This window comes from Paenibacillus sp. FSL M7-0802 (assembly GCF_038004945.1).
Lineage (GTDB): Bacteria > Bacillota > Bacilli > Paenibacillales > Paenibacillaceae > Paenibacillus > Paenibacillus polymyxa_B.
This window is the reverse complement of sequence record NZ_JBBOSD010000001.1, coordinates 230,687-288,357: the sequence shown is the minus strand read 5'-3', so window position 1 is coordinate 288,357 and position 57,671 is coordinate 230,687. Positions and strand designations below refer to the sequence as shown.

The window sequence follows — 57,671 nt, the reverse complement described above, 5'->3', positions numbered from 1 at the left end:
CGACTTCCTGTTATTTTCATGACCGCTGCGGGCAGTGCATGGACATTTGTCGTGTAAAGGAGCCTACATTAAAAGAAGTTTCAGCTCAGCAGAAAGCATCCTGCTGGTTATATGAGGAGGCGGTTGTTCATGGCTGAGCCGGAGCCGTTGTTGGAAATAGACCGCTTAAAAACGTACTTTCCGGTGAAGTCCGGGTTTATGAACCGTACTTCAGGACATGTGCGGGCGGTAGACGATATCAGCTTTACGATCCGTCAGGGTGAAACCTTCGGATTGGTAGGGGAATCGGGGAGCGGTAAAAGCACGGTGGGCCGCACGATTGTTAGATTGACGGATAAAACGGACGGTACCGTAAAATACAAAGGGATGGATTTGCACAGCTTGTCTGCCAAAGGGATGCAGGAACTTCGTCCCAAAATTCAGCTGATCTTTCAAGACCCGTATAGCTCGCTGAATCCGCGTGTACGGATTGGTGATGCCATTGGTGAGGCGCTACTGGATCACGGTATAGCAACGAAGGAGGAGGTCCGGCAGATTGTGCTGGACGTGCTCAAGCTATGTGGATTGTCAGAGTATCATATCGACCGTTTTCCCCATGAATTTTCGGGAGGTCAACGCCAACGGATCGGCATTGCCCGAGCGCTGGCGCTTCAGCCGGATCTAATTATCGCTGATGAGCCGGTATCAGCGCTGGATGTGTCCATACAGGCGCAGATTATTAACCTATTCGCCAAATTGCAGGCCGAACGGGGTCTGACATATTTGTTCATCTCGCATGATTTGAGCGTGGTGGAACATTTGTGTTCCCGTATTGGCGTGATGTATTTAGGCTCCATGGTCGAAACGGCATCGCGTGACGAGCTATTCGGGAATCCGTTGCATCCGTATACGAAGGCGTTGCTGTCGGCTGTACCTATTCCGGTGCCGAAGCTGAAGAGAGAACGTATTTTGCTCAAGGGGGATATTCCAAGTCCGGTTAATCCGCCTTCGGGCTGCAAGTTCCATACTCGCTGCCCCTTTGCAATCGACCGTTGCTCCAAAGAGATTCCACTCTATCGTGAGGCTCGTCCAGATCACTGGGTAGCTTGCCATTTGGCTGAATGAACAAAGTTAGTCAGCAAATTTTAAAGCCGTTGAAACGGCAGACCGTTCACAAGAGTGAAGGGGGCTGCTGTTTCAACGGCTTTTTAATGTCGTGATTCAAACCGCTTGGGTTGACAACACACCTGGAGCAGCGTTATATTAAATAGTAATCGTAATTATTACTATTTGAGGTATAAAATCATGTCCATATCCGTGTTCATCAATCTCGCGGTAGTGATGGTGAACCTTCATGATTGGCATATATCACAAGGAGGAGCTTTACATGGCCAAGAAGTCAAAAGTCGTAAAAGAGAAGAAACGCCAGGAAATTGTAGCTAAATATGCGGACCTGAGACGTGAATTGAAAGCAAAAGGGGACTACGAAGCTTTGCAAAAGCTTCCGCGTGACTCATCTCCAACCCGCCTGAAAAGCCGTTGTGAGCTGACGGGCAGACCTAGAGGATACTTGCGCAAATTCAAGCTGTCTCGTATCGCGTTCCGCGAGTTGGCACATAAAGGCCAAATTCCAGGAATTACGAAATCAAGCTGGTAAACAGGCACTTATGTCGATCGTTAGCGCATGGAGATTATCTGTGTTGTTAACCTGAGGATATGTCTTATAGAAGGTTGTAACGGGAATGCTTCATGTCGTAGGGGGACATGGGGCATTCCTTTTCCATGGAAAATATTATCGTTTGTATTGATTCTCCTTAGATGGTTAGGTAGAATATGGACGGGTTAAAAATATACATAACAAACGATTACATAATGTGGATATATCAGATTATGTATACCTCAGGAGGAGCTACAAGATGGAAGTGAAACAGAGAGAGGACTCCTTTTGGAGTATGGTCAAAAAAGGAAACAAATCCTCGGGCTCGGCGGCGTTAGGTAATACCGGCATTGCTCTGATTAAGGGGATTGCTTTTGCCTTGACAGGCAGCGGCTCTATGTTTGCTACGATGATGCATTCCATTGCGGATGCAGTGAATCAAATGTTTGTATTCGCGGGCAGTGTATTGGCAGAGAAAAAACCGACAAAACGCTTTCCTACCGGCTTTGGACGAGTGATTAACCTGTTTTGTATGGTTGCCGTTATTGTTGTAACGATTATGGCCTATGAAACCGCATTGGAAGGCATTCATTTGCTGCAGCATCCAGCTGAATCTACACATGGATTTTGGATTAATGTAGTAGTGCTGATTTTGTCACTAGTGGTGGACGGATTTGTATGGAGCAAAGCGATGAAAGAAGTGCTGCATGAATCCAGAGTAGAAGCGAAGGGGCTAAGCATTTTCACCACTGCGTTCCGCCATGTGGGGCGTGCTGCACCGCCAACCCGGCTGGTGTTTTATGAAGATTTGGTAGCAACAACGGGTGGAGTACTTGCTCTGCTAGCAGTGGTGGTCACATCGCTGACAGATTTTAAACTGCTGGACGGAATTTCGAGTATACTCATCGGTTGTCTGATGGTCGGTGTTGCTTTCCGGGTCGGTTACGACAACATGGTAGGCTTGATTGGTGTATCTGCTCCTCCTGATATCGAAGAACGTGTGGCTTCCATTATTCTAGCAGATACACATGTAACGGATATTTATCAAATGCGTATTTTACAGGAGGGACGCTACTATCACGTGGAAGGGTTGATTGAGCTTACACCGGGCATGACGCTGGCAGATGCTGACGATATTAAATTTAGAGTCGAGGACGCTTTGCTACGTGATCCTAATATCTCAGATGCAGCATTGGGTATTCTGGAAGATGACGGGATTAGAAAGTGGAAACAAGAGAAACCCACAGTTTAGAAAAAATGATCAAAGCGAATCTGGACGGGGATTGGCAATAGTGTAAAACAAGAACTTCCATGACCACAGCAACGGGGCATGGAGGTTCTTTTACTTTTTCTCAATTGTTTTACTACCCCTTTGAATTTAGGATGATTGTTAGATACAATGAAAGCGTTAACAAAAAAGAAGGTGAAACAAATGCTTCTCATGGGGAGGAAATGCAAATGAGTCTTCTGAGGGAGGCTTGGCCTGCTTCGCGGCTCGTTAAGGCGCTGGCTGGCGGCATGCAGGATTCAGCAAGGCAACGGTTAAGGAGTAATTGGACAAAAAGGCTGCGGACGACTGTCTCTGAGCCGATATACGCCGAACTTTGGATGGATATTGTGCGTGTCTGTAAAGATAATCGGGAAACATCATGGCCTGAACTGCCGTTGTCTCTGTTTCGGGAATTTACTAATACAGGAGAGCGCAAGCCGTATGAGGATGTGTACTTTGAACGGCGTGGACGACTGGTTGCTATAGTGCTTGAAGCTGTTGTCAAGCCGGAGCCTCGAAAGATGAAAGAGGTGGAAAGCGGTCTGCTGGACATATGTAGCGAGTACACATGGGCGCTTCCTGCACATGTCAATGAAGGAGACACAGTAACACCGCCTTGGCAGCAGGTGGATTTATTCGCGTCCGAAACAGCACAAACGCTGGTTGAAATTTTATTGCTGCTAGGAGAACAACTGGCTAGCCATGTGGTCGCTCAGGTGCACGAAGAGATTGAACGTCGTGTGCTGGAACCCGTTTTTTGGAAGCCTCGTCATTTTGGATGGGAAACCGCAGATCATAATTGGTCGGCAGTATGTGCTTCCGGTTGCGGAATTGCAGCATTGCTGCTGGTAGAAGACGACTTTTCCAGAGCGGTAGCCATCGAGAGTATGCTGGGCGCGCTGGATTGTTTTTTGGCAGGCTACAGAGAGGATGGGGGATGTCCCGAAGGCGTAGGTTACTGGGTATACGGCTTTGGTTATTTCACTTATTTTGCCGATATGCTGCGTGAGTTTACCGAGGGAGCTGTGGATATTCTGAACTCGGAAAAGGTTAGGAAAATCGCAGCCTTTGCAGAGCGGGTTCATCTGTCGGATGGCATTTTCGCTAATTATTCGGACAGTAGTGAAACTGAACGATTGCCTTCCGGACTCATTTCTCATTTGAATTCTTTGCAAGGACGACCATCTACACTCCCTTTCCGCGTACCTGGTCTGTTGGAAGACCCCTGTCGCCGCTGGGCTCATGTATTGCGCAACTTGGTCTGGACGAATCCTCTGGCATTCGGGAGCGGTGAGACCGTTACCAATTATTTGCCGCAACTCGGTTGGCTGATGTGCCGCAGCTGCAGTTCCAGCCATAGTGGACCCGAAAGCCAAAAGGGTGAACCAGGTGTCATGCTTGCATTTTCAGCGAAGGCTGGGCATAACAATGAACCGCACAATCATAACGATCTTGGACATTTCATCCTTCATGGCGGTGGCGAAAATATATTGTGTGATCTGGGAGCAGGCTTGTACACGAAAGCCTATTTTTCATCGGGACGAGAGTCGATTATTAATATCTCCTCCGGCGGTCATTCCGTGCCTGTCATCAATGGGACTATGCAGCAATCGGGCGCACAGGCAAAGGCGGCTGTGCTGGATATTGCTTTGGATGAGCAGGAGGAGGTACAGACGGGCACAAGGCTTAAGCTTGATTTGACATCTGCTTATCCTGTAGAAGAATTGGCAGTCTTCACCCGCTCCTTTACATGGAATGTGCTGGAGGGAAACGAGGGGGCAAGGCTTACCGTCACAGATCATTTTGAGTTTGAAACGTCTGGCGTGAGCATGAAGTCACGGGATGTGGAGGAGCTTTTGATCAGTCGTATTCAGCCTAATCTGGGAGCAGGCTTCGTGGAATGGAAGGGAGCGAACGCAGGGGTCAGGTTAGATTATGATGCCAGCGTGCTGCGGGCGGGGTTGGAGGCTGTGAAGCACATAGATCATGACGGAGTTCCTTTTGTGTTTTATAAAACATCGCTGCAACTGGACTCCAATCAATGGAACGGTTCTGCAAGCGTAGATTGTAATCTGTTTTTTACCATACATTAATTTTCATTTTGAATGGGAGGCAGACAGGATGAATAAGCTGCAGACAGGCAGCGTGTACCCTTGGCAGACGGAGCTGGAGAGATTTATTGAACAGGTGGAAAGCGCGCCAAATCGAGTGAATGACGGTTGGACTCACCAACATAAGCTGGCTGTGCTGGAAAAGCTGGTTCGCGCATATGCCCTGCATCAGGACGAAACCGGAGCTATCATTGACCCCCATTCTGAAAGTGAACGGTACTACTCCACCCCCTCCTATGCGTTGGCTGCGGCGGTGTTGGTCAAAGAAGGCCGGCATGATTTACTGGAATCTGCTGCTGCGGCCTTGACGCATAGCATAGCTTGTGTAGTGGAGGAAAAAGCGCCAGATCACCACCCAGACTTTTTTCCAATTATGATGATGGGAGCGTATCGGCTCCTTAAAAATCTGCTGCCAGAACAAGCCATGGCATGGAAGCAGCAACTGAGCAGAATTCAGCCGGAGCAGACCTACATTTTTACGATGAGCAAAATGAAAAATCCGAACCGGATGATCAACTGGAATGCGATTATGATTTCCGGCGAGTTTTTGCGTGCAACGGAAGGAATTGCAGCCGATTCGGAATGGATGGAGACGTATATCCGCAGCTACCATTTGCCTCGTTTTACCAGGTTGGGCCTGTATCAGGATGGTCCGTTGGATCGGCCCAATAGCCCATTTGCCTACGATATCGTTACACGTTTTCATCTGGGCGTGATGCTGGAGAACGGATATGATGGCAGCTGCGCACTCGAACTGCGTGACCACCTTCGCAAGGGGGCGCTCAGCACATTACTGGCGCTATCCCCGCACGGGGAAATTCCGCCGCGTGGAAGAAGCGCCCAGCATCAGTGGAACGAAGCGGCGGCGGCCTTTGTCTTTACAACACATGCACAGCAGGCTTTTACAGCAGGAGAGCATGGGCTCGCAGGTGCGTTCCGACGGGCAGCAGATCTATGCTGGCAAGCGATTAGCCGCTGGCAGACGGATGACGGCAAGCTGCATATCGTCCGCAACCATTATCCGTCCGAGGCACGGCATGGCTTTGAGGTGTACTCGAATCATACCTGCTACAGTCTGTGGACGGCGGCTGTGCTGGCCCACACCCTTCTACATGGTGAGGAGATGGATCGCATTTCCCCAACCTTCATCCCGGCGGAGATCGGCAGCCGGGTGTTGGCAACGGATGGCTGGTTCCAGACTGTCATTGCAGCCGTAGACGGGCAGCAAATGCTTGTGCAAACATCGGTCAACGACCCGTACAATATTCCGGGCATCGTGCGTATTCAGCAGTCTGCGCTGCCGTCGCTGATCGGTCCGTCCTCAGCAGGTCATGCAGACCGCGGCTTTACAGGCTTCGCGGAGGGAGATATTTTCCCGCTGAGCTATACCCCGGCCTGGCAAACGGAGGACGGAAAGTGGCACAGCTTGTCGGAGGGCATTCCCGGTACGCTGGAGTTCGACCGGGATGGAGGGATTGACCCGCAGGATGGTGGAGGAACCGTACAGATGGAACAAAGCTCAGCGTCTGACGGAGCAACGGATTTTACACTCCTGTGGGAAGGCCCATTCCCGGGAGTGAGGGAAATCCGAACGCATTATCGTCAGGTACCCGGCAAAATTGAAGTGGCGTATGAGCTTCAAGGCAATATTCAGAATGTAGGGGCACTTATTCCCCTAATGGCGTACGACGGTCGGGAGCGCAGTGTTATTCATCATGTCATGTCAGCTGGGAAAGAAACGGAAAGCATTCGAGTAGAATACGCAGGTGCAAGCCTTGAAGTCATCCCGACGACGGAAGGAACGAATGTGGTCTGGCCGGAAGAATTAGCTTCTGTGGCCTGTCGGAATGGTTTACTTAAGGGAGCGCGTCTGGAATGTGAAGGCAACCGCATTTCCTTTATCATTCGGTTACCTGAATAAATGGAACTGGTGTAGCCATATATATTTTTAAACATGTGGAAAAAGGGAGAGGAAAAAGAAATGACGAAAACAGAAGCGTGGCTGGAGCAATCGTGGGAGCTGGCTTTGGATAAAACGCTTGCCTTGGCGGCAAGACTGGGGGACGCTTTTCCACATGTTGCAGAGGGTGGACGTTATGATAATCGTGAAGAAGCGTGGTGGACAGCAGGCTTTTATCCGGGACTGCTATGGCTAGCCAATCGGGCGCGTCCTGACAGTGTGGCTGCCGGGATTGCACAGCGGTGCGAGGGTCGTTTGGAAAAAATACTCTATAATAGCGAAGCTGTAGACCATGATCTTGGCTTTATTTGGCTGCTCAGCGGCGTGGCCGCCCACCGATTGAACGGAGATTCTGAGTCCAGAAGACGTGGGTTATTGGCTGCCAATCTGCTGGCTGCCCGTTTTAACGTGAATGGCCGTTTTATTCGTGCGTGGAACTTCCCCTCGAAGGACATGGATACACGGGGCGTTGCGATTATAGACAGTATGATGAATCTACCCCTGCTTTATTGGGCTTCGGAGGAAAGCGGAGATCCGCGTTTTGCCGCTCTCGCTGTGCAGCATGCAGATACCGTAGCACGTGAATTTGTCCGTTCGGATGGCTCTATCGCACATGTGATCGAATTCGATCCGGAGATTGGAAAAAAGGTCGCCGAGCATGGTGGACAGGGATTTGCTCCCGGTTCTGCCTGGGCACGTGGCACGGCTTGGGCTTTGTATGGTTTTACGCTTTCGTATGGGTACACGCGCGATTCGCGTTATTTGAAGGTGGCCGAGAACACGGCTGACTTTTTCCTGTCCCAGCTGGGCGATGCTTGCCTGCCTGTGTGGGATTTTAGAGCAGAAGAAGAGCACCGCGGGGCATGGGATTCATCGGCGGCGGCAATTGCGGCCAGTGGTTTGCTGGAGCTGGCAAAATATTCGACGCGTGCAGAGCATTTTACAGAAGCTGCAGCATCTATCCTCGAGGGCTTGCATCATACATGTACGGCGTGGGGCGAGGAGCATGAGGGATTGCTGATGAACGGGACTGTACATTATCCTGAGCAAAAATACATCAACGTTCCCATTATCTATGGCGATTATTTCTTTGTCGAGGCATTGGCAAAGCTGCGCGGAGAAGAAGGTTTGTTTAGTGTTGAATGCAAAAAAATATAGTGTATAAGCGTGCAAGAACGAACTCATTTTAATCATACGGTCGTTTGTCAGATTTACGGAATGAATTGTGAAGCAGCGTGTGTGTAATTTCATTTACATATACGCTGTTTTTTTATGCATGAAAAGGCTGGATTTATTTCGATGCCAAAGTACTACTTATAGGGGGTTAAGAGATTGTGGCTGAGCTTATTTTGTACCCAATCAGAGAAAAATCATTGATATAAGCTCTTAACTCCTATGAAAATTTTCATTTTGATGCATGGAAATAGGTCCTTTTACTTGTTTAAGAGCATTTACTCGTAAATTGACAATATAGGTGGGTAACCGTATGATATCTTCTTGGGTAAAGGAATAAACTGGATTTTAAATCTCATTTGCAAAAGGAGTTATACATATCATGACAGCAACAAGTGATTGTACCAAAAGAATATACGGAGGATTTTGGATAAGAACGGCAGCGTTTGTGATTGATCTGATCATCCTTACTGCCATAGTCCTTTTAGTAGGGGGCGCAATTTACATTATCCCAGATCTTCTGGGCATAAAGGAGACGGGTTTCATACAAGTACTGCTTATGTTGTGGCCGCTGATCTTATGGCTCGTAGTGCCATGGTTGTACTGTGTGTTATGGGAATCATCGAAGGTAAGAGCAACACCGGGTAAGCTGGTGTTCTCTTTAATTGTTGTAGACAAGGAAGGAAAGCGTCTTGGATTCTTACATGCCTCAGGACGTTATTGGATTAAAGCCATTTCTTTTGTAATTGCTCATATTATTTATATTGTGGTTGCTTTTACTGCCAAAAAACAGGGACTCCACGATCTTTGTACCAACACCTTTGTTGTGAATAAAAAGGAGTTGCAGCACATGAGCAGCAATTGTCCTTCACTCCAGTAGCTTCAAATATCATGAATTAAGGAAATTTCCGTTGCAGAAGATGGGTCTATTATGTAATATTAAGTGAATGATAATGATTATCATTTTCTATAGACTATATAACTTGGAGGATACATCCATATGCTACATGTAAAAAAATCGACCAAACTCCCTATACTGGCGGGAGTACTGCTCATTATAGCCGTTGTACTATCAGCTTGTAGCTCTCAAGGAAATGTTGCCCAAACTTCCCCTACAGCAGGACAGGCTGCAAACAGCACGGTTCAAAAGGAAGAGGCATCAACAACGCCGACCACCCGAGAATATACAGACTCTCAAAAACGTAAAGTAACGATTCCGGTAAATCCACAGCGGATCGTTTATGTAGGCAGTGATCCGGGGGATTTGCTTGCCTTGGGTGTACGTCCAGCAGGTGCGAGTCTGAGTGTCATTCAGTCACAAATTGTGTATGCGGACCTTACCAAGGATATTACCGATGTAGGCTACCCAGTGAATCTGGAAAAAGTGACGATGCTGAAACCGGACCTTATTCTTCACGACAATTGGGATGAAAAGGCGATTGATACGTTAGCTAAAATTGCACCTACCGTGGCTCTTCATTCCGACCAGGCAACTTTTGAACGTATGCAGGAGCTAGGTAAACTTCTTGGAAAAACTAAAGAGGCAGACCAATTCAAAACCTTATATGACGAGAAGGCCAAACAAATGAAGGCCAAGCTGGATGTTGACATTAAGCCAGGAGAGACAGCGACGGTGTTGTTAGTTATGGGGAAGAACCTGTATGTTATGGGACATCAGGGTGCATCCGTGTCCTTGTATGATGTGCTTGGCTTTAAACCGGCTCCCAAGGTACAAACAGACCTGATTGATAAAAAAGAGCGCTTTGCTACCATTTCTAACGAGGTGCTTCCTGCATTTATCGGGGATGAACTATTTATTCTGTCGGATCAGAGTAAAGAAACAGTTGCAGTTACTAATAATCTGATGAACAGTGAAATATGGAAGACCATTCCCGCGGTTCAAAACAAACGGGTATATACACTCGACAGCTCATGGAATTTTGATGATGCCATCACGAGAGAACGGCTTCTTGAACAAATTCCAGATTTGATGAAGCAAAAGTAAACATGGAACCAGCCAGTGCCTGAAAGCATTAGCTGGTTTCTTTGTTTTCTCATTATGCTATGAATACTTCCCTTGCTTAACCTATCTCTTATCAAGCTTTCTCCACCAAATCCTTCGCCAAATCCTCCTCGTAGCATACTCACACAAACGAACCCTGATGTCCTTTATTTATAGAATTTCATGGCGAAATAAAAAATGTAAGCTGTTCTTACAGTTTTCATGTTCTTTTTAGCTTGTTTTGCGTTATAATGAAAGGATGCACATTATGAACGAATTGGAGGCACAGCCCGATTGACTACTTACCCTTTTGCCTTTGATCCGTCCAAGCCGTTTATTGAGCAGGCAAGTGACTGGATTGCGGATGTATTTTATGAAGTTTTGCCTGAAGTCGGCTTTGAGGTTCGGGATGAACAAATTTATATGGCATTCCAGCTAGAACGTGCCTATAAGGAAAAAAAGACCATTTTTGCAGAAGCAGGTGTGGGCACTGGTAAAACGCTGGTATACCTGCTGTACGCTATTGCATATGCTCGATACATGAGAAAACCGGCGATTATCGCCTGTGCGGATGAATCGTTAATTGAACAATTGGTAAAGCCGGAAGGGGATATCGCCAAGCTGGCACGGCATTTGAGTCTGACGATTGATGCCAGATTGGGGAAGTCGCCGGATCAGTATATTTGCCTGAATAAGCTGGATGAGGTGCGAGGCGGACTGGATGAGGACGCAGATGTTTTCCGTGATATTTATCAGGAACTGCCGGATTTTGTTCATTTTCCAGATACGTTACAGTCCTTCACTCCTTACGGAAATCGGAAGGAGTATCCCGAGCTAACAGATGGACAGTGGAGCAGACTCGGATGGGATGTATTTCAAGACTGTCTCGTTTGCCATCAGCGCCATCGTTGCGGTCAGACGTTGTCTCGTGATCATTACCGCAAAGCGGCAGATCTGGTCATTTGCTCTCATGACTTTTATATGGAGCATGTATGGACCTACGAAGCGAGAAAGCGCGAGGGTCAGCTGCCGTTGCTGCCGGAGCACAGCTCTGTCGTCTTTGACGAAGGGCATCTGCTGGAGACAGCGGCACAAAATGCACTTACCTACAAGCTTAAGCACGCTCAGTTTGAGTCTATTATTACCCGACTTCTCGAGGGGGAAGTGCGAGAATCTTTGGCAATGACGATCGAAGATGCGATCTCCCAAAGTGAGGTTTTGTTCGCTGCGCTTGATAAGAACAGTCAGCCTGTACAGGGTTCTAATCGCAAGGAGTTCATCCTGAATGAGTCGCTGATTCGAGAGGTAAACCGCTTTGGTGAATTGATCGGCACGATCGAAGAAGAGCTTGTATTTGAAAGCGGGCTATTCTCTTTGGATGAGTATCAAGTCAAAATTGTGGAAGAACATTTGGAAATGATTCAAACCGCATTGGCTTTGTTTAAGCGTCCTGAACTTCTCATTTCGTGGGTGATGGAGGATCAGGATGGGTTAACGCTTGTGGTTATGCCGAAGATGGTAAAAGAGATTCTCAAAGAACGAGTATTTGCGCAGCATATACCAATCGTATTCTCTTCAGCTACGCTTTCCGTAGAGAGCTCTTTTGACTATATGGCGCAGAGTCTCGGTATTGAAAATCCACTAACGTTTTCTGTTGCTTCACCTTATGACTACAGCGATCAGATGCAAGCTGCACTGTACCCGTTGCAAGTGGGGCATGATCCAATCCAGAGAGCGCTGACACTGCTGGAGAAATCGCAGGGAAGAGCGCTTATCCTGTTTCCTTCACAGGAGGAACTGGCTGCATTCAAGAAGGATCTCGTTGCTTACCCGGAGGCATCAGCCTATCGTTTTCTGTACGAAGGTTCGGCTGAAATCAGCCATCTGATCTCAGCTTTTCAGAATGATGAGGAAAGTGTGTTGTGCGCTGTTACATTATGGGAAGGATTGGATATTCCTGGACCTTCTCTGTCGCACGTCATTATCTGGTCACTGCCATTTCCTCCGAATGATCCGGTTTTTACGGCTCTGCGCAAGGATGCAGCAGATCCGTTTATTCAGATAGATATGCCTCACATGGCACTTAGACTCAGACAAGGCATAGGGCGTTTAATTCGCTCGCGTAATGATCGAGGCTGGATATCCATCATGGGCCAGGATTTGAGACGTCAAGAAGTACGCACACAAGTTGAACAACTACTGCCTGCGGGCGTAGAATGCACCGTAATTGAAGGAAACCCGGAGGGAATAAAAACATGTTGAATTTTACAACGTACACAGTAGATCAGATTAAAGATGCTTTTGGTATTTTGACTGGACAGCGTTATGAATTTATCATTGATGTAGAGGTAGAGGAGGACGACGAGCTATACACTGAAAACGGACTGTATATCCGTTGTCTTTATTTAGTAGACGAAGAAAAGACGGGACTGCTAAAGTATGAATTAATTGAAAAAGTAACGAATAGTTACATTGATCTTGAACTTGAAGATGATGAGCTGCAAGCTGTTGCGAACTTCTGTAAAGAACATGTACAGGATGAAACAGTGAAGTAACAGTATAGAACACTTAGCTAGCACAGCTGGTGTATAGCTAACATATAATGAAGATATCAAGGAGTCCTGACATGATCAGGCTCCTTTTTTTATGGTCAAATGAAGAGAACTTATTTGCTCTAGCGCAGTCTATCCCACACATTCACCATAAACAGCATAATACCAGCCGCGAGTAACACCCACCCTATGGCGATCCAAACTCCAGCCTCTGGAATTTCGTAATTTTCACCTATAATTGCCAATATCAACACAGGCAGACCGATATTATGCATCCAAAAATGGATATGTGCCAGAATAGTAACTGAAAGTGCAGGAAAGGTCACATAGATCAGACCTATAATTCCAAGTGCAATCCAACCCAACAAATGAATATGAGACTGAACATTGGACAGGCTGTAATCACCCGACAAGCCAATAATTACACTAAGCAGCACACTGAGGGCAAAATATACGGCAGCTATCTTCAGAAATTGCTTTCCCATATATGAACTCCTCCTTATGTTGCACGGGGATATTTTGTGACATCTTCTCTATCATATCGAGCAAGCAGGCAGGGTGTGTGGGTATTGTGACTGGTCCATTTGACAAAAGCTTCAAATACACATAAAATCTTATTGCATCAATACTTACCGTATTACTGTGTTTTCTCGGAGATGATAGCGAACTTCTCCGACAAAAGGCGTTAATTTTTGACCATTGGTTTATTTTGGATTCGCCATTAAAAGGAGCTTGAAATTATGAATGTATATCAAAATACCCTTGAACTCATCGGACGTACGCCATTAGTGGAGCTGAGCAGCTATTCTCTACCGAGAGGAATTCGCCTGTTTGCGAAGCTGGAGTTTATGAATCCCGGCGGCAGCGTAAAGGATCGGGTAGGTAAGGCTCTAATTGAAAAAGCATTAAAAACAGGTCAGCTGAAGCCAGGTGGGACATTAATTGAAGCAACAGCAGGCAACGCAGGTATTGGTCTTGCGATGGCGGCGCTTCATTATAATATCTCGGTTATTTTTGCTGTGCCTGAGAAGTTCAGCCAAGAGAAGCAGGACCTGATGAAGGCATTGGGAGCACGCATCGTTCATACCCCGACAAGTGAGGGGATGAAAGGAGCTATCGAAAAAACAAAAGAATTGGCTGCTGAAATAAAAGATGCATACTTGCCACGGCAATTCAGTAATCCGGATAATCCCGAGGCATATTATACGACAATGGGACCTGAAATATGGAACGATCTGGACGGCAAAGTGGACGTATTTGTGGCAGGTGCAGGCTCGGGGGGAACGTTTATGGGAACCTCGCGTTATCTTAAGGAACAAAATGCAGCCCTTAAAACGGTCATCGTGGAGCCGGAAGGGTCCATTTTGAATGGCGGCGAGTCAGGTCCACATAAAACGGAAGGAATTGGCATGGAATTAATCCCTGAATTTGTGGATAAAGGATATTTTAATGCCATTCACACCATTAGCGATGTTGATGCTTTTGACCGTGTCAAGGAACTGGCTGCACGTGAAGGTCTTCTCGTTGGCAGTTCTTCAGGGTCTGCTTTACATGCCGCTTTACTGGAAGCCGAAAATGCACCGGATGGCGCACATATTGTTACCATTTTCCCGGATAGCAGCGAACGTTATCTGAGCAAAAAAATATATGAAGGCGGGATATAAAATGAAACGCAAAACAAAACTGATTCACGGCGGGCTTCCTACCGATCCCCATACAGGCGCGGTTAACGTTCCTATTTATCAGGTAAGCACTTATGAGCAAGAGGAAATTGGCGTCCATAAGGGATACGAATATTCGCGTACAGGCAATCCGACCCGGTTTGCTCTGGAGGAGCTGATCAAGGATCTGGAGGAAGGAAAGCGTGGTTTTGCTTTCGGTTCGGGTATGGCAGCAATCCATGCGGTATTTTCACTGTTTAATGCAGGGGATCATATTTTGCTGACCGATGATGTATACGGAGGCACCTACCGTATTGTAAGCAAAGTCCTCAGCCGTATCGGAATTGAGTCCACATTTGTGGATACGACTGACCTGGAAGCCATCTCCAAAGCAATTCGTCCGAATACGAAGGCATTGTATGTCGAAACGCCAACGAACCCGCTTTTGAAGGTTACGGATATCCGCGCTGTTTCGGAGCTTGTAAAAAAACATGATCTTTTATTGATCGTCGACAACACATTTGCTACCCCTTATTGGCAGACGCCAATTACACTTGGGGCTGATATCGTCATTCACTCTGCTACCAAGTATTTGGGCGGCCATAGCGATGTTGTAGCAGGTCTGGCTGTTGTGAACAGCGACGAGCTGGGAGAACAACTTCATTTTCTGCAAAACGCCATTGGTGCTATTCTCGGCCCGCAAGATTCTTGGTTATTGATCCGAGGTATTAAAACATTGGGTCTGCGTATGGAAGCGATTGAGCAAAATGCGAAGGAAATTGCAGCCTTTTTGGAAAAACATCCGAAGGTTAGCAAAGTGTACTATCCTGGACTGGAAAGCCATGCACAGCATGAACTGTCCAAAATCCAGGCCGAAGGCTTTGGCGGCATCATTTCCTTTGATGTAGGTAGCGACGCTAACGCGGTTGCACTTCTGAAAAAGGTGAAATATTTTACACTGGCTGAAAGCTTGGGAGCGGTTGAAAGTCTGATTAGTGTTCCGGCACGTATGACGCACGCCTCTATTCCAGTAGAACGTCGTGCAGAGCTAGGTATTACCGAAGGTTTGGTGCGGATTTCGGTTGGGATTGAAGATCTGGAAGATTTGATCGAAGATTTGCAGGCAGCATTGTAAGAAAATAATCGTAATGTTCAAGAGAGGTAGCTGAGGCTGCCTCTTTTTTTGTGTATTGTAGAATAAAGTATTGCTTTCCCTTAATAACCGAGTATAATACTTGGTAATAGATTGAGCCATAAGGAGAGAGACCCTATGAAACAGATAAAAACACGCAGTTACCTGCAGGTAGATGACTATCTGGATCTTCTTAATTATGCGAAACAATTGAACGATATAGAGTGGCAACAGGAGCTCAAAGAAGCCCTGCGGCATCAATTGCTGGAGAATGGCAAAGAGACTAAAGATTCTGAGATTAATACGCTGTGGCGGCATTTTGATCAGATTAACGATGAATTGCTGAGGTTGTTTGATCTCTTACGAAATAGTAATAACGCGGCGGATCGAAACTCGTGGAGCGAACAGATTTGGGAGCTAAAGTTAGAACGCATTAAGTTGGAAAAGCAAATTCAAGCGAGTTATGCACATTTTTAAAATAGTAACTTCACCCTAAACATACTATACCCTAGTATTGTTAGCAACAATCATGGCAGCATTAAATAGGTTTTTAGATATAGAAATTTTTAATAACGAAGTGAAGCACTCTGCTTTCTTCGTTTTTTTTGTTTTATCATAGCTACTTTTTTGAGAAGAACAGAGGAGTACGTAGAGGTAATAACGAATAGTTTTATATAGTTAAATTGAATGTTAAACGGAATATAACCGCGACTACGTCTCTGAGGAAACAAAAACCTGGAGGGGGAATGTTATGAGGTTCACACATCTGGAAAAAGCAACAACTGTGCTGTCGGATCATCCGGTACGTCTGAGGTCTGCTTATGCAGTCGGTCCGGTCATGCTCCCGGAAAATTGCGGTGTGGGCAGGGAATGGACAAGTTATTTTGCCCATGAGGAATGGAATTTGGAAAAGGCTTGTGATGAAGAAGGAGTAGAGCTTTCAGCCGGAGGAAAGGCAGCGTGCCGATTATTGACCGAGCTGGACCCTCGGACTGCCGAACTAAATCTAGGTGTTTTTCCGCCTTTGGCCGAACAAGAAAGGCTTTTGCTGGTTTCAAATCTTCGTTGTATGGCTGCACAGGAAGTGATTTTCAGACCCTTTGAAGGAACGGGACAAATTTGGATAGATGGCACACTGGTATATGCGGAATCCGGTCCTTTTCGCTTGTATCTGGAGGAAGGCGATCACACGGTAGTTATCATTGCTGCGTTTATTCCCGAGGAGGCCCGCTCTATTCGTATCAGTGGAAATCAGGTATGCGACGAACCAGATGTGACAGAACTGCAACGTGAATTTGTAGAGCGTAATATACGTTTTCATATGGCTTGGTTAGAGGTTGAGAAAAGTGCTGGCAGGGAGGGTGAAGACAGCCCGATCTTATTTTATTTACTGCGTAAGGATCGGATAGATCTTCCCTTAGATCAAACGTTATGGGTCGAGGTAACGAATGATGAAGGCATGAAGCTGGATCGCTTTCCAGCACATTGGGAGCAGGAGCAAAGCTATGACTGGGACGAGGAAAAGGCCAGGAATACGGGAATGCTGCACTTCACCGTTACATATCGGGATCATGAGGCTGTGGAGCATCATTTTGTGTATTCGGCACTTGTGCGGCCTTTGTCAGTCGTCGTGGAGGGCTTGCAGGAAGAGTATGACCGGTACATTCAAGCCCGCGCTATAGATATTCTTCATTCTGCGCAGAAAATACAAATAGAGGGCCTGCTTGAGGAATTAAAAAGGTTAACGGATTTGCCGGAAGATCCTTTTGAAATCTGGGATTACCGGGTTGTACGTGAATATATCAAGCTATTAAAACAAATCTTCACGTGTGGACATACGGAACAGTCACACTCCCCATCCTTACTTCAAGAAGAACACATCTTTTTGTCTAATGACGGAATTGGGGAAGGATTTTTTGTCTCCCGTTTGGACAATAGTTTGCAACGCTATACCATTCAGCTTCCCAGAAGCTATTCGACTGACCGACAATATCCTCTGATCGTTCTGATGCCAGGCAAGCGATATGAACTGGGCTTGCCGGATTTTCAGAATCGAGGTTTTGGGCAAGGCTGGGAAGAGGAAGCTATATTCGTTACTTTTTCATGCCGTGGTGTAACGTTGGGCAGTTATATTGGAGAAGCTGCTTTTTTGGAGGCGCTGGATGTCATACTGCAAGCGTACCGAGTGGACGAAGAGCGGATCTATCTGACGGGTTATTCGAACGGAGCATATGCGGCCTGGGCGATGGCACAGGCTTATCCTTCTCGGTTTGCGGCTATTGCGGTTATCTCTGGAGCGCCACATCCCAAGCATCTGATAAATCTGTTGAATATGCCAATATTGAATGTATGCGGAGATCAGGATTACTTATTTGCACAAGCATACACAGCCCCTGTAACAGAGCTTCCATCTGATCATTTTAAAGGTGTCGTAGAGCGGCAGTCTAATCACTGGGATACGCATGAGCTGAGACTTCTGGACGGCGTACTGGGTTGGCTTATGCAATGGAAAAGGGATGTCGTACCTCAGCGTATTGCCTATCGGACGGAACGGGGTAGACATAACCGGGCTTACTGGCTGGAACTGACGCGAATGGATGAAAATGAGGAATATGCCGAGTTGTACGGTGAAATGAGTGCCACAGGTGAGTTGGATATTGAGGCAGTTCACGCCGAAGAATTTATCATTCATCTTTCTCAAGAGGTCATGCCCTTGGAATTGGCCCAAGTTCGTATCGGAGCCCGTATTTTCGTGTTGGACTTGCGGGAATACAGCCGCTTTCGCTTTGTTAAAACACACTCACATAAACGTCCCTCACCTGAATACCGTTTGATTGCCGAACGGGAGGAAGAAAGCAGTGAATGCTTTTCAAAAGAATCGGATGCCAAAAAGGAAATTGTGGATTCGAAAAGCGTGGGAAGAAACGTTTTGAGCCATGGTATGGGTGTGCTTGACGTTTATATGGATCGTCTTCACATTGTCCTTCCATCCAGCTATGCTACACCGGAGGAAGAGCAGGCGGTGAGACGGACGGCGAACGCCTTGGCTAGCCCACGAACAGCGACTTGGAATCCGTATATCGGTGTTCATTATCCGGTGGTGTCTTCCAATGATATTACAGAGGAAGCACTGGCTGATAGCAACGTGATATGTGTCACTTCGGGCTTGTCCAGACATGAGCTGCTTCAGAAGCACCAAGCTGATCTGCAAATTACATGTACGGAGGAAGGGTATACATTGGGCGGCGATTTTACGGCAGGCGAGTATTGTCTGTCATATATTCAACCTAGCCCATGGTCTGCAACCCAGCAAATGCTTGTCGTAGCGACCAATTCCCCCCGTATGTTGGGTAAAAACCTATTTATGCGCAGACTGATTATGCCTGGATATTTTAATGGTTTACACCCATATTTGAATAAAGAGATTATTGTGTATGATAGCAAGGGAGTGCGTGCTTTTAACTTTACTTCCATCAGACATGCGCAGCAAAAACTGCAAGGCCAATAAAGAAGACAGCTAATTAGACACGATAATCCTAAAATAAAAAAACGTCCGGAGTTGGGGAGGGGGACTGACCCCTTAGTGAGACAAATCAAAACTCCTTCAAGAGAGCTCAACCATGTCGAGATATGGAAGTAGCCTTGTGCGTCCACTTTATTGACAAAGCTAAAAAATGTGAATATCATCATAAACGTTTTGAATCCTTCTTCTATCCAGGGAAAGGCACATAAAGTGCACAGGAAAAGATTAATCTAGTCATGCAATCTATTAATATTCTTATAAGATATTTTTTTTGATCTATTTAGAGAGCAAATGCTCTCTCTCCGAAGGAGGGAAAACATAATGGAAAATTCATTTGAAAACAAGTCGGTTATTGTAACTGGTTCGAGTAAGGGGATTGGTAAAGGAATCGCCAAAGTCTTTGCTGAAAAGGGAGCTAAAGTAGCCATTATTTCTCGTAACCTAGATGAGGCCGAGATATGCGCTGCCGAAATCAGAGCATCCGGTGGATACGCGCAAGGCTTTAGAGGTGATGTCACGGATCGATCTTCTATGGAAATGATGGCACATTCAGTATCGGTGGCCTTTAGCGGCATTGATGTGTTATGTGCTAACTCAGGTATTGCCCCTATGACTACAATTGAAGAAATGGTTGCTGAAGAATGGGATAGCGTGATGAATACTAATGTGCGTGGAGCTTTATTTTCTGTACAGGCTTGTCTGCCATTCTTAAAAAAAGCTGAATATGGAAGAGTGGTGTTAACATCTTCGATTACGGGGCCGGCGACAGGATTTGTAGGATGGTCGCATTACGGTGCGAGTAAGGCTGCCCAACTCGGTTTTATTCGCAGTGCAGCGCTTGAGTTAGCTCCGTTTGGTATTACAATCAATGCGATCATGCCCGGTAATACAATGACTGAAATGATACAAACCTTCCCAGAATACATTGAAACCATGCTTCCAGCTATTCCATTGAAACGGTTTGGAACCGTTGAAGAAATGGGCCATGCAGCTGCGTTTCTTGCCTCTAAGGAGGCTGGCTTCATCACGGGACAAACAATTATTATCGACGGAGGACAGAGCTTGCCTGAATCTTAATAAAAACAAGTTTGTACCAAGAGGAATAAAATGAATCCTTGAGTAGTCATACCCCTGTCAAGTAGACGAATGAAAAAAGCTAAGCTGCAAGCGCGTGCCGATACTCGATCGGGGCGCGCTTTTTGAGTTTATCCTGAAACCGCTGAGCTTCGCTCCGTCACCAGATTTGAATATCGCTTTTTAAGTAGTCCACCCCTGAGCTATCAAGTAATCTCGTTCTTCTTTGATACTGGAAAAGGAGGAACGTGTACGCCCCTTCATCGGGTTGGATGAACCCTTGCGCCAATCGAGCGGTTCAGCATTTCGAACCTTCTTCACCCAAACTTTGAGTTGGTTAGCCATACGAAAATCCCCTCCAGGTTCACTCATACCCTCATGGTAACACACAAGGTTTTTTTAGAGTGTCTACTTGAAGGGGATGATACCACCCAGGCGATCCTGACGGTTTTTTGCTGCTTTATTGCAGTGGTTTGTCATGGTAATGACGTCATATATAGAAGGGCGTTAGGACAGATCAGTTTTTATACTGCTCCATCAGGTACATGATCTTTACTTCATCGGCCAAATCTCCAAAGGGTTCTAACGGATTCTCTTGAATGATATGATATAAACGCTGGACTCGTTCCTTTGGCAGTTTGCGTACATATCTGGAAATGAAAGCGGCATGGGTGACTACGTAGCGCTTTTTACGGACAGCTGCACTGGCTACGCGGACGAGAATATCTTCGCCCCCTGCCAATTCCAGAATACGGCGCTCATAAAAGACTACGTATCGGAATGTCCGGTCCTTGATCAGCTCACGATTGAGTCTGGCAATCTCTCCGATATATCTGACCATAAGCGGCTCGAAGCTCTTGATCAGGAGAGGATCGAGCGTTAATTCCATGTCTTTGCGGAGAACAAAAGATTGCAGCAGGGCGACCTGCTGGAGCCTTATCCGATCATTGTGAATGAGTACAGCCATCTCACGCAGCATTTCATAGGAGACACGCTCACTGAGCTGCCGCAGGGCAACCGCGTTTTTATGATTAACGTTTAGTCCTTCCTGGATCTGCCCTATACGACCTCTGAACAGACGTATAAGCTGCCTACGCTGTTCATAAGGATAAATACCCTGCTGTAGAAGCACCAAGGGCAGCAGAAAGAACGCACCGACGATACCGCATAGAAACATTTGTTGCTGCGAGTGGCCGAAAAAAACAGTAGCGGCCAGCAATATGACGCCGACGGCAAGGTCTTTACGAAAATAACGTTTGGCTCTAAGTTTGGCATATTGCTCTACAGGAACTAGTGTATCCCGACCACATGATGTACATTTCTCTTCCCAAAGGGCGGTGAATTGTCCACAACGCTTGCAGACTCTTAGCTTTTGGAAGGCGTGCTCTGTGCGGGTAAATGGGCGAAATTGTACAGCTTGTTTGGAACTATTCATTGCGCTCACTTCTCCGGTTCAGCAGTGCCAAAAGCTCGGTGTCGATTTGTGTAATCGACGGGGCGCGTTTTTTATGTATATAGTAAATTAGTGATTTGATGGCGACAAAAAGAAACATAATCGCCAGACATCCGTATGAGATCATAGTGTACTTCCTCTTTCTGCTTGGATTTTTACTTCAATATTTTACATGGGCGGGTTTCGCTACTGTCATTTTTGTCGTATAAAGGAGAAGGCTGGTGCCCGATTGCCCTTGTTGGGGTATAATTATATCATTACTGCAGGATATTGGTAAAATCTCGCGGTATGACAGGCTTTTTGGTTGGATTCAGACCATTTGGGCAGTATTTTCAGCTGGCGTTCATGTAAAACTCATTATAATTTAATAGTAGGGGAGTACAACTGTAATTTAGAATGAGAATTAACCGGCAAAGGGGTACAAGCGATGTTTAGTAGAGACAGAAAATGGTTTTTGGTCATCGGAATCATATGTACAATGATCATGACCTCGATTTTGGCATGGCAGCCACAGATGGCGAATGCCGCTTCGCCCTCTGCTTCTAAGGTGGATGCGGTGCTGGTCGTCGATGTAAGTAATTCAATGAACACCAGTGATCCTGGGAAAATTGGCAATGAAGCCATGAAAATGTTCATTGATATGCTGTCGACGCAAAATGACAAGGTCGGGATTGTAGCGTATACGGATGTCGTACAGCGCGAGAAAGCCTTGCTTAATATTACATCCGAAGCGGATAAGCAGGAACTGAAGACGTTTATTGACGGACTGAACCGGGGGGCGTATACTGACACCTCCGTGGGTGTCAAGGAAGCGATCCGCATTTTGCAAGATGGTAAAACAGCTGGACATGCGCCTATGATCGTCATGTTGGCCGACGGTAACAACGATTTTAATAAGACGACAGGCAGAACCGAAAGCCAATCAGATCAGGATATGGCACAGGCTGTAGCCGAGGCTAAAAATAGCGGCGTTCCGATCTACACCATCGGCTTGAATGCAGATGGGAAGCTGAATAAAAACAAGCTTGCCGACATAGCGCAGCAAACGGGCGGCAAGTCCTTTATTACAAGCTCAGCGGATGACCTGCCGAACATTTTAAGTGAAATTTTCGCCAGCAATTTGAAGTTGAAAGTGGTGCCTTTGCAGTCCATTACGGCAAACGGCGACTATCAGGATGTAACGGTAACCGTACCGAATGATAGTGTGCTGGAGGCTAACATTTCGATCATGTCCTCGAAACCGGTGGATGCGAGACTGATAGACCCGTCGGGTAACACCAAGCCGATTCCTTCGAGCGATGTGCTGCTGTCCAAGTCCAAAAGCTACTCGCTGATTAAACTGCTCAAGCCTGTGGCTGGTGACTGGAAGCTCCAAGTCAAGGGAGTCCAGCAGGATCAGATTGATATTAATCTGGTGTTTAACTACGATCTGGAGCTGAAAATGGACGCACCGTCCGCCAAATCATACAAAAAAGGCGATGCAGTTCAAATTCGTTCCTACCTGACGAGCAATAGCCAGCAGCTTCAGGATCAGGAATTGTATGCGAATATGAATGCTGTTCTGAAGGTCAAGGATCTGGATTCCGGTACAACGAATGAGGTGCCGTTAACCAATGCAGGGGATTCTTTTACCGGTAGCTATACGATTCCAGATGAGCATGACTACGAACTAACCGTTAGAGCAGAGGAGAAGAGCTTCTACCGTGAAACACAGCCTGTAACCATCAGTGCTAAAGCAGGGGCGACGAGCGGTACGAATACAGGCACAACGCAGCCAACAACACCTGCTGAAAAGTCCAAGCTAATGCCACTCATTCTTTTAGGGCTGGGGCTGCTCATTCTGCTGGTTGCCGCATATTTCATCTGGAAGGCTGTCAAAAAGGCCAACCGTGGCTTTGTCGGTCAAATCGTACTGGAAATCCGGGATGAGAACACTGGCGAAAAAACGTATCCACAATACAAGAAGCTGAACACCTTCCGGGGCAAATTTAATCTGCACCAGTTGCTGCAACTGGCACCGGAATTTGCTGGAACCGACAAGGTCGTGTTCACACCAGCCAATCAGGATCGTATCATTGTGCGCAGTACCCCCGAGATTACGATTGAGAAATCCGGACGGGCTGTAGACACAGGCAACGGTCTTGAACTCAAAAACGGTGATCGTCTGACCATCCCGTTAGCCAGTGTGGACAAAACCATTTTACTGGAATTTATTTCAGTAAACAGCTAAACGAACCCTTAGGAGGTCATATCTATGAAACCAGTAGTTAGAGAGCATATCCAACAATTAGACGTATCACTCGGCGGGGGGATCGTAAGCGATAAGATCAGAGTTGATACTATTGATAATCCTATTTTAATTATCGGACTCGGAGGCACGGGAATTGATGCCCTTCTCCGCTTGAAATATCAAATTAACCGCAGATTCAAGCTTCCAGCAGATCCGATCTCCAAGAAAAAGAGCGATAAACCGGACAATGTGGAATTTCTCGCTTTTGAAACGAATGAACAAGACCGCAACAAAAAATACAAGGGGATTGGTTTGGACCCCATCAATGAGTTTGTACTGCTATCCAATGCGGAAATCGGCGGATTGCTGCAAAACCGCAGCATTCTTGAGCCGTACATTACCGATTGGCTGTCTCCAGAGCTGAGCATTACCGATGGTATGAATGGGGCGGCAGGGGTACGTCAGGCAGGACGATTGCTGTTGTTCACCAAAATCAATCAGGTCGTACAAAGCATTGACAAAAAAATCAAAACCTTGTCTGAAGGCACCAACAAGAAGCTTATGGTGTTCCTGCTGTCCGGTTTGTCCGGCGGTACAGGAAGCGGTACTTTCCTCGATATCTCATATATCGTCCGAGGAATTATTGAGCGTGACTATGGCTCTGCAGGTGTAGACCGTGTAAATACATTAGGTTATCTGTTTACACCGGATATTAATTTAGCGAACAAAAGCCTGAGCGAGCATACACGTGAATATATTAAAAAGAACGGCTATGCTGCACTGAAAGAGCTGGACTATTGGATGAATGTAGACAGCCGTGGTGAACGCTTTAAACAGCAGTACGGAAATATTTTGACCGTGAACTCGCCGCTTCCGCCGTTTAATCTGTGTCATCTCATTTCGGCCACGAATACGGAAGGCAAGCTGTTGGAAAATGCTTATGATTACTGCATGAATGTCACCGCCGAGAACATCACCAACTTTATGGCGAGTGAGGAAAAACAGTCAGGTGAAGAGTTTGCCATTCATGACTATATCAGCAATATCCGTACCAACATCGCACAAATGAATAAGGCCTATCCGGCAAACTACGATTACAATATTATCGGGGCTTCCTCGGCGGTACTGCCAATGGAGGAAATGACGACATATCTGGCCTATCGAATGTTTGGCAAAATGTCCAAAATGTTTGAGCAATCGCCAAATCAAGAGGATGTAGAGAAGTTTGCCCGCAAGCTGGGCGTGGATCTGGATAGCATGATCAAAAACTTTGAATCCCGTGTACCTGAGCCGCTTCCGGGCTTTGAAAACAGTGAACGGTTGAGTTATAGCAATGTTGTTAAAATGCAAGTTGTCAATATGGACACCGAGCTGGAGCAAACGTTCCTGACGCGTGCCCGCGAAGAGTATATCAAAGCGAAGAAACAGCTTCCTGGCGAAATTACAGGACAGTTTACGGACCAAATCCGCCGGATGTTTCTGCATCCTGAGCAAGGGCCGTTTTATGTATCCCGCATGATTTATACTGAAAAAGGATTTAGCTTGCTGAAAATGCTGCTGTCATATGTTGAGACGTTGCGTGAATCACTGCACCGTATTCCAACGGACATTGAATGGGCGCGTGAGCAGGCGAACGAAAAGCTGGGCGATGCCAAGAGCGCGTTTGTGTCCAAGGATAAAAAGAAAAATGCGTACATTGAAGCGAAAATTAACGAATATTGGCTGCGGGCTGATGTGGAACGTACAGAGCAGCTCATTGAATTTTATGAAGACCTGTATGACCTGTTGAACAAGGAAAATAGCCGCATTTATAATGTATTTACTGAAATTTTGAACGCATTGAGCGCAATTTTCGAGAAGAATGGCGATCTGCTGATTAACGGCGAGGAACAGTCCGATCACAAAGGTAATAAAACGTACTATTGGAATCTGGTAAGTGTACCGGATATTTCTGAAGTTGTGACCAAGCTGCTGGACAACCGCAACGGTGATGATTTGATTCGTGATTTTGCCCAAGAATTGCTCGAAAATTCAGATCAATGGGTGAAGGATCAGGATATGGACATCATCAGCTCAATCTCCAATTTCTTGACTGATAAGTTCGGTGATCTCATTACCCGTTCCATGGAGGATTTCCTCGTCATGAAATACGGGCAAGATGAAGCCATTGAAAAATTTGTGGAGCGCTACATTGCGAGTAAACTGGATGAGGAAGCTGTACCTGTGTTCCATCTGAGCAATAGCTCTGGCAACTTGTACTTCCCATCATGGGGATTCGTTTCAGTACCTGTACAGTCGCCTAATATCCTGAAAGGCGTTCGCAATTATCAAAATAATGCAATTGGCAAATCACATTTTACTATTAAAGAGAGTGAAGTTCGTAACCGGATTTTCTGGCTCAATACGCGTAATGGTGTTCCTCTGTTTGTATATACGCCGCTCAAAGTGTATGAAGAAAGCTATGAAAAAACGATTCTTGACCGCGAAGGTATTGGCCGTCATCTGGTGCAAACAGGTCAGAACAATTGGACTAATCTGCCGTCGCCGATTCCTGAAAAGTCATGGGGCGAAACTTACGTCAATTCGCGTGTGCAAGCTTACAATGCCCGCATTCGTAATGATTTTGACCGTGCCAAGTCACTTGGCGTGATTCGGGAAAAGGATGTCGATCAGAATACGAGCAGCCGCTTCACTGTAATCCGTTCACATGCGCTAGATCTGAATGCGATGCTGGCAGGCTACGATATGCGCTTGCAGGAATCCAAGCCGAATTTGGGTGAGGTGAAAAGAGCATGGTCTGAGTTGAAACGTCTGCTGGCTGAAGGGCTGGAGCAGGCCGGAAGCAAGGACATCTTTGGCAGCATCAATGAAGAGATGGCGAAGGAAAACCTGATCCGTTCACCAGAATTAACACAGGTGGTTCGTGAAGAACTGGCGAAATATACACAAATTGAAGCGAAAGCTGCTGAATTGGAAGCTTTGCTGGGCAAATATCAGGATGAAGAAAAATGGCTGGATCAGTTCATTCAGGCACTCTATACGGACACGATTACGAAAAAGGGTGCTTTGTACGTCTATGATCGCGACGAAGAGGAAGAGGCTTGGGAGCCATTTGCCAATGTCATGAAGAGCCGTAATTATGTGGAGTTTGAAGTGTTTACAAACTTCCGTGGTTTGGAAGAAAAGAAATTTGCTGCTCTAATGCGCAAGGCGGATCGCCGTGATGCTGTATTGACTTCATCTGAGGATATTACACCATTGCTGGCGAAGCTGGATGAACTGGCTGCAACTTACACTGAGGCCCGCAATCAATTGGAATATGAAAAGGTGGAGCTGGCTAACGGAGCGGAACTTTATGCATTCTATGCTCAAATGGCTGGAAAATTAAACGACATCCGCAGAAAGTTGAAGTAAAGTATGAGAGAACAGCTGTTACGTTATGCGGCTGACTATGCAGCCGCAGAGGACCAATTAATCGGAAGCGGGGATGGACGCAGTAGCATCCATTTCCCGTCCGTGTTTCTTTTTATCGGTGATCGCATGAACCCAGTGATGAACACCATTGCAGATATCAACCGGACCAAGTGGGATAACAGCACGGGAGTAACGTATATTCAGATCCGCTCGCAGGAAGAACATGCGGCTGTAGATCGTTCGGTGGATGCTATTGTTCATACGATAGCGGTACCGGAGGAAAGTGGCCACCAAACGATACGCCGTGACTTGCACCAGGCTTTTTATACACATGAATCGCAGCTAATTGAGCTTAACACCGCGTTGCGCCGGGCTAGTGGACATCTGGCAGATTACGGTCGGTTGTATTCTTCGTTCGAGCGTGTCCATTTGTCGATTTTGACGACAGCGGATGACCCCATGAACGTATTAATCCCTGAAATTACGCTGTTGGCGGAGTATATTTTTGCGCAGTCTTTTAAATCGGTACAAATGGATCTGTATGTGTTGGTGAATGAAAGCGATCAGGCTGTCCAATTCGGCTACAGTAGTGCAACGTCCGTGGCTTTCATGCGGGAGCTGGACTATATCCAGAGTCCAGAGTATACGTTTACGGCACCGCTTCATATGACCGAGGACAAATTGACCATTCCAGTATCCCATGCTCCATCACCGTTGTTCGATCTCGTCTATGTGCTGTCCGACAAGAACGAACGCGGCGTAACGGTGCCGAATAGCCTGCGAGAAAGCTGTGACATCATTTGCCACATTCAGCTTCTTAAAAACCGCTATCAGGCAGGAGATTCCTATCGGTCACAGGATGGGGGATACAACAATACATCGTTTAAAAACAACATCATGACGGAATCCGGGCGGCAGGGTTATGTGTCGGCTGGATTTTCCCGAGTCAACCGCCCTAACCAGTCAATCGCACTCACGGTGCTGTATCACTTTTATGTAAAGCTGCTAGAGCGTATGAGAACAGAGCAGGAGTGGGACATACGCGATAAGCTGAATTATTTTGGTTTAGATGCTGCTGAGCGCGGTCGCACGCGAAATGATCTCGTTCCTGGTAATGAGGCGATCACGGACATGAGCGCACTGATGACCAGCGGAGCCAGCTACGGCTCCTTGAAGCGAATGACATTACGTGAGGCGGAGGAAGCCTTGTTCGGTCAGGGCTGCGAAGCCTTTTTCCGCGATAACTGTGAACGGATTGTACACAAACGGTTGGGAGACTTTCAGGCGGAATCAGGTTTGCAGATGGCTGTGGGTGCAGCTTCCAAGGAATATCCTGAAATCGGCTTATTCGAGTTGACAGACTGGACGGATGAAAATAAAACAGGAAATGTGCTTACGGCCATTCGGGGGCTGATTCGGGATACGTCCAATGACTTGCAGATTAGTACCGCTGAACTGGACACCCTGTATAGCGGTCAGGTGGAGGACCAGCCTTTTCAACGACTGCCACTCATGGATAAGCATAATGTGCGCAGCTTGATTCGTTACCTGACCGAGACGGTTTACGGGCACAAACTGCACATGCTGCGAATTCAAGCCGATTTGGAGCTGCTTCGTCGCTATGAACTGGCACTAGAAAAATGGCATGCACAGGCGAAGCATATTACAGTACAGCTTTCCAGCCTGGAGCGTGAACTGCATCAAGCTGCAACGGATAGTATTCGGCAGGCTGATAGTTACACAGGTCAAAACCTGTTCGAGTATTACGAGCGTGTGACGGAGGATGTCATGCGTGAGCTGGAGAGCAAGCGGGGAAAATCTATATTCTTTGATACCCGGCATATGGGGCCTGTATCCGGATTGCTGGACGGGGGCCTGTCCGCATTGGTGGATCGACTTACGCAGACCTGTCGAACCTTGATTCTCAGTTCACAGCCGTTTAATCAGACCTTCGAAGAAGAATTATTGCGGCGTGCCAATGTAGCTGCTGCATATGAAAATCGGCTGGTCGTTCCGAAGGATGAGCTGTTTAAGAAACTGTATCAAACGTTAGAGGAACATGGTGGAATTAACGTACGTTTGCTCGACTATACCCATGAGCATCGGTATGAAGAAAAGTACTTCTTTGGTGACTACGAAGGCGAATTTCTTCCTTATGCGATGGATGTGGACATTACTTCGCGTATTTACAAGCTGGGTTTTGTACATGAGCGTCGCAGCAGCGGGGTGGAAAAGCTGCATTTGATGGGCGGCTTCCATCTGGAGGATCTGATGGTTTACCGCAACGGCAAAACGTATTATGAGACATATACTGCGAATGGTTTCGTGTTTCACGGAATCGACGTGGACCGGTTGCCGGAATTGCGGTAGCCACATATTAATCCTACTTTAATGATGGAAGGAAGCAACGATTCTTATGAAGCAACGTAAATTTAACGTTCTCCTATTACTGTTCGGCTTGTTGGGTGCTGTAGTAGGCTTCATCTTGGGAGAGCTTATTCTTCACAAATTGATAGGGCACTGGCCGCATATCGTCGTGATTGGGCTGTATTTTGGCATCATGGCACTGTGCATTGGCCTAGGTTGTCTGATTGGCGAACTAATTTCGCCACAGTTAAATGGGCATTCATGGCGGCAGCGCTACTCCGGGTTATCCTGGAAGTTACTGGTGCCTGCTACACTAGTGATGTTGTTCGTGGCAGGTCTGCTATTGGAGTTGGGCTATCAGGTTAACCCTGAAGGGCGCAAGAGCGTACAGAACCTCGTGCTTGTGATTGATAATTCCGGGAGTATGCAGCAAACAGATCCCGATAATGAGCGCCTAACGGCTGCCAAGAGTCTGATTGGCCAAATGGATGGAGACAAGCGGGTAGCCATTGTTTCATTTGAATCTGCTGCGCAGTTGGTTCAGCCATTTACTCCCATTGGCACAGATGCAGAGAAGCAAGCGGTTTATTCCAAAATCGATAGTATGCAGACTATAATGTCAGGCGGTACAGAGATCGGGCTTGCTTTGGACGAGACGATCAAAGAGATTGAAACCCAAGGTAATGCAGAAAAAGGTTCTCTCGTTATCATGCTCTCTGATGGCTTTAGCGATCTGGATACCCAGACAGCATTGGCTCCTTATATCGCCCGCCAGATTCCGATTAATACGATCGGGCTGAAACTGGCAGAGTCGGATGGTATAGCCTTATTGCAAAATATTGCTGACCTGACGGGCGGAACTTATTCTAATGTAGCCAATGCCCAAGGACTTACTCAGGCGTTCGGAAAAATATATAACAAAATCGGTGATCGCACACTGGTAACGGAGCGGACAGGTGAGTATGCCGACAGTCTGTATTTTGCCATTTATCGCGTAACGGCGCTGGTCATTATCGGCGCTTTATTGGGATTGGCTCTTGGGCTGATGTTCGATAACCGTTTTCTCGCACGGAATTTTGCGATTGGAGGAGTCCCGGCAGGCTTGCTCGCTGGTTTTATTTTGGAAAAGGGACTATCTGGCTCGCCTATAGGCGACTTGATGATTCGTTTGGTGGCAGCGCTCGTACTGGCAGCCCTTATTGCTGTCTTTTCGCTTGTTCTGCCGATTGCGGAAAATACTCGCCGATCTTCCGGTGGAGGAAGTCAGGGTGCGCCATCAGGACGCCGGAGAGGGGCACCGGAAGCCCCGACGCGCAATCGACGCAGCAGTGGATTTTAGAACGGGAGGCTGGAACTTATGCAGTATAGGGAAGCACAGCCCGGTGATCCTATTATTTCGGAGCTGAGCCACAAAATTGATGACAACCGGGTTGTGTTACGCTGGCAGTGGCCTGAGGGCGCAGCCGTGGTATATATTGCGAAACAATCAGCCGATGCAGGTGTGAATGGGCAAAATGAAGGTGAAGTTTTACCGCCTTTTTCAAGCCTAAAACTTTTTACACGCGAGGAGTATAAGGCTGCTGGCAGCTATCGTGACCGAATTGAAGGCATTGGACGCGTGCGGTATATCGTATATCCAGCTGTTCGGGAGGATGGAGACACTTACGTGATCCGTCAGCAAGACGGAGCCAACCAACTGGAGTTGAGCACGGGGAGGGCTAAAATCAGATATGCAGTTCACCATAAAAAAAGCTGGTTTCGCAGCCGCAAAACCGTCCAGATTCAGGTGACAGCCGAAGTTCCTGTCCCGCAAGAGGCGCTTTGCTACGTGAAGAAGCGCGGGGGTTATCCAGCAGACCGGGACGATGGAACCTTGTATCCGTTCACGGCACCTTTTGCCGCGGGACGGAATGTTTTACCCGCTGTTGAAGTGGGGGGAGATGAATATGTGCGGCTGTTTTTTACGGATGGCCAGAAATATGGCACGGTATATGAATTAGTCCCTGAATGAAAGGAGGCCGCAACCGATGAGTTTTCTTAGCAATTTATTCAGAAGAAAGCCACAGGCAGCGCCAAGGCCGTTATTTTATGATATTGTGTGCCCTTATTGCTTTAGTAAATTTTCCCCGGAGGAAGTGGTATTCCGTGCTTCTCATCACCGTGAAGATGACGAGGACTACGCTTTGGGTGAAGATGAGCTGTTGAACAAATATCGGGAGCGTTTTGGTTTGGACAGTGTGCATGATATGGAGGCGATTTTGCATCCCCATGATGTCCCTGAGGAACATCGATTGTATTCTGATCATGTACTGACAGGACTGACGGACCGTTATGGCGAGCTGACGCGTCACCGACTGTGCCCGCACTGCCATAACGAACTGCCCGTGACCGCGGGTAAGGTGCCTAGCAATATCATTTCGATCATTGGAGCTTCGCAGGCGGGGAAATCTGTTTATATGACCTCACTGATTCACACGTTGCAGCATGTTACGGCCGATCATTTTGACGCGGCTTGCATGCCGCTCAATGCAGAGATCAGCCGAAAGTTCCGCACCATGTATGAGGAACCCCTATTTGAACGAGGGGATCTGCTTACATCGACACAAAAAGAAAAGATGCAGGAGCCTTTTATCTTCCAGTTTGTATTTAAGGATGAGGAAAAGCCGCCACTGACGCTGGTATTTTTTGATGTCGCCGGTGAGGGAATGGTAGATCAGGACTATCTGGGACTGCATGGACAGCATATTAAGAATTCTGCAGGTATTCTCTTTATGGTCGATCCACTGCAAATCCGCTCTATTCGGGAGCGCATTAAGATTAACCTTGGCGATAAGCCGGGTGAATGGGTCTCGCAATACGATGAACCGCGTGATGTCGTACTTACGATGTTCGGTGATTTTATCGCTTATCAGGAAAAAGGGAAAACGGATATTCCGACCGCTGTCGTCCTGACCAAAAGTGATATGCTTACTGCGTTGGCAGATGAAGAAGGCACATACATCAAGACGAACAGCAATATTTTTAATCCGATGGAGCATCGCAAATATATGGATTTGGATGAGTTCGCGAACATTGATGGCGAAGTTCGACGCTTCATCGAAAAGGTGGATAAGCCGTTCAAGGGCACGATGGATGTATATTTTACGGATACGGCCTATTTCGCAGTTTCCGCGCTGGGTAGCAATCCGGTGGAGCAAAAGCTGCAAGGGTTGGTTAGTCCGATCCGTGTGGATGAGCCATTCATTTGGCTGCTTTATAAGTTGAAGTACATTGAGGGGAGAGAATCACAGTGAGTTATTCTACCTCTCATTTAATACAACAGCAGATGTACACACGGGAACGGCGTGGTATTTTCCGTTCTACGGAAGGCTTCGATACAGTGGCTAATTCCAAAGGATTGGATGCTTCTTTTATTAAAAAGGTGCTCCATCCCTTATGTGTATATGATGCGCCTGCTGCTTTGACGGCGCGTGGTGAGAAACAGGAAAGCGTCTATCCGGAAGCTATACATCTGGTACGGACGGAGTCCGGGGATGTAGTGCTTGGCCGCAGTATTTATAAGGCCGCGGATTTTACTGGGCTGCGGAGCGCCTTTTTCACGCACAACTATGTGATTCCAGCCGGACATGGTGAATCTCCGTCTGACTATAAGCAGTGGCTGAACACATCCTTTGTTGATACCTATGATATTGAGCAGGGAACGGATTTGCCGGAATTGGAGCGTCTACCGGGTGGAAGTGTATTTCCGGCTGTTGACCCGTCTACAGTGCTGACTCAATTACAGCTGAGCGAAGAAGTGTTCAAACAGCTTTTATACGCAGTCATGATGTCCGCAGCAGGTCGCAAAAAGGTATATGTAGCGCTGAATGTTCCTGTAGAAGCGGTCGGATCTTCAGCCAAGCAGCTACTGGGTGTGCTGTATGCGGCACTGCCTTATGCATTTCGTAACAGACTCGGATTTCTTACATATGCACAGGAACCGAACAGCAGAAAAGGCATTCACTTGATGTTCGTTGAGCCTTTTAGTTTGCGTCCCGGTGATCGGAATGTGGAAAAGGACTTTGTATTTGACCTGTCTAACCATAGTCGAATACTTAATGTGGATGCAGAGCAGGTGAGACAGCCGTATTTTGACTGGATTGTTCGTACGTTGCTGAATGGTGAGACGCCGGACGATTTCTTCAAATTTGCCGAGCAAATGCTGACAGGTATGGAGGCCGGGCGTGATTTGACGCCATCCAGCTATCATGAGCTCATTACGTTGTACAGAATTGAGCAGGGAGAGCGGGCATTATACAACGAACAACGAATCGCTGTGTTACGAAGCTTGACTGATTATTTATCGCCACCCGATGCGCTGCCACGTAAAATGAGGCTGAATGATCTGTTTCTGTCGTTTTTTGATCATGAATTTGATCGGGTGAAGGATGGATATATTCCAGACGTAGGTCTGGTCGATAGTTTCAAGGACTATTATAAAGTTCATGCACGCAGCAGCGAAAATCGGTTGGTGGAATATTTAATCCGTTCGCTAAACAATGCTTATACTGCCAGAAATACGGAAGCAGTTACGTATATTTATCATACGATTGAAGAAAATCCATCATTAGGCAAGGCATATTTTACGAAAGTGTTGGGTAATCCAGCACTTACAAAAATGCTGTTCATTCCCTACATGGACAGTCAGATGAAAAGAACACCGGATGCCAAGGGACTGCTGGCTGTTGTGCACGAATGGGGCAGTCGGTATATCGAAGTGTCGGCGAATGTAGATTTTCAGCTTTTGGCAGAATCTGCGCTGATGGGCAGACTGCGTGCCGAAAGAAAACCAGTAGAGGCTGTGGCTGCCATTCACCAACGCTTGCGTCAATGGGACAGCAGCTCTGCCGTAGGCAAACTGTCCCCGCTGGAGCAATCTGGATTGACAGAGCGCTTGCAGGAAGCGTCGGATCGGTATTTACTTACCGAAGTAGAGCTAAAAGAAATATCACCCGATCAGGTCGTACAGATTCCCTTTTTCACACGGCCCGATTTGGTGCAGTGGGTTGGAAAGCTGCCTGCTCCTCTCAAGGGACAAGCAGTGCGATTGATTGCGGCTTACGATTGGTTTAATACGGAGGAACCGGAACCGGCGGTGCTGGACGGCCTGGAGCCTGGCGAAGTAGAAAAGGTACAGGATTGGGCTTATGGCTGGCTGCCCCAGCAGCTTGCGGAAGGCCATTTTGCCCGTCTGTTGCCTGCTTTCTATCGTTCTGACGGGCCGGGAGAAGGAATATTGGACTTCGCTCGCCTAGTCGGTTCGATCCGCAAATGGGCGAAGGATAACGATACGATGTACCGTTTTATCCGATGGTCAGAGGAACACCCCGAGTTTGCTACTCCACGTGGCGGTTTCGAACCGGCGTATCGACGTGCGCTACTTCTATTCTTCCAAAAGGAAGGACGAGAGGGATTGCACAAAAAAACGCTGTGGCGTCAATATTTTGAACCTGCAAAGCCTGCTTTTAAAAATTTCTATTTGGCAGCAAAGCGGGAGACGGACACGCCGTTGGTCAAAACACTTCGTCGTTTCCGTAAAGGTGGGGTGATTTCCGGGATTGTGCTGATTGTCATTGCAGGTACGCTAGGTGGCCTTAAAGCAACCGGGGTGATCGGATCTGGTGACACACCTGCGCCTGTTGCTGCCCCGAAGCCTGTACAACAGCCTGTAGAGCCTACAGTGCCCGTAAAAGAGGAGCCTACGGCCATAGTGACACATGTGCCTAATACCAAGTCCACTACGAAAATGGTCAAGCTGCTATTTGCGTTTCAGACATCGACAGAGCAGGCAGAATTTAAGCCGAAGAAGCTCGTCATTGTCGGGGCGGATCAACAGGAGCACTTATACGAAAATTTTACGCTTGCTGAACAGAACGACAAGGAAGCAGCCATTAAAGCGAACAATGATACATCCAGTGACGTAAACATTGGGAATCCCACTACAAAAAGCACGACAGCAGATGGACAATCCACGGACAGTGGTTCCACAGCTCGTGGTGGTACATCCAGCGGAAAAAGCGGCGATCAGTCTGGAACAGTGACAGACAATACGGACGGAGGCTCGACTTCAGAGATTTCTACTGAGGGTAGTGGTAATGGAACCAACACAGACACTGACGCACCATCGGAGTATGATCTGAAGAAGTATCCTTATCGTACGCTGTTGACCATTTGGCAACGGCTGGAGCTGAATGATGCTAGTACGGTTACCGTTGATGGAGAAGAATATCCGCTAGTTCAAGTGAAAACTGCAGACTAAGCAATCATAAAACAGAAATGAATGATGAATGAAGTAAAAGACGGGTTTCCTTCAAGGGCTCGTCTTTTATTATGCCTATATTTCCATAAAGGATGAATTCAAAATTTGAAATTCACCTTATCTAATAAAACATCATTTTTTACGAAAGTATTGACACCAAGTAGGCAGCTGATTAAAATTAGTTGGAATTCAAACTATTAAAATTAGATAGCTATGGAGGTTAGTAGTGAGATGGGAAGTGAGGTGTATCCCGTTTGTCTTCCTTGGGAGGAAGAGAGTACGATGTATTTAATTAAATGGATTTTCACTACCGTCCGGCGCGAAATTGAAACAGCACTGCGCCCTTTGGGGCTCACCTCCCCACAATCGCAGACGCTCTATATACTGGCGATGTCGCCTGGAGTCACCAATACGGATTTGGAAAAGCTATTGCTTATTGATAAATCAAGCGTTACCAGCCTGGTTAACGGGATCGTTAAGAAAAACTGGGCAGTACGCAAAAGTCACCCGGAAGATGCACGAATGAAGCAAATCTATTTGACTGAGGAAGGTTTGGAGATTCACAAGATAGCTGAACGTACCATTGAGGCAATTAAAAGCTCGGTAGGTGAAACGTTATCTGTCGGAGAATCGGAGACGCTGCGCGGCCTGCTTAAAAAAATTCTCCACGATTACCGTTATGCGAACACCCGCGTTTGAGCGGATATATAGAGAGTTTGTCCGGATAGGGATATTCAAAAGCAGTGAAATACGATCTTAGATAAGAGGTTTACAGGAGAGGGAGAAAACCAAATGATAAATGAACAAACTTATCCCAATGCGGATAAGCTTATGCGTGTGTTGGCTTTCACACTTGTTTTTTCAGTGATGAACGCTTTTATGTTTAATGTCGTTATGCCTGTGATTCGGGAGGAGTTTCATATTAGTGCTTCCGATGTAAGTTGGCTGCTGACTGGCTATATGATCGTGTATGCGGTTGGCTCGGTGACCTACGGCAAATTGGCAGATAAATATCGTCTTAAGGATTTGCTGACGTTTGGGATTATCTTTTTTGCACTGGGTTCGCTTATTGGACTGTTGGCCAATCAATTTTGGATGCTCATTGTAGCTCGTTTGCTTCAGGCTGCAGGGGCTGCAGTTATTCCGGCAACTGCTATGATCGTCCCAGTCCGTTATTTCTCGGCTGAAAAAAGAGGACGTGCTTTGGGCGTCACAGCAATCGGCTTGGCGTTAGGTACTGCACTGGCTCCGATTATTTCCGGTTTGATCACAGGCTTTGCAAGCTGGCGTTTTTTGTTCGTCATTTCCATGCTACCACTGATCGCATTGCCGTTCTTTCGTAAATATTTGGACGATCAGCGTGGAGAGGATCAGAAGTTCGATTTTCTTGGTGGATTATTGCTGGGTGGAACAGTAGCCTTCTTGTTACTTTCGATTTCGCAAACCAATATGATGTTTTTTCTGGTCGGTATGGTGTTATTTGCACTGTTTATATGGCGCATTAACACTGCGCATGATCCATTCATCCAGCCGAAGCTGTTCCGTAACAAGCAATATTCATACGGGCTGCTTATCGCTTTTTTAGGGACGGGGATTAGCTTTGGATTGCCGTACTTAGCACCGCAGTTTCTGAACAGTCTCAATCAGCTTACGCCGGCAATAATTGGACTGGTTATGTTTCCGGCTGCTATCGCTTCGGCTCTATTGGGTAAAAGAGGGGGGCGTTTGGCGGATAGTAAAGGAAATTCGTTTCTCGTCTATACAGCTGTATCGCTTTTGTTCATCTGTTTTATCAGCTTGTCTACGTTTGTGGGTGCATCTCCGTATCTGATTTTATTTTTGCTTATTTTTGGAAACGTAGGTCAGACCTTCATGCAAATTGCCATGTCCAACACGATTTCTCGTACCTTGTCGAAAGACCAGATTGGTGTTGGAATGGGGCTGTTATCTCTGCTGAATTTCATTGCAGGGGCGATCACGACAAGTATTTTGGGCAAAACGCTGGATAGTTCGTCGTCCTTTCATTTGAATCCTGTCGTATCTAATGTGCGGGTGTTCAATTTTAGCAATATTTTTACGGTGCTTGCACTGATTGCGCTTGTGACGATGGGACTTTATGCGTTGCAATTCCGAAGGGGGTCACGCCGTAATACGCCTGCTGTTGAACAAGGATAAACATTTGATGCAAACTCATGCCAAAACAAGGGTATAATATAGAAGGAAAAGTTCATCTATGGAAGGACGGAGTGTCCGGCATGACAAGAAACCTTCAATATGTACCCTATGGTTATGAGCCTCCGATCGAGACGCATAAAGGGACCATGGTCTACTATGATACGTTTGAGCAGATTACAGCCAGAGAGCTGGAGCTTTTTGCCGAAACGGGGGCTGCATTATCTTTTACAAAGCTGGTGCTGTATCCGCTACATGAAGAAACCGTCAGAAGAATGTGGAAGCAGCCGGTACGTTCGTATTACAAGCGGGTGGACGAGCTGGGAGAGTGGCAGCGAGAGCAGGCTTTGAGTGCTGTTGTGATTGAGAGTTGGGAAGGTAAGCGTAAAAAGTATACGCCGATTGAAGCAGCCATCCGTTTTTTGGCGGAAAAGTATACGACCCCACTTTTTTTGTACATGAGTCCTGAAACTGCAAATTTGTGCGCTTCCTATGCATCGTTTGGAGAATGGATTAGAAATGTCAGATTGCTGCTTTTGAGCGAACCCCAGGAACTTCATCCGAAGCTTGCACAGTACCGTAATCGCTGGAACACGGTAGAAGAAGCCACAAACCGTGACTCTAAGGTTGACAAAGCGGAGCATGAATTATAGAATAGAACTAATCGTAAAAATTACTATTGTAATTGTATACCATGTATTCCAATTAAGGAGGAAGAGAAATGCGCGTAATTGTTACCTTGGCATGCACCGAATCCGGTGATCGCAACTATACAACAACCAAGAACAAAAGAAATCATCCGGAGCGTCTTGAAATGAAAAAATACTCTCCGCGTCTGAAAAAGTACACGATCCATCGTGAAACTAGATAATTTGAGGCTTGCTATATAGCAACCTGAATGATCCTGCATCCTGAACGGAGCCTGTAATTCTAATGAATATAGGGCTTCATGAAAGGAGCTGCGGCATGATCTCTCCAGTTAACGATGAAGAAATCGTGTTAAGTTTGCAAAAGCCTGCGTTATGGAACCGGCGAAAACTTGAATTAGTCCAGTGGACAGAGCGTCCAAAGTTAAAGCTTGCACCTAAGAAAACGGCTTTTTTTCAAGGCTGTATGATAGATGCCGAGCTACATGGCACGCTTTGCCTTTTGAATCGAAAGCACGTGGCTACCGAGTTCTCCTGTGCTGGTGTCAGCATTTGGGACGAGCCGGAGGACCATTCACTATATGCTTATATAACGATGAAGGCTGACGAAAGATCCGGAGCGTTCGTGCAATGGGCGATGCGATATATGCGGCATCGTTTGCTTGTCGTTTACGAGCTTGAGCGCAACCGTTATGATCTGTCGTCTTTTTTTCTGGGACATAACCGTTCCTTTTGCCAACTGATGGAGTATTGCGCCAGTACGTTTGAGTTTGAAACTAAAACTATATGAAAGATTAGGTGAAACTAATGAAAAAAGATATTCATCCAACATTGAACAAAGTTATCTTTTTGGACCCTAGCTGTGGATTTACTTTCCTGAGTGCTTCCACTAAATATTCGCAAGAAACGATGGAATGGGAAGATGGCAACACATACCCAGTTATCCGTGTAGATACTAGCTCCGCTTCCCACCCGTTCTTCACTGGTAAACAAAGAAACGTGGATATCGGTGGCCGTGTGGATCGCTTTAACAAAAAATATAACCTTAAGTAAGAACAGTCGAGCGTTATGTTTATGGATTATGCTAATAATCCGTGAACATCGCTTTTTAAAAAACCTCCTGCAGATGCAGGAGGTTTTTTTGTCTTAATCTAGACCTGTCATTTATAGCGAAAGGAAGCACTGTTCCCATTGGTCGGTAATGGATGCTTTGTCGAGCTGCTCCCCAATTAGCGTGACATATCCCTGACTCACGGGAAGTGCAGTAGGCTGCCACTCCAAGTGATTTCCTGAAAATTGCAAAAGCATTGTACCTTCCTGAGGAAGTACGCAATAACCTTTCGCTCGAAGCAGTGAGGAACCTAACCCGGTTAGAAAGTTTTCTAATCGTTGTTTTTCGAGTGGCTGAGGAGAATATTGATGCAGCGTTATGCTCTCCAGACGGGAGAACGAATGAGGCTGCTTAGGATCGTGGTTATGACTGTGTGTCGAAATAACTTTGAAAGCCGTACTTCTGGAGACACTACTGGTGCTTCCGATACTTTTGACGGGAATGGGGACGAACGGTGCATCTGCATCAGTGAGCTGGACCTGTGCAGGTGCTGGTTGAGGTGTCTGTGCAGGTTTCGCGGCAACGGATGCGGAGGCCAGAACAGGCTCTAGTAGTGGTTCAAGGTCGACCCGGCTATATTCAGTAGTTTGCAGCTTGGCCGTATCGTTGAGCTTGCGGATGCTCTTGACGACCTTCGTCACTTCACGGCTGCTTGCTGCATCCGTCTTGTTCACCACAATGAAGTCTGCGGTGCGCAGCTGTCCGTGCAGGGTGCGAACCAGTTCTTTATCAGCCGTAAAGCGGCTGTTGTATTCATGGAACAGCTCAGCATCCACAACACTGATGCTATGAACCAGATAAAGCCGATCTGCCAGTAGAGGGGAGCGAAGCTCCTCCAGTACTTGTTCGGGGTTGGCTACCCCGGTGGTTTCCATGAAGATCAGATCTGGCTCCTGGCTGAGCAGGGTATGCAGAGCCCCTGCCAGCTCATTTCTTTTGCTGCAACAAATGCAGCCTTCTAGCAATCCTTCTACTGTTACGTCAGGCATTTCCTCTGAAATTATAGCGCTGTCTACATCATATTCGCCCATTTCGTTCATTAAAACAGCAGCACGAAGGGGGATTTGACGAGTATGGGCTAATAGGCGCAAAAGCAGTGTTGTTTTGCCACTTCCAAGAAAACCACTGATTAAAATAACAGGAACTTTATTCATCATTTTTCCTCCTTGGTGGGTTTAGTGTGCTGTGTTCAAGCGATCAAAGGTAGCTACCGAGTCTGCTTGGGTATAGACATAAGGGGATTCTGGCTGCTCGACAGCGGTTATTTTTTCGGATCGAATTTCAAGTACGGGAGCGTTGCCCTTTTGTGTGGCATGCAGTGTTCCTTCAATGGTCACCCAGGTATCCTTGTCAAAGGACGGGGCCTTCTGGGATTGGACGATGATCCCGAATGGCATGGCATCGGCAGTACAGCACATGACGAGGAATCTTCCTACTGCAAATAGGCCTTTACCCGGCAGGTTGTCGTCTTTATAGACAAAGCCAGTCACCTGTACTTTTTTTCCTTCAAAAGCTTGTTTATATAACTCAATGGCTCCAATAGTTTCGGAAAAAATCTCAGGCTTGATCTGTATGATAGGTTGCTGATACAGGCGTTTCGCCAGCTCGGCGAATTCTACATTGTACTTGTCAGGCGGAACGAACAGCTTATCCAGCGTTTCCTGACTCCATTTTCCCTCTGGAGGGGACGAAGTTGGGACGGAAGATGCAGTTGATAAAAGGGAGGCGGTGGATGCTTTCGTGGTCTGTGTATCTGTTTTTCGTCGGATATCCGGGTTGGGATACGTGAAGGACATGCCTTTTTTGGCGGCCATATCACTACCAAGTGCCTGATTGGGCAGCAGAGAACCGAACAGGAGCGGGATGAGCAGCATTCCATATACGAGTGTTTTTTTGAACCAGCTTTGCGGCAACGGATGCTCACAATCACATACATCCTCACCGTCCCGCTCCCCGATGATTCCGTGCCATGCCATCGCCAATGCGATGAACAAGAGTGGTACAGGACAGAGTAGGAGCAGCTTTTGCATATGGGGAGCCAAGTAGTAATGAAGTGCATTCGTGCGGCTTAATGAGACGATGTACACAGCCAATCCGATCAGGAGCAAGGAGCGCATGCCGTATTGCCAGCGAATGCTAAAGGTTGAATTCACGTTTGTATTCACCTCCCTAATAACCATTCAGCAGCTATAGAACCCACTAGGACGAGTGAAACAATGAGCAAGCCCAGGATGGCGACAAATTTGGTGCGGAAGGTGCTTAGCAGCATGAGCGTGCCTTTGAAGTCTAGCATCGGACCGAGTACAAGAAAGGCTGCCAGCGGACCCAGTGTAAAGGTATGTGAAAAAGCAGTGGCTACAAAGGCATCGGAGGTGGAACACAGCGACAGTATGTAGGCAAAACCCATCATAAAGGCGTACGATCCAACCGTTCCGTTGCTTAACGAAAGCAGTTCATCGCGTGGGATGAAGGTTTGAATGCAGGCTGTTAATAGTGCGCCGATAATGAGATATTTACTCATGTCCAAAAACTCGTCACCAGCATGTACAAAAAAGCCCCGCCATGTGCGACTATGCCGATGAGTCTGATTGTTCTGCTTTTGCTGGTTAAAAGAGAGCAACGACCGTTTGAGCGGATGCACTCGTACAAAGGCATACACGATCAGCCCGATGATCGCGGAGACGGCAAAAGCCAAACCCATTCGAACGGCAGTGACCTCGGGATGGGAAGGGAAAGCCATCATCGTCGCAGCCAGTACCACGGGATTGATAATGGGCCCGCTTAAAATAAAAGTGATACCCATATAGGCAGGCATTCCCTTGAGCATTAATTGCCGAACGACAGGGATCATGCCGCATTCACAGATGGGAAATAGCATACCTAGTAAGGAGGCCAGCAGGACACCCGGTACAGGATGCGCAGGCGCTATTTTGCGAATCCATGTCTCCGGTACAAGCCACTGCAAAAGGGATGAGACGAGCACACCGATAAGGAGAAACGGAACAGCTTCCAGAAAAATACCCATAAATACCGTTTTTAACGGTTGCAGCTGCCCCATATCTAACAAACGAAGCCACTGGGGAGATAGCGTGACAAGCACAGGGATGAGAAAGGCAAACGGAATTATAAAAGGCAGCATCTTCAACAGCGTACTGTTTTTCATTCCACGTCTCCTTGAGAATAAGGGTTCTTATCTACATCCTATGTCTGTAGAGGGACAATCATGCCCGCTGGATTGTGCTTGTCTCACCTCCTATATTGACAATTCAAAGAGTGGTCATATATATTTATGTTTGTTATTAGTAATTATTACGATTAAATTTCGATAAATGATTGCAAGAAGGAAACTTTTACGGTACGATCCATATTAAATGTTGCAAAGATAAGGAGGGGTTATATGATACCGATTGTTGTTTTATCCGGTTTTTTGGGTAGCGGTAAAACCACTCTTCTTCAGCATGCGCTGGCTTACTACAAGGAGAAGGGCCTCAAGCCAGCCATTTTGATGAATGAGTTGGGTGATGTTAATCTGGACGGCAGTTTGGTGAATGGCCAAGCACCCATGAAGGAAATGCTCAGCGGTTGTATATGCTGTACCATTCGCGGGGATTTGGGCGTCGAGCTCATGAATCTTGCTGATGAATATAAGCCGGACGTGATTATTGTAGAATGTACCGGAGTGGCTAACCCGATGGAGATTGTAGATGCAGTGACAGACGCCTCCATCTATTCCTCTATGATTTTACAATCCGTTATCACGGTCATAGACGCGCATCAATTTCTGGACTTTGCCTCGGGGAACGAGAGAAGCAAGTCGCTTCGTTTGATGCAGGATCAGCTTCGGTGCGCTTCCAAACTGATTATTAACAAGACCGATTTATTGGCTGCGGGCGAGTTGCAGAAAGTACAGGCCCTCGTAAAAGAGTTAAATCCATATGCTCTGACTGTGAGCACGCAACGAAGTGACGTGGACGCGGGTATTTTTTTCTCCACTCAAGGAGAGGAGCGTATGGACGTTTTGCGGCATAAGGAATCCGCAGTTGATATTGAGAGTGAACATCCTCATTCGGAAAATCATCTGCACACGTATGATCATGATGACCATACAGACCATCAGTCTCATGATCACCTTGATCACGCCCATGACCACGAACATGGGGAGCATTATCATTCCTACGACCATGTAGTTGTTCACACGCATTTCTTTGGACAACCTGTGCCACGATCCGAGTTTGAACAGTTGTTCCGCAGTTTGCCAGCTGAAATTTACCGGGCCAAAGGAATTGTGCGGTTTCTGGAATCAGAGGGCCAGATGATGTTTCAATTTGCCTATCGGGAGCTGGAAATCATTCCGATCCGCCCGCAAAAGCCAGTGAACGATGTAGCGGTTGTCATGGGTGAGAATTTCTCTGCTTCCGAGATCGAGGGACAATTGAGAAAGCTGGAAGCGGCCGAAAAGCCATTGAGTAGTTCATGACTTCGAGAACGAGCAACCTTAATCCATCACAACATAATTCTCGCGCACACCTAGCGGGCAAGCCTACTTGGGGATTTACAACAATTCTGCTGCTGACTGCTGGGCTGTTGCTTTCGGTCACACTCGCGGTTATGCTGGGTCCTGTAGCTGTCGCACCGGGGACGATATGGCGAATTGCACTGTCCCATCTTCCCTGGCTGGACCAGTGGATACCCGTGACATGGACCAAGCCTGAGCAATATATCGTTTGGGAAATCCGCTTTCCACGCGTGCTGCTAGGTGTTGTCGTAGGAGCAGGACTTGCTGTTACAGGGGCGACTATACAGGCATTAATCCGTAATTCGTTAGCAGATCCCTATATTTTAGGAGTCTCGTCTGGGGCTTCGGTAACAGCCACGTTGGTGATTGTGTTCGGAGCTTTCGGATTTTTAGGACGACTTGCGCTGCCTTTATCTGCTTTTATAGGTTCGTTAACTGCAATGCTTATGGTGTTCGCGTTATCCCGTGTGGCTGGGAGCATATCGACGACCCGCTTATTGCTGGCAGGGGTGGCGGTGTCTATGATGCTGTCGGCAGTGACTAGCTTTATCGTTACGATGGCCCCGAATGAAAAAGGCATTCGTGACGCGATGTATTGGATGATGGGAAGTCTGGCAGGTGCTCAATGGGATACGCTTTTTATTCCAAGCCTCATTGTAGCCGTTGGAACGGCTGTGCTCCTGACCCGATACCGTTCGCTGAATGCTTTGCTAACGGGTGAAGAGACCGCAGTAACGCTCGGTGTGAACGTACAGGCGTTCCGCGTATTACTGGTTGTTATGGCGTCTCTTTTAACAGGGGCAGTCGTATCAGTTAGTGGCTCGATTGGCTTTGTCGGGCTTATGATTCCGCACATCGTTAGGCTGGTCGTAGGATCAGATCATCGGCGCGTGCTGCCTGTCAGTCTATTGGCGGGAGCTATTTTTGTCGTGTGGGCTGATGTGTGTGCCCGGCTCCTGCTGGCTCCCCAGGAGCTGCCGATTGGTATTGTGACGGCTGTGTGCGGAGGACCCTTTTTTGTGTGGCTGCTGCGTCGTAGTTCCTACTCGTTTGGAGGCGAAAAATGAATATAGAAGTCGAATGCGTGACCTTCAGTATTCACGACAAACGGCTGATCGACGGCATCTGTCTCCAGGTAAAAGCAGGGGAGCTGGTCGGATTGATCGGTCCAAATGGCAGCGGGAAATCGACGTTGCTCAAAAATATGTATCGTGTGCTAAAGCCTGACAGTGGTTTGGTTACGTTGGATGGCCAGGATATGCTGCGGATGAAGTATAAAGAGACGGCCCGACAAATGGCAGTGGTGAGTCAGGATGCGCCGCAAACGTTTGATTTTTCAGTACGGGACATCGTGCTGATGGGGCGCCATCCGCATAAGAAACTGCTGGAAGCAGATACTGTCGTCGATCATGAACTGGTCGAGCAGGCGCTGGAGCGGGTAGGCATGGATGCTCAGGCGGATCAGGGCTTTGCCACCTTGTCCGGCGGAGAAAAGCAACGGGTATTGATCGCCAGAGCTTTGGCCGGGCAGGCGAGATTTCTTGTTTTGGATGAGCCGACGAATCATCTGGATATCAGGTATCAGTTGCAAATTTTGGATTTGGTCAAAACACTTCGGATAACTACGATAGCTGCACTACATGATTTGAATTTGGCGGCATTTTATTGTGATCGAATGTATGTATTAAAAGAAGGCAAAGTGGTAGCCTCTGGCATAACGGAGGATGTGCTTCAGCCAGACCTGCTGTGGAGTGTATTCGGTGTGGAGACAGAAATCTGCATTCATCCAAAAACCGGGAAGCCGAATATTACCTTTTTACCGGATTCTCTCAGGAGAGGAGGCTATCCATAACGTCAACAGAAAAGGTGATACGATGAGGTAAGATATACTACAAATAAAAGAGGAGACGGTACATATGAAAAAATATAGCAAGCCCGCGTTACCGCTGGTTATGCTCGCTTTGGCGATGATGCTGTTGTTATCAGCCTGCGCAGCAGGAAACACAGCTCAAACAAGCGATCCATTGGCAAACGGGCAGCAACCTGCCGCATTGCAATCGGCAACCAATAAGACGTCGGTAGAGCTTGAGAACATGGGCGTTAAAATGGCATTTCCCGAGGCGCCCAAACGCGCGGTTACATTGAACCAGCATGCAACTGAGGTTATGCTGGCCCTTGGACTGGAATCCTCTATGGTAGGAACTGCGTATTTGGATGATCAGATTTTGCCAAAATATAAGGCTCAATATGACAAAATCCCGGTACTGGCCGGACAATATCCGTCCAAAGAGGTGTTTATGGCCGCTGCACCGGATTTTGCCTATGCGGGCTGGAAGAGTGCCTTTAATGATAAAAATCTGGGTTCCCGTGAGGAGCTAGCCAAACAAGGGGTGCTGACCTATGTACAGGAGTCCTCAAATAAACCGGGTCCCACGCTAGAAGATGTGTATCAGGATATACTAAATATTGGGCGTATTTTCAGGGTTGAGGAGCGTGCAGAAAAGCTGGTAAATGACATTCGTGAACAAGTGCAGTCCATTCAGACTCAAATTGGTATTGTTGAACAGCCACCCAAGGTGTTTGTCTATGACAGCGGAGAAGACAAGCCCTTTACGGCTGCCAACAATTACTTAACGTCTTTGATTGAAAGTGTGAAGGCGAAAAATATTTTTGATGATATCGACAAAAGTTTTACCGAGGTAAGCTGGGAAGAGGTTGTGAACCGTAATCCTGACGTCATTGTCATTCTCGACTATGGAGATACTTCACTGGCGGATAAAGAGAAGCTGCTCCTGAGCAAGCCTGCGCTGGCTGGTGTGGAAGCGATCAAAAACAAACGGTTTATCGTGCTGCCATTATCCGCAGCGGCTGAAGGCGTGCGCGCTCCGATCGCGTTGAAAACCTTGGCTGCAGGCTTGTACCCGGACAAAGTGAAGTAAACAAACAAAAGAGTTGCCAAAACATTGACGAACCTTGCCTAAACTGTTAAACTTGCTAATGCGTAAAGGTTACGTTTATCAAACGCTTATTTTTTTATTACCAAATCGTAATAATTACGGTAGATGGTTTAATGATCATAAACGACCTGGAGAATCTGCGCAAATGATGATCGCTCAGATGGCTCCAGGCTTTTTAAAGGAAAAGGAGATTTGCGTCATGTTATTGGCCTCATTGGAACAGGTCACATTTGGCTACGGAGACGTTCCTAACTTGGTGGATGCCAATGTTGAAATTTTTTCGGGAGAATTTGTAGCCATTACCGGACCGAATGGTGCTTCCAAATCAACCATGCTCAAACTGTTGCTCGGCTTGCTTCAGCCTTGGAAGGGCAAGGTGTTCATGTCTAACCGTACAGGTGAAGGCAAAAAGCTCGTTGTCGGCTTTGTATCCCAACAAATTGCTGCATTCAATGGCGGATTCCCAAGTACGATCCTGGAATTTGTCCGTTCAGGAAGATATACTCATGGCTCTTGGTTGCGCCGTATGCGGCCTGAGGATCATGATCTGACTGAGCAGGCGCTGCGTCAGGTAGGCATGTGGGATTTGCGTCACCGTAAAATCGGAGAATTGTCGGGTGGACAGAAGCAGCGTATTTGTGTGGCAAGAGCACTCGCTCAGGAATCGGATCTGCTCATTTTGGATGAGCCTACGACCGGAATGGATCAGGAAAGCCGCCATCATTTCTACGATCTGATGAATCAGCAGGTTAAGGAATATGGAAGAACTGTGGTCATGGTGACCCATGGACTATCGGAAGTGCAACATTATCTGGATCGAATTATTGAGCTTGAGAGGAAGGAAGATGGCGGATGGAAATGCTGCACTACGACTTCATGCAGCGGGCATTTTGTGCCGGTGGGGTAATTGCACTGCTGGCCTCGGTGCTTGGAGTATACCTGATGCTACGGCGTCAGGCTCTCATGGCGGACATGCTATCGCATGTATCGCTGGCAGGGGTGGCAGCGGGTGCCTATTTAGGCATTAACCCAACGATAACTGGATTTATTGTTGCCGTAATCGGCGCGATTATCGTTGAATACGTCCGCAGGTCTTATAAAACATATAGTGAGATATCTGTGGCTATTATTATGGTAGGTGGCCTCTCGACGGCCGTTATTTTAATGAATCTGAATCAGAGCATCAACAAAGGGTTTTCCGCTTATTTGTTCGGTTCGGTAGTAGCGGTCAATCAGACAGAGCTGATGTTGATGATTGTAGTGGCTGTGATCGGAGGTATTTTCTTTTTTGTATTCCGGCGTCCATTGTATCAGATTACCTTTGATGAAGAAACGGCGAAGACTAATGGTCTTCCTGTCAAGTCCATCTCATTTGCATTTAGTATTTTAACAGGGATGATTGTAGCTGCTGCAATGCCGATTGTCGGTGTACTGCTTGTCTCCTCACTCATCGTGCTCCCTGCGGCGCTGGCGATTCGAATCGCACCGAGCTTCGCGGCAGCCATCTGGATATCTATGATCACTGCATTGATCGGCGTATTTATGGGTTTAACGGCGTCGTATGAACTTAGTACACCCCCAGGGGGGACAATTGCCATGGTGCTGTTATTATTCCTGATCGTAGGAGCTGGTATTCAAAAGCTGGTCCGTAAGCTGGGCAAGCAGCAGGCTTCCCGACGGAAGAATGCGACAGGCCAGTGAGTGTAATTACAGTGAGAGTGACTAAAAACTAACACATAAAGGAGTAATGAATATGAATACATGGTTCAAAAAATCATTTGTATTGTCTGCGGGACTAGCACTTATTTTGTCTGGCTGCGGAGCCAAATCTGATAATACAGCTACAAATGCTTCCCAAACCGAGCCGAATGCGGCACAAACAGCAGACAAGCTGAATGTGGTCACCACTTTTTATCCAATGTATGAATTTACCAAGCAAGTTGCTGGAGACCATGCTAACGTAACCGCGTTGATTCCTGCCGGTGCTGAGCCGCATGACTGGGAACCAAGCGCCAAAGATATGGCACAGGTTAAGGATGCTGACGTATTTGTTTATAACGGTATCGTCGAAGGTTGGGCAGAACAGGCTTTGAGCAGCGCGTCCAACGATAAGCGTGTTGTAGTTGAAGCGAGCAAAGGGTTAAACCTGATGGAAGGCACTGCTGAGGAGGAAGAAGGAGAAGAAGCACACGCAAAGGAAGGCCATGATCACGATCATGTGCTGGATCCTCATGTATGGCTTAATCCAGTCTTGGCCCAAAAAGAAGTGGAGTCCATTGAAGCAGGGCTTGTGGCAGCCGATCCGGCAAACAAAGCTGATTATGAGAAAAACGCTGATGCTTATATCGCCAAGCTAAAAGAGCTGGATAACGAGTTCAAAACAGGTCTGAAAGATGTAAAACGTAAAGACTTTATTACACAGCATGCTGCTTTTGGTTATTTGGCTAAGCAATATGGTCTGACCCAAGTACCCATTGCCGGATTATCTCCGGAACAAGAGCCTACACCAGACAAGCTGGCGGGTATTATCAAATTTGCTAAAGAAAATAATGTTAAAACGATTTTCTTCGAAACTCTTGTTGATCCGAAGGTCGCTGAGACCGTAGCTACTGAAATCGGTTCAAAAACCGATGTACTGAATCCGCTCGAAGGATTGACGGATGAAGACAAACAGAAGAACCTGGATTACCTTGGTGTGATGAAAAACAATCTGGAGGCTTTGAAAAAAGCTCTGAATGAATAAGGAATTCTTAAACGAATAAGTTTAAAAACTGACGTCGGAATGATACCGGCGTCAGTTTTTTTATAACTATCTAAGAAGATTGTACTTTCTGGGCTAGTGCTCTAGATACAGTAGATATATAGTCCTTTGTAATTTGCTTTTCAGAAATGATTTACGTCATTGTGAAACGTTTTTTTGAAAACTAATTCTGTAGTAGCTAGTTTCAAATTTCTTTTATAATTCATTGGTAGCGTTTTTATTTTTACAGATTCTTTCTATTAATATTACTAGTTTATTCACCGATATTGAAGTTTGGGCGTGCATATCATTTGACAACGGATTGGAGAGGTTAATTTGGCAACAGTTATAGTAGTGGATGACTCTTTATTTATGCGTTCTGTGCTTAAGGATATTCTTTTGGATTTAGGTCACGCTGTTATTGCGGAAGCAGAAAATGGGTATGATGCTGTTTTGAAATACGCACACTTTCGTCCCGATTTAATCACCATGGATATTAATATGCCTAAGATGGACGGACTTGAGGCTGTTAAAAAGATTGTAGAGCTTGATCCTCAAGCTAACATTTTAATGTGTTCTGCTTTGGGGCAGCAGGAAGCGATTATAAAAGCATTTCAGGCAGGTGCAAAAGACTTTATTGTTAAACCATTTGAGATGGAAAGGGTCGTGAATGCCGTCACAAAAATGTTGGGGAGTTAAGGAATCAAGATTTTTAATACATAAATATTGAACATGTTAAAGCGAGAATTCCATGCTTATTTTCACGAATATGGAGATGAATAGGATGAGCAATCGAGTGTTGTCTCAAAAAGTATTTATAGACGAACTGATCGCTACGATCAAGAATGGAGGGCTTGTCCCTGTAAATTATGAACACCTCGTCAGCGAACAAAGGGAAAGAATGGATGCTCTTAACAATGAACTTACCCTTCGTATTGAGGGATTAGAGACCGATTTGATCTCTGCTTCGACACATTCCATTCCTTTTGCCAATGGCGAAATTATGTTTCTTGCTCGCTATATTGTACTCATTGGGGATCATACCGAGGGATATTTTGTGTTCTATCGAGCAGAAGACTGTGAAAGTCCAGAGGAATATCAGTTTTTAACAAGCTCTTATCAACTTCCGCATTTATTACTTGAATTATCTCTTTCTTTAAAAGAACATGGTACTAATGAGCCGCTTGATATTCTGACTTATTGGAATGGCCCTGTCTATCCGCTGAAAGATTTGAATAAAGAAGATATTAAGCTATCCACCTATGAATTTTAAAGTGAGGAGATGGGATTAGGGGCATCGAGGTTTGGTAATTACTTATACAAAGGAGTTGAAAAATCAATGATTAGTAAAGTCGGTCAAATTATGTTGTATGTAAATAACCAGGATGAGGCACTGGATTTTTGGACAAAAAAAGTAGGATTTAAAGTAATTTCTGAAGAAAATAATGGTCAAGGAATGAGATGGATTGAAATTGCTCCTGCAAAGGGTGCAGAAACAAGCATTATTCTCCACAATAAGGAATTCGTTGCTAAAATGTCACCTGAATTAAATCTCGGTACACCTTCTTTAATGTTTTTTTCGGAAAATCTTGATCAATTATATGACGACTTATCAAATAAAAATGTCAAAGTTGGAGAAATTGTAACTATGCCTTTCGGAAGAGTGTTTAACTTTGCAGATAATGAAGAAAATTACTTTGCTGTAAGGGAACGAACTAAATAATAAATTTTTGTAGAAGTTAAATTTTTAAGTTCAGATTACATTGTTACGAAATCCCTTGAGAGAGTCAAATCCCTCAGGGGATTTTTTTACATTGATAATCAAACGCATGTTCGCATATAATACAAACAAACGTTCTGATAAGGAGTGAAGGATCATGTTGGAAAAATACGTGGGGCAGATCGTGGAAATCGTGTATTTGGATCGGAAGGGCAAACTGTCTCATCGGCGTATCGAGGTGCATCGTGTGCAGAATGGCTTGATACGAGCCACCTGTTTACAGACAGGCCAGCCACGTGTTTTTCGATTAGATCATGTATTGGCATGGCATCCGGTAACCAGAACAGCATAGGAGGGGCTTACGATGGGGAAAAAGCTTGAAGGAAATGGCATATGGGAAAGCTCGCGCATGATTTTGCCTGAGCATCGGGAGGCATATTTAAGACTGATGAAGGAGCAAGGAAGGCGCGGCAAGCCAGCACTGGACGATCAGGAAATGCAGCAGATTGAACAGGCCATTATCGTATCCTATAACGAACGTAAGCCTATTACGCTAAAAGTGTTCAATCCATTTGATGATGAGGAGCTGCGTGGACTGGTCACGGTGATTAACACAAGTCGGCGAGAGGTGAAGCTATCCCGTGGGGAAGAGGATTTTAGCTGGATAAAGTTGGAGGAAATTATCGAGGCGGATATATAAAAACAGTCTGACTAAGTCGGAGTGTTTTTTACATTTGTCCCGCCGTTTTTTAAAATTAAGATTGTAGCTCTATGAATCCATATTTAAAATAAAACTGTAATTGCAAAAGGAGGAGTTCAATATGAAAATAAGTAAAAATAATGCTGAACATTATATATGGGGAGATCAATGTGATGGTTGGCGCTTGGTGAAAAATAATGATTTGAGCATTATTCATGAGCGGATGCCTGGAAATACACATGAGGTGAGACATTATCATCATCATGCGCGCCAATTTTTCTTTATTTTATCAGGTAAAGCGGTACTTGAAGTGGATGGTGAACGAATCCAATTAGGATCTCAGGAAGGATGTGAGGTTCCTCCTATGGCGCCTCATCAAATGTTTAATGAAACGAATCAGGATGTTGAATTTTTGGTTATTTCTCAGCCTGCGAGCAGAGGTGACCGGGTTCTGGCCGAAAAATAATATTTTGGAGCAGACATGTTCCAGCGAAGGTTGACAAGTCTTTTTTAGTACCGTATAGTGCTAAATATGATGAAAAAAAATAAAATCACGAATCGGGATGTTGTTCTGCGCATCGCCACCTCATTGTTTCTTACCCAAGGATATCATGCAACAAGTATGGATGAAATTGTGGCTGTGAGCAATGTGTCCAAAACCAACATTTACTATTATTTTAAAAGTAAAGAAGAGCTACTTTCAGCCATTCTGGATCAACTGATTCAAACGTATAATGAGATGATTTATGAAGTTGTTTCGCGTAAGGATCAGTCTGTTCAGGAACGTTTTGAAATCCTTCTTCAATTGCTGACAGAGCAAGAGACAGATTGTTTGGGAGGCTGTCCCTTTATTACTCTTTATACGCAAATGCCTCAAGATAGCGCCTTGTTTCGGAATAAAATAAGCCAGTTCTTCCAAAGCCAAATCACTACCGTAGAAATATTGCTGAACGAGGGAAGGGAAAGATTAGAGATTCAGGCTGAACTTCCTGCGAGGTCGACGGCCCAATTCATCGTCTCGGCCATTGAAGGTGCGCTCTTTCTGCAGCATGCAAGCCAGGACCCGAGCATACTCGAAAATTTAAAATTTACTTTAGCACTTCTGCTAAAGTGATTTTTTTAATCTTTTTTAGTACTACGAAGTACTAAAAATTAAAAAAGGCAGGTTTCGTATATGGCACATATCTTTATCACGGGCGGCACAGGGTTTATCGGCATGCATACGTTACGACAACTTTCAAAGGCGGAACACACTATTACCGTCCTGGTTCGTTCGCAGCAGAAGTGGGAACAAATATGCAGGCAAATGGATTTGGAGACAGCATGGCATATCGGGAAATTAACACCGGTTATTGGCAATTTGAGTATACCTGCTCTAGGATTAAATCCTGTTGACAGGCAACTCGTGGAGACAGCAGATGTGATAATTCACGCAGGAGGCCCGATGGATATTCTGCTGGGAGAGGAGGATGCGAGAGCAGCTTTTCTACAAGCGGCAGAAGAAATGATAACGTTGGCTACACATATTCATGCGAGCAAAGGGTTACGACATTTTATTCATTTGGTTGGTTACAAAAGCCCTTTTAATGATCATAACTGGATTACTCCCGAGCCCGTCATCGCTCATTTGGAACAGGCGCCTCCATATGAACGGATGAAATTTTTGGCTGATTTGCGTATTCGTCAAGGAGCACACAAGGAAGGATTTCCGCTTTCGGTTGTCCATTTGAGCGTTGTCATGGGTGACTCAGAGTCTGGGGATACGCCCCAAACTGGTGGGCTAGGCATTCTCGTAGGTTCTACAGCGCGCAAGCTTATGGGACTTGTCCCCGGCGGAAAATCTCATTGGCTTCCCTTGGTCCATGTAGATCATGCAGCCGAATTGATCAGTGTTCTTACGAAGGAATCACATCCTGCTAGTGAAACATACTACTTGATGGATGACAGGCAGCAGAGTCCAACGATGATAGAGCTGGGAACGAATATGGCGAAGGAGCTTCGTGTCTGTAAACCGCTCGGTTCGATCTCGCCAGCTTGGCTAACCAGTATATTGGGTACTCCTCTGGGCCAAAAGTTAGGTATTCCGAAGGAATCACTCGATTTTATCGTGGATGTGGACTACCCACTGGATGCAGCACGAGAGATTCAACGTAAATACGGGTTGTCACAGGCAACGAACAAAAGCATGTTCCCATTTGTCATTACTGATCTTGATTTCAGGATTGCTCATTCCACCATAGATACAGATGGATATGTCCGCAACAGACGTGGGCCATTAGCTACCCTGGAGCGAAGGGTGAAGAATGGAAATCCAACGATCGTATTAGTTCACGGTACTTTCAGCGGGGCAGATTGTTTGATACCGCTGGCAAATCAATTTCCGGAATCCTCTGTTTGCTTGGTGGATCTTCCTGGTTTTGGCCGTTCCCCATACCATCATAAGGAGGATGTACTAGAAGGCCACATTGAATCGTTAGTGCAGGCTATTCAGGCTTTGGAAACGCCAATCTGCCTTGTAGGTCATTCGTTCGGCGGACTACTAGCTGCTAAGGCATGGGAACGCGTACCTGAGCGTATCAGTAGCTTACACCTATTGCAGCCTGTATTGCATACTGCTCCGCGCAGATATCGGAGCGCACGAATTACGGAGAGTATGCTAGGCAGACTCAGCGAGTCAGGCTTACGCAAGCAATTGCTTGCGCAGACTTGTTTTGAAAGTATCGACGATATCCCGTCAGCATACATCACATATGTTCTTGAAGAAATGCGTTCCCCACGCGTAAGAAAGACGACTGCGCAAGCCCTAGCCATGCTAACCAAGTCCGATAGCTTCCGGTCGGTCCCTGAGATACCCGAAAGAATGGATAAAGAGGAGGTTTCGATTCTATGGGGTGTGAAGGATCAGATCTATAAGTTGCCCGAGCCATTTCATGCCCTGCATACGCTGAATATTCCGGCAGCCCATCATTTTCCGATCTCGCAACCGGAACGAACAGCGCAATATCTAAAGCAGCACATACGACAGAATAACGTTAGTGTATAAAAATAAAACCAGCCTAGCACATATAAATCAAGTGCCGACTGGTTTTTTATCAATAAATGTCCTTAGCATCTGCTGGGAGAGCTTTTACGTGATGGAGATAGTTCGTAACACGTTGATCGTCCAGAGTCGGATATTCGTAACCATAATGGTTCGCTACTTCCAAGGCAACTTCTCTAAATAAATTTCCCATGATAAAAAGAGACTGCCACATATGTTCATAATCTGCATCCGCAAACGTTTGGATGTAGAGTGCCCAAAGTCCAGGTTCAAGGTGGTTCTCAAAATATTTTCCCTGTTTACCCGGGTCTGCCGCGAAGTCTGTTCGTATACCAATATGCCATTCCAGCATCAAGTGAAACGCATCTCTCACAGGCCGATCCAGCATAAATTTGGCATAGGGCAGTTCCTGTCGCCATAATCCTTTAGCCACATAGGTACTGACCCACCAGAACTCGTTGCAGGAATTCGCATAGACTTGGGCAGTTGGAGGTATCGTCTTATAATCTTGAAGACTTGGCGGTGGGAAAGGCTCCACAAGTCTGTCTTTATCCAGCAGCAGTACACTTAAGCTGTCTCGGGTGCAATTGGCGATATTATTCGCAGGGTAGAGTGTAAGATCTATGCGATTGCCGTCCGTAAATAACATGAGAAAAGCAAAGCGATCAGGGGGCATCGGAGCAGGTTCCATATGCTCATCGGGCGTCTGCATAATGATCAATTCACCAAAATGGTTGATCCAGCGACGTTCCTGAATAAAGCTGTCCATGGAGGATACGAGAAAGACGATATCATAATCCTGAAAAATGTCCCGTGGAGCATGTGGATTGGCGCGTGAACCATTCAGAATCACGGCACGTACCCGTTCGTCCTCTTGAGCAAAATGGAGAATGGTATGAAGCATTTCATGTTCACTTCTCATAATAGTTGTCTCCACAAGCGGTATCTAAAGGAGAAAAACGTGGACAAGGGAGCAATAGAAATAATGGCCACTAGCTCAAGGATCATCAAGGAAAACAACCTCCTGTAAGTTCTTTTATCTGGGAAAAGTCTCCTATCCTTACAATAGCCTATACACAGAAGCCATTCAATTGTGCTGCCGAGGCCTTCTTCATTACCAGAAGTACACTTGACCGAATTGTATGTTTTATCCATAATGAAGCGAGGCATCAAGTACAGACCATCTTAGAGCCTAATCCTCTAATACGTTTAAAGGGGTGATGATGTTTGAACACGAACAAACAAATCAAAAAGCTTATGAGAGATTTATGTATTTAGATGAATAAGAAAGAATCTCTCATAGGCTTATGGGAGGCAAATCGGACAGATGTGTGCTCATCACATGATTAAAGGAATAGAACTCGCGGAATCTTATTTTTATAAGGCATTCGGTCTTTTTATTACAATGAAGCATCACATATCGATTCAAGATGTTATTAGCGGCACCATACCGGGTAGAATTTTTTTATCTAATAATGGGGATACCGCTGTATTGAGCAACCCCCAAGGCATTTTTCTGGGAGGAAGTCCGGACAATAAAGCCTTTTTAAAAGAAATCAACATGTTGCTTCAAGAAATCCTGTTGCCTCAACTTGCATCTAAAGGAAAATTAGACTACGTGCTATATTACCCGACAGATGAGAAGTGGGAAGCTGCTCTTGAAACCGTGATGAAGGATTTACGGCCTATGAAGAGTGGACGAATGACGTTTACTCAGCATTTGGACGGTATAGCTAATCCGCTTGGAGAGGATATCGTAGCAATAGATCGTGAACTATTAAAGCAGCGGCATCTGACCGTAATTGTAGAGGTGCTGAGTTTTAAGACTTGGTACCTACCGCAAGCATATGCGGGCTCATACCGATTACGGATTCCTGCTCTTCAACCTGCCGTGATATATCCAGCAAGCGGCTGCGATGGGAAGGAAGCACCCACTTTTCCTCAAATCCGGGTGCAATCCAGACGGGTCCTTCCACACCCAGTATACGAGGCTTCGGTAATCCAGCCGCCTGCCAGTCTGCGCGCAAAGCATCCGGTGTATGGAAGTAGGAGCGTGTGAGAAAAGAGGGATAAGCAGCAGGGCGCACATGCTGACCATCTGTTAGCTCCTGTCTGACCATATCCATGAACGCATCTTCCTCCACAATGGTATTGCACTCACCGTACACCGATAGCCCCCACAGTAGCGAGCCAAACCTGGAAATAGCTGAAG

The 57,671-nt window shown here is 46.3% G+C and carries 53 protein-coding genes (2 of these 53 running past the window's edge); 44 read left to right on the top strand and 9 right to left on the bottom strand.

Annotated elements, in window-relative coordinates; all coding sequences use genetic code 11:
- The 11 genes from MHB54_RS01610 to MHB54_RS01560 form a co-directional block, all read left to right on the top strand.
- Positions 1-137, top strand: partial view of an ABC transporter ATP-binding protein gene (locus tag MHB54_RS01610; RefSeq protein ID WP_023988366.1) — the 3' end only. 847 nt of this gene lie to the left of the window's left edge; the window shows 137 of its 984 coding nt (coding positions 848-984); its start codon lies beyond the left edge, outside the window; its stop codon occupies positions 135-137.
- Positions 130-1,104 carry an ABC transporter ATP-binding protein gene (locus MHB54_RS01605; RefSeq protein ID WP_034095022.1) on the top strand — a complete coding sequence of 325 codons (975 nt, stop codon included), beginning with the start codon at positions 130-132 and terminating at the stop codon, positions 1,102-1,104. The genes MHB54_RS01610 and MHB54_RS01605 overlap by 8 nt, the downstream gene beginning before the upstream one ends.
- A 262-nt stretch (positions 1,105-1,366) precedes the next feature.
- Positions 1,367-1,636 (top strand): 30S ribosomal protein S14, encoded by a 270-nt coding sequence (gene rpsN, locus MHB54_RS01600; RefSeq protein WP_028542369.1) that lies wholly within the window; start codon positions 1,367-1,369, stop codon positions 1,634-1,636.
- Positions 1,637-1,895: 259 nt separating this feature from the next.
- On the top strand, positions 1,896-2,888 hold the full coding sequence (locus MHB54_RS01595; protein WP_023988369.1) for a cation diffusion facilitator family transporter: 993 nt from the start codon (positions 1,896-1,898) through the stop codon (positions 2,886-2,888).
- 206 nt (positions 2,889-3,094) lie between these two features.
- On the top strand, positions 3,095-4,999 hold the full coding sequence (locus MHB54_RS01590; RefSeq protein WP_340981360.1) for a heparinase II/III domain-containing protein: 1,905 nt from the start codon (positions 3,095-3,097) through the stop codon (positions 4,997-4,999).
- 28 nt (positions 5,000-5,027) lie between these two features.
- Entirely contained in the window at positions 5,028-6,938 is a 1,911-nt protein-coding gene (locus tag MHB54_RS01585; protein WP_340981359.1) for a glycosyl hydrolase, read from the top strand.
- A gap of 60 nt (positions 6,939-6,998) precedes the next feature.
- Positions 6,999-8,135 carry a glycoside hydrolase family 88 protein gene (locus MHB54_RS01580; protein ID WP_023988372.1) on the top strand — a complete coding sequence of 379 codons (1,137 nt, stop codon included), beginning with the start codon at positions 6,999-7,001 and terminating at the stop codon, positions 8,133-8,135.
- A 397-nt stretch (positions 8,136-8,532) separates the two neighbouring features.
- Positions 8,533-9,030 (top strand): RDD family protein, encoded by a 498-nt coding sequence (locus tag MHB54_RS01575; RefSeq protein WP_023988373.1) that lies wholly within the window; start codon positions 8,533-8,535, stop codon positions 9,028-9,030.
- A 120-nt stretch (positions 9,031-9,150) separates the two neighbouring features.
- Complete coding sequence (locus tag MHB54_RS01570; RefSeq protein ID WP_023988374.1) at positions 9,151-10,155, top strand: ABC transporter substrate-binding protein; 1,005 nt, start codon at positions 9,151-9,153, stop codon at positions 10,153-10,155.
- Positions 10,156-10,446: 291 nt separating this feature from the next.
- Positions 10,447-12,414: an ATP-dependent DNA helicase gene (locus tag MHB54_RS01565; protein WP_023988375.1), complete on the top strand. Its 1,968-nt coding sequence runs from the start codon at positions 10,447-10,449 to the stop codon at positions 12,412-12,414.
- Complete coding sequence (locus MHB54_RS01560) at positions 12,408-12,707, top strand: DUF6509 family protein (RefSeq protein WP_053325322.1); 300 nt, start codon at positions 12,408-12,410, stop codon at positions 12,705-12,707. Before MHB54_RS01565 ends, MHB54_RS01560 begins: the two co-directional genes overlap by 7 nt.
- A 119-nt stretch (positions 12,708-12,826) precedes the next feature.
- On the opposite strand, the gene MHB54_RS01555 is transcribed toward MHB54_RS01560, so the two are convergent.
- Positions 12,827-13,189, bottom strand: coding sequence for a hypothetical protein (locus MHB54_RS01555; RefSeq protein ID WP_053325323.1), 363 nt, complete (start codon positions 13,187-13,189; stop codon positions 12,827-12,829).
- A 255-nt stretch (positions 13,190-13,444) separates the two neighbouring features.
- Between MHB54_RS01555 and MHB54_RS01550 the strand changes: the two genes are divergently transcribed.
- The 5 genes from MHB54_RS01550 (at position 13,445) to fabG (ending at position 20,097) form a co-directional block, all read left to right on the top strand.
- Positions 13,445-14,368, top strand: a complete 924-nt coding sequence (locus MHB54_RS01550) for a PLP-dependent cysteine synthase family protein (protein ID WP_053325324.1) — start codon at positions 13,445-13,447, stop codon at positions 14,366-14,368.
- A 1-nt stretch (position 14,369) separates the two neighbouring features.
- Positions 14,370-15,500 (top strand): bifunctional cystathionine gamma-lyase/homocysteine desulfhydrase, encoded by a 1,131-nt coding sequence (locus MHB54_RS01545; RefSeq protein ID WP_025724184.1) that lies wholly within the window; start codon positions 14,370-14,372, stop codon positions 15,498-15,500.
- Positions 15,501-15,635: 135 nt separating this feature from the next.
- Positions 15,636-15,974 (top strand): hypothetical protein, encoded by a 339-nt coding sequence (locus tag MHB54_RS01540; RefSeq protein ID WP_023988379.1) that lies wholly within the window; start codon positions 15,636-15,638, stop codon positions 15,972-15,974.
- A 274-nt stretch (positions 15,975-16,248) separates the two neighbouring features.
- Positions 16,249-19,005: a PHB depolymerase family esterase gene (locus MHB54_RS01535; RefSeq protein ID WP_340981358.1), complete on the top strand. Its 2,757-nt coding sequence runs from the start codon at positions 16,249-16,251 to the stop codon at positions 19,003-19,005.
- 336 nt (positions 19,006-19,341) lie between these two features.
- Positions 19,342-20,097: a 3-oxoacyl-ACP reductase FabG gene (gene fabG / locus MHB54_RS01530; RefSeq protein WP_068940776.1), complete on the top strand. Its 756-nt coding sequence runs from the start codon at positions 19,342-19,344 to the stop codon at positions 20,095-20,097.
- Between the two features lie 180 nt (positions 20,098-20,277).
- Here fabG and MHB54_RS01525 read toward each other — a convergent pair whose 3' ends face one another.
- From MHB54_RS01525 to MHB54_RS01515, 3 genes are all read right to left on the bottom strand, one after another.
- Entirely contained in the window at positions 20,278-20,439 is a 162-nt protein-coding gene (locus tag MHB54_RS01525; RefSeq protein ID WP_256026366.1) for a hypothetical protein, read from the bottom strand.
- A gap of 172 nt (positions 20,440-20,611) precedes the next feature.
- The gene (locus tag MHB54_RS01520) at positions 20,612-21,529 is read right to left on the bottom strand and encodes a hypothetical protein (RefSeq protein WP_023988384.1); all 918 of its coding nucleotides are present in this window, start codon (positions 21,527-21,529) and stop codon (positions 20,612-20,614) included.
- Entirely contained in the window at positions 21,522-21,674 is a 153-nt protein-coding gene (locus tag MHB54_RS01515; RefSeq protein WP_023988385.1) for a hypothetical protein, read from the bottom strand. The genes MHB54_RS01520 and MHB54_RS01515 overlap by 8 nt, the downstream gene beginning before the upstream one ends.
- 300 nt (positions 21,675-21,974) lie before the next feature.
- Here MHB54_RS01515 and MHB54_RS01510 point away from each other — a divergent pair, with 300 nt between their 5' ends.
- The 13 genes from MHB54_RS01510 (at position 21,975) to MHB54_RS01450 (ending at position 39,728) form a co-directional block, all read left to right on the top strand.
- On the top strand, positions 21,975-23,777 hold the full coding sequence (locus MHB54_RS01510) for a vWA domain-containing protein (RefSeq protein WP_023988386.1): 1,803 nt from the start codon (positions 21,975-21,977) through the stop codon (positions 23,775-23,777).
- Between the two features lie 24 nt (positions 23,778-23,801).
- Positions 23,802-27,191: a tubulin-like doman-containing protein gene (locus MHB54_RS01505; RefSeq protein ID WP_025724187.1), complete on the top strand. Its 3,390-nt coding sequence runs from the start codon at positions 23,802-23,804 to the stop codon at positions 27,189-27,191.
- A 3-nt stretch (positions 27,192-27,194) separates the two neighbouring features.
- Complete coding sequence (locus MHB54_RS01500; RefSeq protein ID WP_264453849.1) at positions 27,195-29,561, top strand: transcription initiation factor TFIID; 2,367 nt, start codon at positions 27,195-27,197, stop codon at positions 29,559-29,561.
- Positions 29,562-29,607: 46 nt separating this feature from the next.
- On the top strand, positions 29,608-30,897 hold the full coding sequence (locus MHB54_RS01495; RefSeq protein ID WP_340981357.1) for a vWA domain-containing protein: 1,290 nt from the start codon (positions 29,608-29,610) through the stop codon (positions 30,895-30,897).
- A gap of 18 nt (positions 30,898-30,915) precedes the next feature.
- Positions 30,916-31,569 (top strand): beta-mannanase, encoded by a 654-nt coding sequence (locus MHB54_RS01490; RefSeq protein WP_071558813.1) that lies wholly within the window; start codon positions 30,916-30,918, stop codon positions 31,567-31,569.
- A gap of 16 nt (positions 31,570-31,585) precedes the next feature.
- Positions 31,586-32,851 (top strand): TRAFAC clade GTPase domain-containing protein, encoded by a 1,266-nt coding sequence (locus MHB54_RS01485; RefSeq protein WP_023988391.1) that lies wholly within the window; start codon positions 31,586-31,588, stop codon positions 32,849-32,851.
- Positions 32,848-35,856 carry a GAP1-N2 domain-containing protein gene (locus tag MHB54_RS01480; RefSeq protein ID WP_264453847.1) on the top strand — a complete coding sequence of 1,003 codons (3,009 nt, stop codon included), beginning with the start codon at positions 32,848-32,850 and terminating at the stop codon, positions 35,854-35,856. Before MHB54_RS01485 ends, MHB54_RS01480 begins: the two co-directional genes overlap by 4 nt.
- A 231-nt stretch (positions 35,857-36,087) precedes the next feature.
- Positions 36,088-36,555: a MarR family winged helix-turn-helix transcriptional regulator gene (locus tag MHB54_RS01475; RefSeq protein ID WP_013310113.1), complete on the top strand. Its 468-nt coding sequence runs from the start codon at positions 36,088-36,090 to the stop codon at positions 36,553-36,555.
- Positions 36,556-36,648: 93 nt separating this feature from the next.
- A complete protein-coding gene (locus MHB54_RS01470; protein ID WP_264453846.1) occupies positions 36,649-38,031 on the top strand; it encodes an MFS transporter in 1,383 nt (460 codons plus the stop codon).
- 80 nt (positions 38,032-38,111) lie between these two features.
- Entirely contained in the window at positions 38,112-38,681 is a 570-nt protein-coding gene (locus MHB54_RS01465; protein ID WP_023988395.1) for a hypothetical protein, read from the top strand.
- Between the two features lie 68 nt (positions 38,682-38,749).
- A complete protein-coding gene (rpmG, locus tag MHB54_RS01460) occupies positions 38,750-38,899 on the top strand; it encodes a 50S ribosomal protein L33 (protein ID WP_007430271.1) in 150 nt (49 codons plus the stop codon).
- A 95-nt stretch (positions 38,900-38,994) separates the two neighbouring features.
- Entirely contained in the window at positions 38,995-39,465 is a 471-nt protein-coding gene (locus MHB54_RS01455; protein WP_023988396.1) for a hypothetical protein, read from the top strand.
- A gap of 17 nt (positions 39,466-39,482) precedes the next feature.
- On the top strand, positions 39,483-39,728 hold the full coding sequence (locus tag MHB54_RS01450; RefSeq protein ID WP_013310118.1) for a type B 50S ribosomal protein L31: 246 nt from the start codon (positions 39,483-39,485) through the stop codon (positions 39,726-39,728).
- A 111-nt stretch (positions 39,729-39,839) separates the two neighbouring features.
- On the opposite strand, the gene MHB54_RS01445 is transcribed toward MHB54_RS01450, so the two are convergent.
- From MHB54_RS01445 to MHB54_RS01435, 3 genes are read right to left on the bottom strand one after another with little or no spacing between them, the layout of a single operon-like run.
- A complete protein-coding gene (locus MHB54_RS01445; protein WP_034095023.1) occupies positions 39,840-40,943 on the bottom strand; it encodes a CobW family GTP-binding protein in 1,104 nt (367 codons plus the stop codon).
- Positions 40,944-40,961: 18 nt separating this feature from the next.
- Entirely contained in the window at positions 40,962-41,939 is a 978-nt protein-coding gene (locus tag MHB54_RS01440) for a TIGR03943 family putative permease subunit (RefSeq protein ID WP_071558808.1), read from the bottom strand.
- A gap of 8 nt (positions 41,940-41,947) precedes the next feature.
- Positions 41,948-42,949, bottom strand: a complete 1,002-nt coding sequence (locus MHB54_RS01435) for a permease (protein ID WP_068940793.1) — start codon at positions 42,947-42,949, stop codon at positions 41,948-41,950.
- A gap of 234 nt (positions 42,950-43,183) precedes the next feature.
- Here MHB54_RS01435 and MHB54_RS01430 point away from each other — a divergent pair, with 234 nt between their 5' ends.
- The 15 genes from MHB54_RS01430 to MHB54_RS01360 all read left to right on the top strand — a co-directional run bounded on the left by MHB54_RS01430 (position 43,184) and on the right by MHB54_RS01360 (position 55,462).
- Positions 43,184-44,263 carry a CobW family GTP-binding protein gene (locus MHB54_RS01430; protein ID WP_053325334.1) on the top strand — a complete coding sequence of 360 codons (1,080 nt, stop codon included), beginning with the start codon at positions 43,184-43,186 and terminating at the stop codon, positions 44,261-44,263.
- Entirely contained in the window at positions 44,260-45,369 is a 1,110-nt protein-coding gene (locus MHB54_RS01425) for a FecCD family ABC transporter permease (protein WP_053325335.1), read from the top strand. Before MHB54_RS01430 ends, MHB54_RS01425 begins: the two co-directional genes overlap by 4 nt.
- Positions 45,366-46,154, top strand: a complete 789-nt coding sequence (locus tag MHB54_RS01420; RefSeq protein WP_053325336.1) for an ABC transporter ATP-binding protein — start codon at positions 45,366-45,368, stop codon at positions 46,152-46,154. Before MHB54_RS01425 ends, MHB54_RS01420 begins: the two co-directional genes overlap by 4 nt.
- Before the next feature lie 64 nt (positions 46,155-46,218).
- Complete coding sequence (locus tag MHB54_RS01415) at positions 46,219-47,241, top strand: ABC transporter substrate-binding protein (protein WP_053325337.1); 1,023 nt, start codon at positions 46,219-46,221, stop codon at positions 47,239-47,241.
- Positions 47,242-47,458: 217 nt separating this feature from the next.
- Positions 47,459-48,166: a metal ABC transporter ATP-binding protein gene (locus MHB54_RS01410; RefSeq protein WP_023988404.1), complete on the top strand. Its 708-nt coding sequence runs from the start codon at positions 47,459-47,461 to the stop codon at positions 48,164-48,166.
- Positions 48,112-48,960 (top strand): metal ABC transporter permease, encoded by an 849-nt coding sequence (locus tag MHB54_RS01405; protein ID WP_028542348.1) that lies wholly within the window; start codon positions 48,112-48,114, stop codon positions 48,958-48,960. Before MHB54_RS01410 ends, MHB54_RS01405 begins: the two co-directional genes overlap by 55 nt.
- A gap of 52 nt (positions 48,961-49,012) precedes the next feature.
- Positions 49,013-50,002 (top strand): metal ABC transporter substrate-binding protein, encoded by a 990-nt coding sequence (locus MHB54_RS01400; RefSeq protein WP_076160283.1) that lies wholly within the window; start codon positions 49,013-49,015, stop codon positions 50,000-50,002.
- 333 nt (positions 50,003-50,335) lie between these two features.
- Complete coding sequence (locus MHB54_RS01395) at positions 50,336-50,698, top strand: response regulator (RefSeq protein WP_023988407.1); 363 nt, start codon at positions 50,336-50,338, stop codon at positions 50,696-50,698.
- Between the two features lie 85 nt (positions 50,699-50,783).
- The gene (locus MHB54_RS01390; protein WP_023988408.1) at positions 50,784-51,272 is read left to right on the top strand and encodes a hypothetical protein; all 489 of its coding nucleotides are present in this window, start codon (positions 50,784-50,786) and stop codon (positions 51,270-51,272) included.
- Between the two features lie 66 nt (positions 51,273-51,338).
- Positions 51,339-51,722, top strand: coding sequence for a VOC family protein (locus MHB54_RS01385; protein ID WP_023988409.1), 384 nt, complete (start codon positions 51,339-51,341; stop codon positions 51,720-51,722).
- 154 nt (positions 51,723-51,876) lie between these two features.
- Positions 51,877-52,071 carry a hypothetical protein gene (locus MHB54_RS01380; protein ID WP_013310131.1) on the top strand — a complete coding sequence of 65 codons (195 nt, stop codon included), beginning with the start codon at positions 51,877-51,879 and terminating at the stop codon, positions 52,069-52,071.
- A gap of 12 nt (positions 52,072-52,083) precedes the next feature.
- Positions 52,084-52,419 (top strand): YolD-like family protein, encoded by a 336-nt coding sequence (locus MHB54_RS01375; RefSeq protein ID WP_013310132.1) that lies wholly within the window; start codon positions 52,084-52,086, stop codon positions 52,417-52,419.
- Between the two features lie 121 nt (positions 52,420-52,540).
- On the top strand, positions 52,541-52,885 hold the full coding sequence (locus MHB54_RS01370) for a cupin domain-containing protein (protein WP_023988410.1): 345 nt from the start codon (positions 52,541-52,543) through the stop codon (positions 52,883-52,885).
- 66 nt (positions 52,886-52,951) lie between these two features.
- Positions 52,952-53,533, top strand: coding sequence for a TetR/AcrR family transcriptional regulator (locus MHB54_RS01365; RefSeq protein WP_226887689.1), 582 nt, complete (start codon positions 52,952-52,954; stop codon positions 53,531-53,533).
- A gap of 60 nt (positions 53,534-53,593) precedes the next feature.
- The gene (locus MHB54_RS01360; RefSeq protein WP_264453841.1) at positions 53,594-55,462 is read left to right on the top strand and encodes an alpha/beta fold hydrolase; all 1,869 of its coding nucleotides are present in this window, start codon (positions 53,594-53,596) and stop codon (positions 55,460-55,462) included.
- Positions 55,463-55,511: 49 nt separating this feature from the next.
- Here the strand turns inward: MHB54_RS01360 and MHB54_RS01355 are convergent, their stop codons facing one another.
- Positions 55,512-56,381, bottom strand: coding sequence for an aminoglycoside 6-adenylyltransferase (locus MHB54_RS01355; RefSeq protein WP_264453840.1), 870 nt, complete (start codon positions 56,379-56,381; stop codon positions 55,512-55,514).
- 898 nt (positions 56,382-57,279) lie between these two features.
- On the bottom strand, positions 57,280-57,671 hold the 3' end of the coding sequence (locus MHB54_RS01350; RefSeq protein ID WP_068940803.1) for a class I SAM-dependent methyltransferase. 442 nt of this gene lie beyond the right edge of the window; the window shows 392 of its 834 coding nt (coding positions 443-834); its start codon lies off the right edge, out of view; the stop codon is at positions 57,280-57,282.

Coding starts and splice junctions, on each gene's coding strand:
- MHB54_RS01450 (WP_013310118.1), top strand. CDS start 39,483: ATGAAAAAAGATATTCATCCAACATTGAACAAAGTTATCTTTTTGGAC.
- MHB54_RS01485 (WP_023988391.1), top strand. CDS start 31,586: ATGAGTTTTCTTAGCAATTTATTCAGAAGAAAGCCACAGGCAGCGCCA.
- MHB54_RS01455 (WP_023988396.1), top strand. CDS start 38,995: ATGATCTCTCCAGTTAACGATGAAGAAATCGTGTTAAGTTTGCAAAAG.
- MHB54_RS01570 (WP_023988374.1), top strand. CDS start 9,151: ATGCTACATGTAAAAAAATCGACCAAACTCCCTATACTGGCGGGAGTA.
- MHB54_RS01505 (WP_025724187.1), top strand. CDS start 23,802: ATGAAACCAGTAGTTAGAGAGCATATCCAACAATTAGACGTATCACTC.
- MHB54_RS01470 (WP_264453846.1), top strand. CDS start 36,649: ATGATAAATGAACAAACTTATCCCAATGCGGATAAGCTTATGCGTGTG.
- MHB54_RS01365 (WP_226887689.1), top strand. CDS start 52,952: ATGATGAAAAAAAATAAAATCACGAATCGGGATGTTGTTCTGCGCATC.
- MHB54_RS01385 (WP_023988409.1), top strand. CDS start 51,339: ATGATTAGTAAAGTCGGTCAAATTATGTTGTATGTAAATAACCAGGAT.
- MHB54_RS01540 (WP_023988379.1), top strand. CDS start 15,636: ATGAAACAGATAAAAACACGCAGTTACCTGCAGGTAGATGACTATCTG.
- MHB54_RS01525 (WP_256026366.1), bottom strand. CDS start 20,439: ATGGCTAACCAACTCAAAGTTTGGGTGAAGAAGGTTCGAAATGCTGAA.
- fabG (WP_068940776.1), top strand. CDS start 19,342: ATGGAAAATTCATTTGAAAACAAGTCGGTTATTGTAACTGGTTCGAGT.
- MHB54_RS01520 (WP_023988384.1), bottom strand. CDS start 21,529: ATGAATAGTTCCAAACAAGCTGTACAATTTCGCCCATTTACCCGCACA.
- MHB54_RS01590 (WP_340981360.1), top strand. CDS start 3,095: ATGAGTCTTCTGAGGGAGGCTTGGCCTGCTTCGCGGCTCGTTAAGGCG.
- MHB54_RS01370 (WP_023988410.1), top strand. CDS start 52,541: ATGAAAATAAGTAAAAATAATGCTGAACATTATATATGGGGAGATCAA.
- rpmG (WP_007430271.1), top strand. CDS start 38,750: ATGCGCGTAATTGTTACCTTGGCATGCACCGAATCCGGTGATCGCAAC.
- MHB54_RS01380 (WP_013310131.1), top strand. CDS start 51,877: ATGTTGGAAAAATACGTGGGGCAGATCGTGGAAATCGTGTATTTGGAT.
- MHB54_RS01405 (WP_028542348.1), top strand. CDS start 48,112: ATGGAAATGCTGCACTACGACTTCATGCAGCGGGCATTTTGTGCCGGT.
- MHB54_RS01555 (WP_053325323.1), bottom strand. CDS start 13,189: ATGGGAAAGCAATTTCTGAAGATAGCTGCCGTATATTTTGCCCTCAGT.
- MHB54_RS01375 (WP_013310132.1), top strand. CDS start 52,084: ATGGGGAAAAAGCTTGAAGGAAATGGCATATGGGAAAGCTCGCGCATG.
- MHB54_RS01510 (WP_023988386.1), top strand. CDS start 21,975: ATGTTTAGTAGAGACAGAAAATGGTTTTTGGTCATCGGAATCATATGT.
- MHB54_RS01465 (WP_023988395.1), top strand. CDS start 38,112: ATGACAAGAAACCTTCAATATGTACCCTATGGTTATGAGCCTCCGATC.
- MHB54_RS01355 (WP_264453840.1), bottom strand. CDS start 56,381: ATGAGAAGTGAACATGAAATGCTTCATACCATTCTCCATTTTGCTCAA.
- MHB54_RS01490 (WP_071558813.1), top strand. CDS start 30,916: ATGCAGTATAGGGAAGCACAGCCCGGTGATCCTATTATTTCGGAGCTG.
- MHB54_RS01550 (WP_053325324.1), top strand. CDS start 13,445: ATGAATGTATATCAAAATACCCTTGAACTCATCGGACGTACGCCATTA.
- MHB54_RS01515 (WP_023988385.1), bottom strand. CDS start 21,674: ATGATCTCATACGGATGTCTGGCGATTATGTTTCTTTTTGTCGCCATC.
- MHB54_RS01400 (WP_076160283.1), top strand. CDS start 49,013: ATGAATACATGGTTCAAAAAATCATTTGTATTGTCTGCGGGACTAGCA.
- MHB54_RS01545 (WP_025724184.1), top strand. CDS start 14,370: ATGAAACGCAAAACAAAACTGATTCACGGCGGGCTTCCTACCGATCCC.
- MHB54_RS01415 (WP_053325337.1), top strand. CDS start 46,219: ATGAAAAAATATAGCAAGCCCGCGTTACCGCTGGTTATGCTCGCTTTG.
- MHB54_RS01475 (WP_013310113.1), top strand. CDS start 36,088: ATGGGAAGTGAGGTGTATCCCGTTTGTCTTCCTTGGGAGGAAGAGAGT.
- MHB54_RS01425 (WP_053325335.1), top strand. CDS start 44,260: ATGACTTCGAGAACGAGCAACCTTAATCCATCACAACATAATTCTCGC.
- MHB54_RS01360 (WP_264453841.1), top strand. CDS start 53,594: ATGGCACATATCTTTATCACGGGCGGCACAGGGTTTATCGGCATGCAT.
- rpsN (WP_028542369.1), top strand. CDS start 1,367: ATGGCCAAGAAGTCAAAAGTCGTAAAAGAGAAGAAACGCCAGGAAATT.
- MHB54_RS01500 (WP_264453849.1), top strand. CDS start 27,195: ATGAGAGAACAGCTGTTACGTTATGCGGCTGACTATGCAGCCGCAGAG.
- MHB54_RS01410 (WP_023988404.1), top strand. CDS start 47,459: ATGTTATTGGCCTCATTGGAACAGGTCACATTTGGCTACGGAGACGTT.
- MHB54_RS01445 (WP_034095023.1), bottom strand. CDS start 40,943: ATGATGAATAAAGTTCCTGTTATTTTAATCAGTGGTTTTCTTGGAAGT.
- MHB54_RS01535 (WP_340981358.1), top strand. CDS start 16,249: ATGAGGTTCACACATCTGGAAAAAGCAACAACTGTGCTGTCGGATCAT.
- MHB54_RS01575 (WP_023988373.1), top strand. CDS start 8,533: ATGACAGCAACAAGTGATTGTACCAAAAGAATATACGGAGGATTTTGG.
- MHB54_RS01435 (WP_068940793.1), bottom strand. CDS start 42,949: ATGAAAAACAGTACGCTGTTGAAGATGCTGCCTTTTATAATTCCGTTT.
- MHB54_RS01390 (WP_023988408.1), top strand. CDS start 50,784: ATGAGCAATCGAGTGTTGTCTCAAAAAGTATTTATAGACGAACTGATC.
- MHB54_RS01430 (WP_053325334.1), top strand. CDS start 43,184: ATGATACCGATTGTTGTTTTATCCGGTTTTTTGGGTAGCGGTAAAACC.
- MHB54_RS01495 (WP_340981357.1), top strand. CDS start 29,608: ATGAAGCAACGTAAATTTAACGTTCTCCTATTACTGTTCGGCTTGTTG.
- MHB54_RS01585 (WP_340981359.1), top strand. CDS start 5,028: ATGAATAAGCTGCAGACAGGCAGCGTGTACCCTTGGCAGACGGAGCTG.
- MHB54_RS01605 (WP_034095022.1), top strand. CDS start 130: ATGGCTGAGCCGGAGCCGTTGTTGGAAATAGACCGCTTAAAAACGTAC.
- MHB54_RS01420 (WP_053325336.1), top strand. CDS start 45,366: ATGAATATAGAAGTCGAATGCGTGACCTTCAGTATTCACGACAAACGG.
- MHB54_RS01560 (WP_053325322.1), top strand. CDS start 12,408: ATGTTGAATTTTACAACGTACACAGTAGATCAGATTAAAGATGCTTTT.
- MHB54_RS01580 (WP_023988372.1), top strand. CDS start 6,999: ATGACGAAAACAGAAGCGTGGCTGGAGCAATCGTGGGAGCTGGCTTTG.
- MHB54_RS01595 (WP_023988369.1), top strand. CDS start 1,896: ATGGAAGTGAAACAGAGAGAGGACTCCTTTTGGAGTATGGTCAAAAAA.